Origin of the sequence: Sphingomonas astragali (assembly GCF_051400615.1) — a bacterium.
Lineage (GTDB): Bacteria > Pseudomonadota > Alphaproteobacteria > Sphingomonadales > Sphingomonadaceae > Sphingomonas.
The window spans coordinates 115,343-173,013 of sequence record NZ_JBLFFH010000002.1; the positions used below are offsets into that span (position 1 = coordinate 115,343).

The 57,671-nt window shown below is 66.3% G+C and carries 47 protein-coding genes and 1 tRNA gene (2 of these 48 running past the window's edge); 22 read left to right on the plus strand and 26 right to left on the minus strand.

Going from position 1 to position 57,671, the window contains the following annotated elements:
* The 3 genes in view from ACMGER_RS08815 to ACMGER_RS08825 are tightly spaced (at most 12 nt apart) and all read right to left on the minus strand, a layout consistent with a single transcriptional unit that may run on beyond the window.
* Nucleotides 1-377: the 5' portion of a hypothetical protein gene (locus ACMGER_RS08815; protein WP_436811783.1), read on the minus strand. It extends 349 nt beyond the left edge of the window; 377 of the gene's 726 nt are visible here — the first part of the coding sequence; its start codon is at nt 375-377; its stop codon lies off the left edge, out of view.
* A gap of 8 nt (nt 378-385) precedes the next feature.
* On the minus strand, nt 386-898 hold the full coding sequence (locus ACMGER_RS08820; RefSeq protein WP_436811784.1) for a phage tail protein: 513 nt from the start codon (nt 896-898) through the stop codon (nt 386-388).
* A gap of 12 nt (nt 899-910) precedes the next feature.
* Nucleotides 911-2,719, minus strand: coding sequence for a phage tail sheath family protein (locus tag ACMGER_RS08825; protein WP_436811785.1), 1,809 nt, complete (start codon nt 2,717-2,719; stop codon nt 911-913).
* Nucleotides 2,720-3,126: 407 nt separating this feature from the next.
* Here ACMGER_RS08825 and ACMGER_RS08830 point away from each other — a divergent pair, with 407 nt between their 5' ends.
* Genes ACMGER_RS08830 through ACMGER_RS08845 form a run of 4 tightly spaced genes read left to right on the plus strand, consistent with a single transcriptional unit; the run spans nt 3,127 to nt 4,925 of the window.
* Nucleotides 3,127-3,690, plus strand: a complete 564-nt coding sequence (locus ACMGER_RS08830; RefSeq protein ID WP_436811786.1) for a hypothetical protein — start codon at nt 3,127-3,129, stop codon at nt 3,688-3,690.
* A 35-nt stretch (nt 3,691-3,725) separates the two neighbouring features.
* On the plus strand, nt 3,726-4,094 hold the full coding sequence (locus tag ACMGER_RS08835; RefSeq protein WP_436811787.1) for a hypothetical protein: 369 nt from the start codon (nt 3,726-3,728) through the stop codon (nt 4,092-4,094).
* A gap of 56 nt (nt 4,095-4,150) precedes the next feature.
* A complete protein-coding gene (locus ACMGER_RS08840; protein ID WP_436811788.1) occupies nt 4,151-4,525 on the plus strand; it encodes a hypothetical protein in 375 nt (124 codons plus the stop codon).
* Between the two features lie 7 nt (nt 4,526-4,532).
* On the plus strand, nt 4,533-4,925 hold the full coding sequence (locus ACMGER_RS08845) for a DUF4280 domain-containing protein (protein ID WP_436811789.1): 393 nt from the start codon (nt 4,533-4,535) through the stop codon (nt 4,923-4,925).
* A 110-nt stretch (nt 4,926-5,035) separates the two neighbouring features.
* Here the strand turns inward: ACMGER_RS08845 and ACMGER_RS08850 are convergent, their stop codons facing one another.
* On the minus strand, nt 5,036-5,386 hold the full coding sequence (locus ACMGER_RS08850) for a DUF2200 domain-containing protein (protein ID WP_436811790.1): 351 nt from the start codon (nt 5,384-5,386) through the stop codon (nt 5,036-5,038).
* Between the two features lie 223 nt (nt 5,387-5,609).
* Nucleotides 5,610-6,422, minus strand: coding sequence for a hypothetical protein (locus ACMGER_RS08855; RefSeq protein ID WP_436811791.1), 813 nt, complete (start codon nt 6,420-6,422; stop codon nt 5,610-5,612).
* A 308-nt stretch (nt 6,423-6,730) separates the two neighbouring features.
* On the opposite strand from ACMGER_RS08855, the gene ACMGER_RS08860 reads away from it, so the two are divergent.
* Together ACMGER_RS08860 and ACMGER_RS08865 are read left to right on the plus strand one after the other, a co-directional pair.
* Nucleotides 6,731-9,433: a TonB-dependent receptor gene (locus ACMGER_RS08860; protein WP_436811792.1), complete on the plus strand. Its 2,703-nt coding sequence runs from the start codon at nt 6,731-6,733 to the stop codon at nt 9,431-9,433.
* A gap of 58 nt (nt 9,434-9,491) precedes the next feature.
* Nucleotides 9,492-12,308, plus strand: a complete 2,817-nt coding sequence (locus tag ACMGER_RS08865; RefSeq protein WP_436811793.1) for a glycoside hydrolase family 88 protein — start codon at nt 9,492-9,494, stop codon at nt 12,306-12,308.
* 108 nt (nt 12,309-12,416) lie between these two features.
* Here ACMGER_RS08865 and ACMGER_RS08870 read toward each other — a convergent pair whose 3' ends face one another.
* From ACMGER_RS08870 to ACMGER_RS08880, 3 genes are all read right to left on the minus strand, one after another.
* Entirely contained in the window at nt 12,417-13,586 is a 1,170-nt protein-coding gene (locus tag ACMGER_RS08870; RefSeq protein ID WP_436811794.1) for a mandelate racemase/muconate lactonizing enzyme family protein, read from the minus strand.
* Nucleotides 13,587-13,599: 13 nt separating this feature from the next.
* Nucleotides 13,600-14,526, minus strand: coding sequence for a dihydrodipicolinate synthase family protein (locus tag ACMGER_RS08875; RefSeq protein ID WP_436811795.1), 927 nt, complete (start codon nt 14,524-14,526; stop codon nt 13,600-13,602).
* A gap of 103 nt (nt 14,527-14,629) precedes the next feature.
* A complete protein-coding gene (locus ACMGER_RS08880) occupies nt 14,630-15,352 on the minus strand; it encodes an IclR family transcriptional regulator (RefSeq protein WP_436811796.1) in 723 nt (240 codons plus the stop codon).
* Nucleotides 15,353-15,508: 156 nt separating this feature from the next.
* Between ACMGER_RS08880 and ACMGER_RS08885 the strand changes: the two genes are divergently transcribed.
* The 6 genes from ACMGER_RS08885 (at nt 15,509) to ACMGER_RS08910 (ending at nt 20,271) form a co-directional block, all read left to right on the plus strand.
* The gene (locus ACMGER_RS08885) at nt 15,509-16,459 is read left to right on the plus strand and encodes a 2-dehydro-3-deoxygalactonokinase (RefSeq protein WP_436811797.1); all 951 of its coding nucleotides are present in this window, start codon (nt 15,509-15,511) and stop codon (nt 16,457-16,459) included.
* The gene (locus tag ACMGER_RS08890) at nt 16,456-17,676 is read left to right on the plus strand and encodes an MFS transporter (RefSeq protein WP_436811798.1); all 1,221 of its coding nucleotides are present in this window, start codon (nt 16,456-16,458) and stop codon (nt 17,674-17,676) included. Before ACMGER_RS08885 ends, ACMGER_RS08890 begins: the two co-directional genes overlap by 4 nt.
* A 121-nt stretch (nt 17,677-17,797) precedes the next feature.
* Nucleotides 17,798-17,992 carry a hypothetical protein gene (locus ACMGER_RS08895; RefSeq protein WP_436811799.1) on the plus strand — a complete coding sequence of 65 codons (195 nt, stop codon included), beginning with the start codon at nt 17,798-17,800 and terminating at the stop codon, nt 17,990-17,992.
* Nucleotides 17,982-18,713: an SDR family NAD(P)-dependent oxidoreductase gene (locus ACMGER_RS08900; RefSeq protein WP_436811800.1), complete on the plus strand. Its 732-nt coding sequence runs from the start codon at nt 17,982-17,984 to the stop codon at nt 18,711-18,713. Before ACMGER_RS08895 ends, ACMGER_RS08900 begins: the two co-directional genes overlap by 11 nt.
* Nucleotides 18,710-19,009, plus strand: coding sequence for a beta/alpha barrel domain-containing protein (locus ACMGER_RS08905; protein WP_436811801.1), 300 nt, complete (start codon nt 18,710-18,712; stop codon nt 19,007-19,009). Before ACMGER_RS08900 ends, ACMGER_RS08905 begins: the two co-directional genes overlap by 4 nt.
* On the plus strand, nt 19,006-20,271 hold the full coding sequence (locus ACMGER_RS08910) for a GDSL-type esterase/lipase family protein (RefSeq protein ID WP_436811802.1): 1,266 nt from the start codon (nt 19,006-19,008) through the stop codon (nt 20,269-20,271). The genes ACMGER_RS08905 and ACMGER_RS08910 overlap by 4 nt, the downstream gene beginning before the upstream one ends.
* On the opposite strand, the gene ACMGER_RS08915 is transcribed toward ACMGER_RS08910, so the two are convergent.
* The 5 genes from ACMGER_RS08915 to ACMGER_RS08935 form a co-directional block, all read right to left on the minus strand.
* Nucleotides 20,232-21,356 (minus strand): hypothetical protein, encoded by a 1,125-nt coding sequence (locus ACMGER_RS08915; RefSeq protein WP_436811803.1) that lies wholly within the window; start codon nt 21,354-21,356, stop codon nt 20,232-20,234. The two genes, ACMGER_RS08910 and ACMGER_RS08915, sit on opposite strands and share 40 nt — an antisense overlap.
* 379 nt (nt 21,357-21,735) lie before the next feature.
* The gene (locus tag ACMGER_RS08920; protein ID WP_436811804.1) at nt 21,736-24,720 is read right to left on the minus strand and encodes a glycosyl hydrolase; all 2,985 of its coding nucleotides are present in this window, start codon (nt 24,718-24,720) and stop codon (nt 21,736-21,738) included.
* 327 nt (nt 24,721-25,047) lie between these two features.
* Nucleotides 25,048-28,149 carry an efflux RND transporter permease subunit gene (locus tag ACMGER_RS08925; RefSeq protein ID WP_436811805.1) on the minus strand — a complete coding sequence of 1,034 codons (3,102 nt, stop codon included), beginning with the start codon at nt 28,147-28,149 and terminating at the stop codon, nt 25,048-25,050.
* The gene (locus ACMGER_RS08930; protein WP_436811806.1) at nt 28,146-29,183 is read right to left on the minus strand and encodes an efflux RND transporter periplasmic adaptor subunit; all 1,038 of its coding nucleotides are present in this window, start codon (nt 29,181-29,183) and stop codon (nt 28,146-28,148) included. The genes ACMGER_RS08925 and ACMGER_RS08930 overlap by 4 nt, the downstream gene beginning before the upstream one ends.
* Nucleotides 29,184-29,308: 125 nt before the next feature.
* Nucleotides 29,309-29,872, minus strand: coding sequence for a TetR/AcrR family transcriptional regulator (locus tag ACMGER_RS08935; protein WP_436811807.1), 564 nt, complete (start codon nt 29,870-29,872; stop codon nt 29,309-29,311).
* A gap of 158 nt (nt 29,873-30,030) precedes the next feature.
* Here ACMGER_RS08935 and ACMGER_RS08940 point away from each other — a divergent pair, with 158 nt between their 5' ends.
* Nucleotides 30,031-31,482 (plus strand): efflux transporter outer membrane subunit, encoded by a 1,452-nt coding sequence (locus ACMGER_RS08940; RefSeq protein ID WP_436811808.1) that lies wholly within the window; start codon nt 30,031-30,033, stop codon nt 31,480-31,482.
* 162 nt (nt 31,483-31,644) lie between these two features.
* The gene (locus ACMGER_RS08945; protein WP_436811809.1) at nt 31,645-32,538 is read left to right on the plus strand and encodes an NAD(P)/FAD-dependent oxidoreductase; all 894 of its coding nucleotides are present in this window, start codon (nt 31,645-31,647) and stop codon (nt 32,536-32,538) included.
* A 43-nt stretch (nt 32,539-32,581) separates the two neighbouring features.
* Here ACMGER_RS08945 and ACMGER_RS08950 read toward each other — a convergent pair whose 3' ends face one another.
* A complete protein-coding gene (locus tag ACMGER_RS08950; RefSeq protein ID WP_436811810.1) occupies nt 32,582-33,466 on the minus strand; it encodes a tyrosine-protein phosphatase in 885 nt (294 codons plus the stop codon).
* Between the two features lie 17 nt (nt 33,467-33,483).
* A complete protein-coding gene (locus tag ACMGER_RS08955; protein WP_436811811.1) occupies nt 33,484-35,769 on the minus strand; it encodes a TonB-dependent receptor in 2,286 nt (761 codons plus the stop codon).
* Nucleotides 35,770-36,064: 295 nt separating this feature from the next.
* Here ACMGER_RS08955 and ACMGER_RS08960 point away from each other — a divergent pair, with 295 nt between their 5' ends.
* Both ACMGER_RS08960 and ACMGER_RS08965 read left to right on the plus strand, forming a co-directional pair.
* Entirely contained in the window at nt 36,065-37,105 is a 1,041-nt protein-coding gene (locus ACMGER_RS08960) for a TetR/AcrR family transcriptional regulator (RefSeq protein ID WP_436811812.1), read from the plus strand.
* A gap of 88 nt (nt 37,106-37,193) precedes the next feature.
* Nucleotides 37,194-38,624 (plus strand): MFS transporter, encoded by a 1,431-nt coding sequence (locus ACMGER_RS08965; protein ID WP_436811813.1) that lies wholly within the window; start codon nt 37,194-37,196, stop codon nt 38,622-38,624.
* Here ACMGER_RS08965 and ACMGER_RS08970 read toward each other — a convergent pair.
* Together ACMGER_RS08970 and ACMGER_RS08975 are read right to left on the minus strand one after the other, a co-directional pair.
* Nucleotides 38,506-38,961, minus strand: coding sequence for a YaiI/YqxD family protein (locus tag ACMGER_RS08970; RefSeq protein WP_436811814.1), 456 nt, complete (start codon nt 38,959-38,961; stop codon nt 38,506-38,508). The two genes, ACMGER_RS08965 and ACMGER_RS08970, sit on opposite strands and share 119 nt — an antisense overlap.
* On the minus strand, nt 38,958-40,694 hold the full coding sequence (locus ACMGER_RS08975; RefSeq protein ID WP_436811815.1) for a DEAD/DEAH box helicase: 1,737 nt from the start codon (nt 40,692-40,694) through the stop codon (nt 38,958-38,960). Before ACMGER_RS08975 ends, ACMGER_RS08970 begins: the two co-directional genes overlap by 4 nt.
* Nucleotides 40,695-41,105: 411 nt before the next feature.
* Between ACMGER_RS08975 and ACMGER_RS08980 the strand changes: the two genes are divergently transcribed.
* The 3 genes from ACMGER_RS08980 to ACMGER_RS08990 all read left to right on the plus strand — a co-directional run bounded on the left by ACMGER_RS08980 (nt 41,106) and on the right by ACMGER_RS08990 (nt 45,691).
* Complete coding sequence (locus tag ACMGER_RS08980) at nt 41,106-41,642, plus strand: RNA polymerase sigma factor (protein WP_436811816.1); 537 nt, start codon at nt 41,106-41,108, stop codon at nt 41,640-41,642.
* Nucleotides 41,639-42,607 carry a FecR family protein gene (locus ACMGER_RS08985; protein WP_436811817.1) on the plus strand — a complete coding sequence of 323 codons (969 nt, stop codon included), beginning with the start codon at nt 41,639-41,641 and terminating at the stop codon, nt 42,605-42,607. The genes ACMGER_RS08980 and ACMGER_RS08985 overlap by 4 nt, the downstream gene beginning before the upstream one ends.
* A 117-nt stretch (nt 42,608-42,724) precedes the next feature.
* Complete coding sequence (locus tag ACMGER_RS08990) at nt 42,725-45,691, plus strand: TonB-dependent receptor (RefSeq protein ID WP_436811818.1); 2,967 nt, start codon at nt 42,725-42,727, stop codon at nt 45,689-45,691.
* Between the two features lie 116 nt (nt 45,692-45,807).
* On the opposite strand, the gene ACMGER_RS08995 is transcribed toward ACMGER_RS08990, so the two are convergent.
* The 4 genes from ACMGER_RS08995 to ACMGER_RS09010 all read right to left on the minus strand — a co-directional run bounded on the left by ACMGER_RS08995 (nt 45,808) and on the right by ACMGER_RS09010 (nt 48,368).
* Nucleotides 45,808-46,311, minus strand: a complete 504-nt coding sequence (locus ACMGER_RS08995; protein WP_436811819.1) for a hypothetical protein — start codon at nt 46,309-46,311, stop codon at nt 45,808-45,810.
* Nucleotides 46,312-46,410: 99 nt separating this feature from the next.
* Complete coding sequence (locus ACMGER_RS09000; RefSeq protein WP_436811820.1) at nt 46,411-47,205, minus strand: NPP1 family protein; 795 nt, start codon at nt 47,203-47,205, stop codon at nt 46,411-46,413.
* A gap of 516 nt (nt 47,206-47,721) precedes the next feature.
* Nucleotides 47,722-47,964: a hypothetical protein gene (locus ACMGER_RS09005; protein WP_436811821.1), complete on the minus strand. Its 243-nt coding sequence runs from the start codon at nt 47,962-47,964 to the stop codon at nt 47,722-47,724.
* Between the two features lie 2 nt (nt 47,965-47,966).
* Nucleotides 47,967-48,368, minus strand: a complete 402-nt coding sequence (locus ACMGER_RS09010) for a winged helix-turn-helix transcriptional regulator (protein WP_436811822.1) — start codon at nt 48,366-48,368, stop codon at nt 47,967-47,969.
* 148 nt (nt 48,369-48,516) lie between these two features.
* Here ACMGER_RS09010 and ACMGER_RS09015 point away from each other — a divergent pair, with 148 nt between their 5' ends.
* Nucleotides 48,517-49,365, plus strand: a complete 849-nt coding sequence (locus ACMGER_RS09015; protein ID WP_436811823.1) for an NAD(P)H-binding protein — start codon at nt 48,517-48,519, stop codon at nt 49,363-49,365.
* A 341-nt stretch (nt 49,366-49,706) separates the two neighbouring features.
* Here ACMGER_RS09015 and ACMGER_RS09025 read toward each other — a convergent pair.
* The 3 genes from ACMGER_RS09025 to moaA all read right to left on the minus strand — a co-directional run bounded on the left by ACMGER_RS09025 (nt 49,707) and on the right by moaA (nt 51,614).
* A tRNA-Asn gene (locus tag ACMGER_RS09025) sits at nt 49,707-49,781 on the minus strand.
* Between the two features lie 67 nt (nt 49,782-49,848).
* Nucleotides 49,849-50,622 carry an NAD kinase gene (locus ACMGER_RS09030; RefSeq protein WP_436811824.1) on the minus strand — a complete coding sequence of 258 codons (774 nt, stop codon included), beginning with the start codon at nt 50,620-50,622 and terminating at the stop codon, nt 49,849-49,851.
* Nucleotides 50,619-51,614 carry a GTP 3',8-cyclase MoaA gene (moaA, locus tag ACMGER_RS09035; protein WP_436811825.1) on the minus strand — a complete coding sequence of 332 codons (996 nt, stop codon included), beginning with the start codon at nt 51,612-51,614 and terminating at the stop codon, nt 50,619-50,621. Before moaA ends, ACMGER_RS09030 begins: the two co-directional genes overlap by 4 nt.
* 134 nt (nt 51,615-51,748) lie before the next feature.
* Between moaA and ACMGER_RS09040 the strand changes: the two genes are divergently transcribed.
* Nucleotides 51,749-53,257, plus strand: coding sequence for an EAL domain-containing protein (locus ACMGER_RS09040; RefSeq protein ID WP_436811826.1), 1,509 nt, complete (start codon nt 51,749-51,751; stop codon nt 53,255-53,257).
* Between the two features lie 420 nt (nt 53,258-53,677).
* Here the strand turns inward: ACMGER_RS09040 and mfd are convergent, their stop codons facing one another.
* On the minus strand, nt 53,678-57,133 hold the full coding sequence (gene mfd, locus ACMGER_RS09045) for a transcription-repair coupling factor (protein WP_436811827.1): 3,456 nt from the start codon (nt 57,131-57,133) through the stop codon (nt 53,678-53,680).
* A gap of 141 nt (nt 57,134-57,274) precedes the next feature.
* Nucleotides 57,275-57,541 carry an FAD assembly factor SdhE gene (locus tag ACMGER_RS09050; protein WP_436811828.1) on the minus strand — a complete coding sequence of 89 codons (267 nt, stop codon included), beginning with the start codon at nt 57,539-57,541 and terminating at the stop codon, nt 57,275-57,277.
* A gap of 72 nt (nt 57,542-57,613) precedes the next feature.
* Between ACMGER_RS09050 and recG the strand changes: the two genes are divergently transcribed.
* Nucleotides 57,614-57,671, plus strand: partial view of an ATP-dependent DNA helicase RecG gene (recG, locus tag ACMGER_RS09055; protein WP_436811829.1) — the 5' end (the start) only. 2,006 nt of this gene lie beyond the right edge of the window; the window shows 58 of its 2,064 coding nt (coding positions 1-58); its start codon is at nt 57,614-57,616; its stop codon lies off the right edge, out of view.

Here is a 57,671-nt window from a genome sequence, read left to right on the forward strand (position 1 = left end):
TCGGGAATGTCGGCGACGGCCGCCAGGTCGACACTGTTCGCCGGCCGTACTCCGAAGCGTTGCCCGCCGATCTCGACGATCGACGTCGTGCCGGCAGCGGATTCGATCTGCAGGGCGTCGGTGGTGAAGCTCACGTCCAGTCGCGCTCCGCAGTCGGGGCACGTCGCCGCGAGCTCGAGCCGGCGCCCGAACATCGCTGCATGAAGCCCCGCAAGTACGGAATCGCGCGCACCGATCGCAAGGCGCTCGCACGCGTCGAAGGAAATCTCGGATAGGTTCAGCGCAGCCAAATACACGCCCGCCTCGATCGCAGGCTTATCCCGGCATACCGATACCGCATCGAGCAGTTCGGCGGCGCTCAGTGGGCGCGGAGCCACGGGTACCGTCAATAGCTGGGCGGTGGCGGCACCTTGACGCTCGTGTCGCGTTCCCAGCCCTCGTTCTGCAGGACGAGCGTCTGGATCGCGACGGCGTTCGAGCTGGCGTCAAGCTCCGGAAGCGCGACATATTCGGACGGCCAGCAATTGTAGATGTTGTACGAATAGACCAGCTGTCCCGCAGCGTTGTAGAATTCGAGCGTGATGTTCCGCCTGAAATTGGCGAGCGAGCTCTCGGTCCCGGGGCCGCCGCGGAAGTTCCACACCTGATTGGCCCAGATCTCGAACTCGAGGTCCTGCGTCAGGCCGCGCTCGAGCGTGATCGGATCGAAGGAGGTCTGCCCCGGAAGCACGTGCGACGTGCTCGGATCGCCGCCCTCGCGGAACGGTGTCGTCTGGGTGCTGCGCTTGAGCGGGCTGCACTTGCTGACGGCGGCGACATATTTGCCGTTCCACTTCAGGCGAAACTTGAAGTTGAGATAGGGATCGGGCGGCTGGCTTGATGCGGAAACGCTCGGCATTGCTGGCTATCCTCAGCTTGAAGACTGTCCGGCCATCTGCTGCAGGCTGATGACGACGAATTCAGCCGGCCTCACCGGCGCGAACAGGATCAGGATGTTGACGATGCCGTTCTCCATGTCTTCGACCGTCGTGGTCGAGGCGTCGCAGATGCATTGATAGGCCTGCGATGGCGACGAGCCGACAAAGGCCCCTTGCAGGTAGAGCGGGTGGAGGAAGCTGTTGACGCTCAGCCGGATCTGCGCCCACAGCCGCTCGTCGTTGGGTTCGAACACCACCCATTGCAGCCCCTGGATCAGGCTCTGCTCGATATAGAGGGCAAGGCGCCGAACGGGGACATATTTCCAGTCCTCGTCGGCAATGTTGGCCGCCGCCAGCGTACGCGCACCCCAGGAGATGTTGTCGTAGATCGGGAAGGTGCGCAGCGCATTGATCCCGAGCGGGTTGATTTGGCCGTTCTCCTGGTCGTTCATGACGTAGGAGAGCTGCTGCGCGCCGGCGAGCGGCGCCGAGATGCCGGCGGGCGCCTTCCACACGCCGCGGGTCTGATCGGTGAGGGCGTAGATGCCTGCGAGCGTGCCGCTGCCGCCGATCTGCAACGGTTGCGTCGAGAACGGATTGGGCACGAGCACCTGCGGGAAATAGGTCGCAGCGCTGATGATGCCGGTGCCGAAGGTCCCTGGACTGGCGGTCGCCCAGGCGATGGCGTCGGACGGCGACTGCACGGTGTTGGGCATGTCCAGGAGAGCGAACGCCTTGCGCTGGATCGCATAGTTGAGCGTCGCGGTCGCTGCCGTCAAATAGTCGGATTGACCCATCGCCGGCATGTCCGGGACGAGCAGCAGGTTGACGAGCTGCATCGCGTCGAGCGCATAGATGCCGGTCCGCGTGACCGAATTGCCTGCCACGTCGAACCCGGTCGGGATCAGTCCATCGGGATTGCTCTGGCTTTTGCAGGTGAGTTGCTGGGCCTGATAATTGGTCTGAAGCGTCGAGAAGAGCGACGACTGGCTCGACGAGATGCCGATTAGATATTGCGCGAGGCCCGGATCCGGTGACCACACCTGCACGAGTTGGGCTTGCGGTTGTCCGGCCGCGGGCGGGTAAGGCGAGAGGCAGCTGCGCACGATCGCGCTCGCGAGACTCGGTATCCCGAGGACGCCGGCCGCATTCGAGAGCGCGCCCTGAATTCCGGCGATCAGATCGGCGACGGTCGCCACGGTAAAGGGCATGCTGAACTTCGCCACAAGCGGCGTTGCCGGCTTGCCTCCTACCGGCGGTGGCTCGACCGTGATGGTGAAGGTCACTCCGCTCATCGCAGACTTCGGCGGTGTGAACGTGAGCATGGTGCCGCTGGCAAACGGAACGAGCACGGATGGGACAGCGGTTATGCTGGGTATCGCCAACAATTGCGAATATTGGTTCGAGGATGACTGCATCACCTCGATAATGGAGTTTGCTTGAGAGATGTCGAGAGTGACCCCGGGGACGCTTTGAGTCTGAGCAACACTGTAACTTGTACTGGTGGAGTTGCTGTTGCTCGTTGTAGAATACAAGGTCGCCGTCAGGTTGAACGTATTCAGTTTGTTCGTCATGTAGTCCACGGTGACGAATATATTCTGCCCCCATGTCCCAGGATTCTGCGACTGAAGGGGAAGCAGGTTGATTCCAGTCGATTGGGTGGGGGTAGTGCTCGGCGGCGTCGGAGTTGTCGGTGGATTGGCGCCGATCAATGTCGCCGCCGGCTGCACCGGTGGGGCGGAGGATGCGCACAGGCGACTGACCCATGCCTCGGTGCCGCCGTTGAGGAAAAATTGCGACACCTGAAAACTCGTAGTACTATTTTGATCCAGTCCACCAAAAACACGCTGGAAATCTCCAAAATTGAGACATTGCACGGGCGTGTTCATAGGGCCGCGAGTCAGATATCCGACAAATGCGGTCGTAGAGGTGGCAACTCCAGAAATCGCGTGAGTCCCACTCGGGATTTCCTGAACATATACGCCGGGATATGTCAGCTGGAGCATTTTATGACTCTCCCCGTGGGCACGATTCGCTAACGACTCATTGTTCTAGAAAGGCGAACGAGATAACTTCAATGTTGTGCTTGACGTATGCCGTATGCGTCAATAGCATTATTTCTATCGATTCCCATCATGACCCATTTGTCTAGAGAGGGCAAATGGGGGTGTGGCTCGTTTACCATGAGATTATCGCAAAGGCGCTGGGAATGGTAGCCGATACCAATCCAATATTGCGGCACCAACTCGATTTCGTGCTGCACAACCTGCCGTCGGGAACAGTCAGGATCGATTTTCCTGCTACGGTGGGAGCGGAGAACGTGATGCTGACGACGATGCCGACGATCCAGCTCGGGGCGAGTTACGCGGATTCGCCTGCGCTCGTCAGCAATCTGTCCCTTCAGCCGCGCCGCATCCAGTTCGATGCCGTCAGTCCGCCGGCACTCCTGCCGGTCACGCTGCAGATCAGGTGCAACAGTCCTTTCATATTCGGCTGGCTGCAGGTGCCCGAAAATATCCAGACCACAATCGCGACCGTTGTGGAGCAAGTACGCATTGTTGGCTCGAGTTATTGGGCACTACCGCTAGGCCAGGGCATAATCGAGCAGCGGGAACCCGATCCAGAGAAACCCGGGAAATCTGCGGCGGCGAAGCCTGCCGAACGAACGCCATCCGCGAAGCCCGCCGCGGTCCCGGCGGGAAAGCCGGCCGAAGTCGCTCCCGAGGGGACGCCGACTCCAGCGCAGGGCGCGAAAGAGCGAAACGCACCTTAGTCATCATCAATGATCAAAGTGGAAGGAGAGAAGAGATGACTGCAATTGTCACAGTAACATACTCCCAAGGCGATACCTTCACTGATAATAATGCGACGATCAAGGTCGGCAATGGCGGGAAGGTCGCACTCGATATCAACAATGCCTTGGGCATGAACGGAACGTTTTCGTTCAGTGAATTCAGCGTCTCGAGCGGAGGAATCAGCTTCTACAACGGATCGACCGGCACTCCGGTCAGCGGTAGTGTCACTATCCCGATCTCATCGGGTGGCCACGGCAATCCTACGATTACCGTAAGCAATTTCTCCGGCACGGCGCAGGCGAATTGGCCATCCACGAGCGGTCCCAAGCAGGAACCGCTTTCACCAGGCAACGAGCTCACGCTGACCGATTTCACCGGTTGAACGGGTAGGGCCGCCGCATTGCGCGGTGGCCCTCTTTCCTCACGCGGAGAAGACGTATGAGCGCGTTGATCACGATCAACTTTGCAGGTGGCAGCGCGACGAGCCCGGGCGTGGAGGTGGTGCTGACCGATTGCCAGGTCGCGCCTGGCGCCAATTCCGGCGTTACCGTCGCGATGGCTTCCGCGCTGACCAATATCACCGTGGTGGCCGCACAGATCGTGATCTCGACCGCGGTCGGCGGCCAATTCAATGGATCGATCGCAATCCCGATCAGCTGGGACTCGGGCCAGACACCGAGCGTGACGCTCAATAATCTGCACAACAGCGCCGGCAGTCCGGCAATGGTGACCTGGCCGACCAAGGCCGGGCCGGAGACCCAGATCCTCAGTCCCGGCGATCCGATGTCACTCTCCGGCATCGTCAGCAGCTGAGAGGGCAATGCCGCAGCTGGTGAGTCTCGGCGCGGTGCTTTCGTGTAGTTTCGGTACGGCGCCGATGCCGATGATTGTGCCACCCGAGACGCCAGTGTTCGAGGACGCGATGCCGGCAGCGACGATCATGGATTTCGTTCCGCTCGAGAATATCCCCTCGTTCGTGATGTGCACCAGCCTCGCCAATCCCGAGGTCGCAGCGGCAACCGCGGCGGCGCTCGGCGTGCTGACGCCAATGCCATGCGTTCCGGTTACTACCTCGCCCTGGTTCCCCGGCGCGCCGACCGTGCTGCTCGACGGTATGCCGGCCTTGTGCGCCGGCTCGATGTGTCTTTGCGATTGGCTCGGCGAGATAACCATCGATGAGCCCGGTCAAGAAACCGTCGCAACCGATGCGTGAGAGCCTGTTTGAAAATGCGCTACCGATGCACCGCGGCGTGCGCGCTCACGTCCGCGGCGCGACCTGACGCGGTCGTTTGCGGACGGGCGGACGCCCGGAATCCGTTTGGCCTATTTTCGCAGGATTTTCTCCATTGCTCTCCCCTTGGCGAGTTCGTCGATCAGTTTGTCGAGGTAGCGGATTTCCCGCATGGTGGGTTCTTGGACGTCTTCCACGCGGACGCCGCAAATCGTTCCTGTAATCAACGATCGCGATGAATTCATTTTAGGAGCCTGCGCAAAGAAATCCTCAAGATTTGTTTTCTTCGCCAACTGATCCTCCAAAGCCTCTTGGCTGTATCCGGTCAACCAACAGATGATTTCATCGACTTCCGCTTTCGTGCGTCCTTTTTTCCCTGCTTTGGCAAGATAGTGTGGATAGACACTCGCCATGCTTACTGAATAGATGCGGTGCTTAGTCATATACCCTCCAAGCCTCTAAATTATCGGATCGGATGCGCTGTGAACCTTTCTTCTTCGCGAAGTTGAACGAATGATGTTCAGAATTGCACCCGGCCGAAATGGCGTCCCTGATCGAGTTCGAGTCTAGGCCAATTAGACCTCCTCGAAACTGAACCTAGGTTCGCAAGGCACCGAACGCATGGCCGCGCGCTTTCGCCTTCGATTTCAATGGCTGCCGACCCGTTCAGCGTTCCCGACGCACGAGCAGCCACACCATGACAGCGGCGCACGCGGCGAACGCGAGCCCCCCTGCGATAACTGAAGAGGTCCAGAGAAAGACGCCGATGCCCACGCCCGCGGTGACGACCCCCGGAAGCCATTCGACGATGATTCCGATGATACGGCCACGGCGCGGAGGGGACGACCCTGAGGCAGCCGATGGCCCGGAGGCAGGGATGAGCTCCGGCGTGGGCCAAACATCCGAATCTCCCGAGCCGCTGAGCCTCCAGATCGCATCCGCCGGCCGACCGCGCCGTATCTCGTCGGCCATGCCCTTGAGCTCGGGCCCCATCGGAGCTCCCGCATCGAGACCATCCAGTTCTGCCGCGATTGCAGCGAGCCAAGGTTTTGCGTCGACAATGTCAGGCAGATCCGAGGTCCGCAGGAGTATGAAGGGCGCAAAATGCCGTTCAATCAGGCGGCCAAACGCATCATAAGCCGCCGCGTGCTCGTTGCCGATCGCGGCCAGAATATGAGCCCTGCGTTGATCAAGACGCTGTAATCCCATTTTCTGGCTGGTGACCAGGTAGGGGTAAGTTGCGTCTTCGCCGATTTCATCGTGAAGCTCATCGCGCGCGTCCGGGCCGATATCTTCGTCGTCGATCAGCCGCGCGCTCTTCAAGTCGCTGCTGCCGAACAGGCACCACCAGAAAATGGGAATGCCGTACCTCGCCTCCAGCTCTTCCCCTTCACTGTCCCAGAAGCGTTGCCACTCGCCGGCATGTCCATTCGGCATTCGAGCTTGGGACGACGCGTTAAGGAACACCGTATGGGACACAGGGCTACCTTTCGAGCAAGCGAACTGGATGGCAGCCTATCCTGAAACGGCGCGACATCAACTTCCCCTCCGCAGAGATGGGTCGCCTACTCGATCCTAATCATAAAATGCTATAGTAGTCACAATAATGTGCTTTGACGCTAGCTGCGTTTCGCACCTGCCATCGGCGATCCAGTGCTCGGGTAAAGACACTTCTTGAAAGGGAGGTGGTGTGAATTCCATAGCCGGGCTCGATTGACAGATAGCTAAATTAGCAACATTATGCCGTTCCAACTGGCAGGTGAACTGCCGCGATCGGGGAGGCTGGAATGGCGATGAGCCGCGTAATTGCGTTGGGTGTCCTGGGGCTAGCGCTGAGCTCTACCTCGACCCTGTGCTACGCGCAGGCCGCTCCCCAGACCGGCGAATCGACCGCGCAGGCCGGGGGCGAAGGCGCAGAGCAGGATATCATCGTCACCGGGATCCGCGAGAGCCTGGCCCAGAGCATCGACATCAAGCGCAATTCCGACCAGATCGTCGACTCGATCGTTGCCGAGGACATCGGCAAGTTGCCCGACCGCAATGTCGCCGAATCGCTCTCGCGTGTTTCCGGCGTGCAGGTCGAGCAGGGGATCGACGAGGCCAAGGAAATATCGATCCGCGGTCTTCGCCAGAACCGGCTCGAATTCAATGGCCGCACGCTCGTCAGCCCCTATGGCCGCGGCGCCGACGGCCCGGACGAGGGCGCCTATAGCGTGCTGACGCTGATCCCGTCCGAACTCGTCGGGCGGATGGACGTAACCAAGTCGCCCGCGGTATCGAACATCGAGGGCTCGATCGGCGGCACCGTCAACATCATGACGCGCCGGCCCTCGGCGAGCCGGCCGTTCTTCTTCGGCGCCTCGGTCGAGGGGGTGTACAAGGACAAGTCGGGCAAGCTCTCCGGACGCGGCACGGCGCTGATCTCCAAATCGCTGTTCGACGGCACGCTCGGCGTGTCACTGGGCATCAACTACCAGCGGCTCAACATCCGCACGGATTCGTTCGACAGCGCCTCGGGCTTCCGGCCGTTCGACAGCCGCTTCAACAATAACCCGGCGGGCATCCCACTCGATCCGAACGGTGATGGATCGCCGGTCCACTGGATCAACGATCTGCGCTTCCAGGTGCTCGAGGAGGAGCGCGAGAAGCTGGGCCTGGTGGCGAGCGTCAACTGGACCCCGTCGTCGCGCTTCCGCGGCTATTTCGACTTCCTGTACGCGCGCGCCAACACCGAACGCGAGCGCAACTGGCTGTCGATCCCGCTATCGCCGACCGGCAGCGCCTATACCCAGCTCACGGTCGACGAGAACGAGAACCTGATCGCCGGCACCTTTCGCGCCACCAACGTGCAAGGGAACGGAGAGGTCATCCAGCTTCCCACGAATATCTATTCGGGCGCGGTGGGCGCTAGCTGGGACGTGACCGACCGGCTGACCGTCTCGGGCGAGTTCGCCTATTCCGAGGCGCACCAAGACTATACCCAATCCTATCTGAGCACCAAGACGCGCACGCAGCAGGTCGTCGCATTCGACTTCCGCGACGCGCTGGTGCCTGCGGTCACCTTTCCCAACGGGCTCGACCTCACCAATCCGGCGAACTTCGTGTTCAACACCTCGTTCGACAATTTCTTCGACTATGCCTCGAAGGAAGTGTCGGGGAAGCTCGACCTCGTCCAGGAGCTGGACGGCTTCCTGCGCAACCTGAAGTTCGGCGTGCGCTACAACCGGGTGAATTCCGATCGGGGCACTTATCGCAATCAGGTCGTCTTCTCGGGCACCTCGGCGCCGGTGACCAACTTCCCGGGCAACTGGCGCGTCGCGGAGTATCCCGATTTCCTCGACGGCGTGGAGGGGAATTTTCCGCGCGCCTACATGATCGGCGTTCCGCTCGGCACATCGGACTATGTATGCGAGGCGATCGTCCCGACATGTGCGCCCGAGGAGTTCGATCCGACTTCGTCCTATCGGCTCGTCGAGACCACCTATGCTGCCTATGGCCAGGCGGACTTCCGCTCGTCGCTGTTCGGGATTCCCTTCTCGGGCAATGTCGGCCTTCGCTATGTGCGCAACAAGGTCGATGCATTCGGCTGGGCCGGCGTCCGCTATGACCCGGACACGGTACGGCCCAACAACCAGTTCGTGCGCTATGACGATTGGCTGCCGAGCGCGTCGCTGCGGTTCGAGATCGCGCCGCGGACGCTGCTCCGCCTGGGCGCGGCGCGCAGCATGGCGCGCGCCGATACCACCGACCTGACGCCATCCTTCTCGGTCGTGGAATCCTCGGGCGTCGCCACGGTCGGCAATCCCGCGCTCGATCCGTTCCGTGTCAACTCGCTCGACGCGTCGCTCGAATTCTATCCGACGAAGGGCGCGATCTACTCGCTCGCGCTGTTCTACAAGGATGTCGAGACGTTCCTCTACCGGCGCGTCTTCTTCGAGGAGATTCCGGGCTTCACGCCGGATCCGGTGAACAACCCGGACGGTCTGTTCGCGGTCACGCGGACGGTCAATGGACAGGGGGGCAAGATCAAGGGCCTCGAGGCCCAGATGAGCCAGCCGTTGAGCTTCCTGCCCGGTCTTCTCGGCGGGTTCGGGGTCAATGCCACCTTCACCTATGTCGACAGCAGCACCGGTATCCTCGACGTGCGCACCGGCGAAGACCTGCCGCTGCAGGGGCTGTCGAAGTACAACGTCAACCTGGTCGGCTATTACGAGAAGGGGCCAATCGGGGTGCGCCTCGCCTGGAATTGGCGGAGCAAATATCTCTCCAGCATCTCGTCCGGCGGCAGCGGCAGCTATTATCGCGCCTATGACAGCCTGTCGGCGTCGATGAACTTCGACCTCGACAAGAACGTGAGATTCTATCTCGAGGCGACCAATCTCACCAACACGCCAAACCGCCGCTACAGCGTGTTCGAGGAGGCGACGCAGACCTACCGGCTCAGCGGGCGCACGTTCACCGCCGGCGTGCGTGTCCGCTTCGGCAAGTGAAATCCCTTTTACCGCGGTGCTTCGTGGTGCCGCGGCGTTTTTCCGAGGATTGCAAGTGATGCTGCGTACTCTGGGACTGCTGGCGGCTGGCGTGGCCGCGGTGTCGATGTTCCACCTGTCTGCCTCGGTCCATGCGAGCCCAAATCCCGAAGCCGCGCAGGAAGCACCACCGCTCGGCGAGTTCGGGCTCGAGTTCGTCGTGCTCTATCGTGCAACCGATCCCAGGATGGCCCTGCGTCCGGCAGGGATTCCCCGAACGCCTTACAATGTCGCCACCTGGCTCGCGCAGGATCCGGCACGCGCCGACCTGGCCGGCGTGAAGCGCGCCGCTGCCACGCAGGGCGACGGTTTCGACGATCGCATCCTCAACGCCTCGGCGGAAGCGCGCACGGCGAATTACTTCAACAGCGGCGAACAGATCCGCCTCAGGCCCAGCAACTTCGCGCGGACCGCGCAAGGCTGGACGCTGACCTTCCCGGAGGACTCCCGGTTCGCGCTCGAGGCGGAGGTGGTCACCAGGAACAAGCCATATCCGCTGATCTGCTACCGGTTGAAGGCGAAGAAACCGGGCTATTTCTCGGTCGGCTATGTCGGTGCACCGGCGCATGATGCCGCCGACGCCGACGAGGTTTGGCAGTCGCTGATCTGGCAGGAACGCCGGATGCCCGCGAACAGCTATCTGACGCTCGCCTATCAGGCGACACTGCCGACCGCGCTCGTCCGCAAGGGCGATCGCGTCTATGGCGCACTGGCCGCGGCCGAGGAGTTCCCATTCCAGCCGTTGCCGCTCGCCGACAACAGCCGTTTCGGCATCGCGGTGCGCGGCGAGGACGGACGCGCCCAGCCGACGATCTTCGCGCCGGTGCTCGGCGGGGCAGGATCGCAGCTCAAGCCGGGCGAGACGACCAGCTTCAGCTTCTACACCGTCGCCGAGCGCGCGAACGACATCACCCAAACCTATGAGAAGCTCGCCCGCGATATCTACGGCTTCCGCGACTATCGCCACAATTCGATCGCGTCGCTCAACACCGCGTTCGACAATATCGTCGACTATTCGCTCACCGAATATGCCAACTGGATCGCGGAGCTGAAGGGGCCGTCCTATTCGACCGACGTGCCCGGCGCGGTGAAGAACGTCAGCAGCCTCAATCCGCTCGAACTGGCGCTGGTCGCGGATCGTCCCGAGCTGTTCGAGGGGCGCGCGGCGCCGGTGATCGAGTATCAGCTCTCGCGCGAGAAATTCCTGTTCAGCCTCGATCCCAAGCAGAAGATCCAGGACCCGTCGCGCGCGCTCAAGGGCCCCGCGGCGCCGCTCTCGGAACTTACCGCGCTGTACAACATCTTCGGCCGCGCCAATCCGCTATTCCTCGATCTCGCGCGCGAAGCCTATGGTCAGACGCGCGTGCGCAACCTCGACGTGGCCGAGCAGGGCGACCGCTGGCAGAATGCGCTCAGCCTGTATCTCGCCACTGACGAGAAACGCTATCTCGATGCCGCGACCGCCGGTGCCGACGCCTATCTCAAGGAACGAGGCGACACGCTTTCCAAGTCGTTCGACGGTTCGGCGCAGTTCTTCTGGACCGGCTTCGTGCCGGACTTCATCAACCTCTTCCGGCTGTATGAGGTGACCAAGGAGCGGCGCTATCTCGACGCCGCGCACATCGCTGCGCGCCGCTATACCATGTTCACCTGGGTGGCGCCGCGGATCCCCGACGCGCACGTCACGGTCAATCCGGGCGGCAAGGCGCCGGTTTATTGGTACCTCAAGTCCAAAGGATTCAAGCCGATGACGGCGCCCGAGGAGCAGGTGCCCGCCTGGCGCCTGTCGGAGATCGGGCTGACCCCCGAATCCTCGGGCACGGCGAGTGGGCATCGCGGCATCTTCATGGCCAATTATGCGCCGTGGATGCTGCGCATCGGCGCCGAGACCGGCGATGTCTTCCTTCAGCAGGTGGCGAAGGCGGCGACGATCGGTCGCTACCGCAGCTTTCCCGGCTATCACATCAATACCGCGCGCACGAACATCTACGAGCGCGCCGACTATCCGCTGCACCGCCACGAGGAACTGAGCGTCAACTCGTTCCACTACAACCATATCTGGCCGATGGCGACGATGCTGCTGGACTATCTGGTGAGCGACGCGCACGTCCGCTCGGGCGGGCAGATCGATTTTCCGGCCGAGTATATCGAGGGCTATGCCTATCTGCAGAACCGCTTCTACGGACACCGCCCGGGCCGCTTCTACGGCGACACCGGCGTGCAACTGTGGATGCCCAAGGGACTGGTCCGCGCAGAGTCAGTGGAGCTCAATTACGTCGCCGGCTATCGCGACGGCGCGCTCTACCTCGCCTTCGCCAACCAATCGCAGCAGCCGGTGCGCAGCCGCCTCACGCTCGATCCCGCGCGCGTATCGGCGGCGGGCAAGGTGGTGAAGCTTTCGCCCGCGGGGGAAGCAGTATCAAGCGGGGACGGCTTGGAGGTCGTGGTTCCCGCGGGCGGGATCGCCGCCCTGAAGATCGAGGGCGCGCAGCCCAGGGTCGCCTTCCAGAAGACGCTGCTCGCCAAGGCGGAGCGCATCCCCAACGATCATGTCGCGCTCGCCGCATGTGACGCGCGTGGCGCGCTGCTCGGCTTCGGTGCCCTCGGCCGACGCGCGTTCGTCTATTGCCGCGACGACGACAGCAAGGTGCGCAGCGTCACGCTCTCGTACCGCGATGCCGGCGGCAAGCGCCAGCAGCTGACCGATACCGCTTATCCGTTCGAGTTCACGGTGGAAGGGCTGGGCAACCGGGGCTTCGACTTCGAGTTTTCGGCCGAAGGCATCGACGGCAGCCGCAAGACGAGCCGCGGTGCGCTGGGGCAGGCGGGACGTTAGCTGCCGTCACGACCTCGCTCCAATCGAGCACGACCCGAGCGGATCGGCATTTGGATTTGGTCCTTCCTTTTTCGTCACCCCGGCACAAGGCCGGGGTGACGGTTGGAATCAAATCGCCTCGGCGTAGCGCCAGAAGGCTTCGCCCGGTGTCACACCCAGCCCCGGCCCTTCAGGCAATCGATACGCACCCGCTTCGCATGTCAGCGTGCCATCGAGCAACGCGGCGTTCCGGTCGAAGATCGAATGCTGATATTCGTGCATCGGCAGGTCGAGGATCGCCGCCGAGGCCTGGAGACTGGCGGCGAGGAAGATGCCGGTGCCGATCGTCGCGTGCGGAATGGTGGGGATGTGGTGCGCGCCGGCGAGCTGGGCGATGCGCATGAACTGGGTGATGCCGGTATGCCCCATCTCGGGTTGGACGATCGCGACCGCGCCGGCCGTCAATCGCGGCTCGGCGTCGTAGACCGTCCGCCATTCCTCGCCCGCCGCGATCGGTGTCGTGACCGAACGCGCGACATGGGTGAGCCCCGCCACATCCTCGGTCTTCAACGGTGCCTCAGCGAAGGCAAGGTCATGCCGTTCGAGCCGGCGGATCAGCTGGGCAGCGTCGCCGCGATTGTGCATCCAGTGGAAATCGACCATCAGCCGGGCCTCGGCGCCCAGCGCCTCGCGCAGCGCGGCGAGTTCGCGGTCGAGCCCGTCCCAGCTCACCGCCGCGGCGATCTTGAACGCGGTGAAGCCTTGATCGGCGAAGCTTTTCGCCAGCGCCACGCGCTCGCCAAGCGTCGCGCAGGGGAGCCCGGAGATATAGGCCGGAATTGCCCGACGTCGCTCGCCGCCGAGCAGCTTGCGGATCGGCAGCCCGGTGATGCGGCCGCAAATGTCCCACAGCGCGATATCCACCGCGGCCACCGCGTCGAGGTAGAATCCCCCGCCATAACCGCGCACGCGCAGGATGTCGTAAAGGTCTTCCCACAGCACCGCGACGTCGAACGGGTCACGCCCGGTGACGAACGGCGCGATCAGATCGTCGATGAAGGTGCCGATCACCTGTGGGGCGGTGAGGCCATAGGTCTCGCCCCAGCCGACGATCCCATCCCGCGTGGTGACGCGAACGACCACCGAGCGATCCTGGGTCGGATAGATTGTGCGATTCGACTTCCGGACGAAATAGCCGCGCGAATTAACTGCCTCGCCTGCGCCGAGCGGCCCGAGATAGGGCGTCTCGCGCGGGATGGTGACCACAAAGGCCTCGATGCGTTCGATCCGGTCGTCCATCTGGATGCCTCCGTTAGCCCGCCAGACGTTGGGCGCCCGCTTCCACCGGCGTCAACAGGTCCGACAAGCTATCGAGCAGCTCGTCGAGCTCGCGCAGATCGTGTCGGTCGAGCGCGGGACCAGGCGCACGCACGAACGTGCTTGCGATCAGCCCGCGGCGGCGAAGCACTTCCTTGGTGAGGCGCCAGCGGTAGATTGCCTGCATGTTGAGCAGCGGCAGCGTGCGTTCGAACAGCCAGCGCACCCGTGCCCAATCGCCCGCGCGATGCGCCGCGACGAGCTGGACGTGGAGATCGACGATCTCGACCGCGGGCATGGTGCCGATCGCGCCGCGTGCGAGCTCGTCGGTGATATGGCGTCCGCCGGCGCCGCCGAACACGCCGTCGAGCAGCGCCTCGCCTTGCTCGCGCAGCGCGGTGATGCGCTGGCCGCAGGGTGCGGTCTCCTCCTTGACATAGCGGATGCCCGGCGCCGCGCGGACGATGTCGAGCACTTCCGCGGGCGAGAGACCGAGGCCCATCGGGGCGGGAGCGTTCTGGAGCATGATCGGCAGGTCTGCCGCCGCCGAGAGCCGGCGGTAGAAGCCTGCGAGGCCTTCCATGTCGCCGACATAGCGACTCGGGGTCACCACCATCGCGGCGCTTGCACCCGCGCGCGCCGCCGCGACGATCACTGCCTCGCTCTCGGCATCGGTCTTGCCGCCGGCGCCGCAGACGAAGGCGGCGTGGTCCGCGACGCGCTCGCCGATCAGCGCGATCAGATGGAGGCGCTCGTCGAGCGTCAGATGATCATATTCGCTGGCGAGGCCAGGGAACACGACGCCGTCGACGCCGCAGCCGATCGCCCAGTCAGCCACCGCGCGGATTCCCGCCTCGTCGACCGCACCTTCGGAGGTGAAGATGGTCGGAAGGACAGGAAAGGCACCGCTGATCGTCGACATGTTCATCCCTCTTGAACGCGCGCCTCCCCGGCGCAGGGATGTTCCAATCATATCATTGCTAAGTTAGCAATTAAAATGTTTCAATCACTGCAACAGTGGGGCATTATTCGCCGATCCTTGCCGCCGCGTCGCGCAGCGCAGCAACGATTTCCGGCGTGGCTTCCTCCGGGATCCAGCCCGACATCCCGATCGCCGCGAAGGCGGGATCGGAGACGCCAATGGCGATGGTGTGCCGATCCTGGTTCTCCCCGACGCGGACGCGCGCATAGCCCTGAGTGCGCGTCTCGGAGAGCGTCTTGAGGAGGCCCTCCACTCCGCCGGGATAGCCGGGCACGTCCTCGCCTTCATAGAGCTCGACCACATGCGCGTCGTCGAACTCCGCGAGCAGCGCGATGCCGATTCCGTTCTCGCTCGCGGGAAGCAGGCCGATGCGGCCCAGGGCCTGTGCCATTTCCATGCCCGGCGGGGCGTGGAAGAGATAGCTGACGTCGTGATTCCACAACACGCCCATGGCGATCGTGAGCCCGAAGCGGCGCAGGTCCTCGAGCGCCGGCATCGCATTACGTACGAAGCGCGACGCGAAGAGGCTCTGCGCGGCAAGCACGTGCATACCGGGGCCCGCGGTGTATTTGCGATTGGCGGTCTGCCGCGCAATGCCCAGATAGGCGAGCGTCTTGAGCAGCCGGTTGACCCTGGTCGGATTGAAGCCGAGCTTGCGCGCCAGTTCGCGGTTGCCGATCGGCTCCGGCGAGACCGCCAGCGCCTGAAGCGTGGCTATGCCGTCGATGAGGCTCTGGTTGGGCTGGGCGTTGGGTTTGGGCCGCACCTAGGCGCATCCTTATGATTGTCGCTCGCGGGGCAGACATGATCCAAGCGCCTGCCGAGTGCAATCGGCTATGGCAGCTCACGGTTGACTTGTCGCTAAAATCGCAACATTTTGACCGGACGCTTGGCTTGAGGGGCGGTGTGTGGGGAGGTATGCGTGGCGAGTGGACGGTTCATCGCGGGCGACTGGGGCTCGAGCGTCATGCGGCTCCACCTATGCGAGCCGGGCGATCCGCCGCGCGTGGTAGAGACGGCCAACGGCCCCGGCATCAAGTTCTGCGACGATCCCGAGGCTGCATTCTTCGACGTGGCGAGTGGCTGGATCGCACGCGAGGGGGCGCTTCCCGTCGTTCTCGCCGGGATGGTCGGGTCCAATGTCGGCTGGGTCGACTGTCCCTATGCGCCATGTCCCGGCGGCATCGACGATCTTGCGGCCCGAATGACGCGGTTCGAAGTGCGGGGGATATCCGTGGCGATCGTGCCAGGGCTGTCGTGCTCCAACATCTTCGGCCTGCCCGATGTGATGCGTGGCGAGGAGGCACAAGTGTTCGGCTGGCTCGCGGCGGCAGCCGGCGACGATCGCCGGACTCTCTGCCTGCCCGGGACGCACGCGAAATGGTGCAGCGTATCCGGCGGTCGTGTGACGAGCTTCTTCACCAGCATGACGGGCGAGATGTTCGAGATACTCGTGGCACACAGCCTGGTGGGGCGGGGCATGGCGCCGGCCGAGTCCGCTACGATCGCCGCGCGCGATCCGGCGTTCATCCGCGGCATGACGACCGCAGTCGCGGACACGCGGCTGGCGTTCGAACATGCCGTGTTCTCGGCGCGCAGCCTGCTGGTGACCGGCAGGCTGTCGGCGGAGGCGGCGCGGCCCTATCTCTCTGGACTGCTGATCGGCTGCGAGGTGCGCGACGCGGTCGCAGCGCTCCGCGCAGCGGGCGAGCCGGTCGACCATGTCACCCTGGTCGGTGCGCCGGCGCTTTCGGCGTTGTACGCCGCGGTGCTCGATCAGCTCGGGATCGGCCATGAGACGGCAGACGGTCATGCCGCGAGCCTGAAGGGGCTTTCCGCGCTCGCAGGGCAGGCGCATCGGGTGGCCGCATGACCGCGCCCGTCATGCCGCGCTCGAAGGTGCGCTGGGCGATCCTCGCGCTGCTCTTTTTCTCGACGGTGCTCAACTATGTCGACCGTCAGACGCTTTCGATCCTCGCGACCACGATCCAGAGGGACTTAGCGATCGACGACATCGGCTACGCCCATGTCGTCCAGCTCTTCCTGATCGCCTATACGCTCGCCTATTTCGTCGTCGGCTGGATCACCGACCGGCTCGGCTCGAAGCTTGCGCTGGCGCTGTTCGTCGGTTGGTGGTCGATCGCCAATATGGTGACAGGGTTGGTCCACAGCGCCGGCCAGCTCGGTGCGGCACGTTTCGCGCTCGGGCTTGGCGAGGCGGGCAACTATGTCGCGGCGCCCAAGGCAGTCTCCGAACATTATGCGCCGCACGAACGCGGGTTCGCAGTCGGCGTCTATACTGCGGGGGCGATGGTCGGTGCGACGATCGCGCCGCCGCTGATCGGCTGGCTCGCGCTGACCTATGGCTGGCGCGCGGCGTTCGTGGTGACCGGCGCGCTCGGCTTTGCGTGGATGGCGGCATGGCTTGCGCTCCGCCACGGCCAGCCGAGCCAATCGCCTGCCGGCGCGGCGGCGGAGAAACCGTCAATTGGGGTCATTCTCCGCGACAAGTCGGTCTGGGGCCTCGCGCTGGCGCGGACGATCACCGATCCGGTCTGGTATTTCTACCTGTTCTGGTTTCCCAAGTATCTGGGCGATGCGCGGGACCTGCCGCTGGTCACGATCGCGGCGACGGCGTGGCTCGTCTATCTTGCCGCGGATATCGGGAGCGTGGGCGGCGGGCTGCTGTCGGGCCGTTTCGTTCGCCGTGGCGCCGCGCCGATCGCGTCGCGCCTCAAGGTGATGGGGATGGGCGCCTGCCTCGCGCCGCTGGGGGCGCTGATCGCGCTGCAGCCTTCGCTTCCGGTCACCTATGCACTCGCCGCGCTCGTCGCGCTGTCGCACATGATGTTCCTTGGCAATCTCACGACGCTCGCCGTGGATCGCTTCCCGCAGGCGCGGGTGGCGACGATCTTCGGATTCATCGCGGCGGGCAGCGGGATCGGCGGGATCATCTCGACCCAGCTCGTCGGTGCCTTCGCCGCGACGCGTGACTATGGCACCGTCTTCCTCGTGATGGCGACGCTGCATCCGGTCGGCTGGCTGGTGGCCCGCGCGACCGCGGGCAAGCCGGTGGGGCCGGGCCAATGATCGGTCCCCACCGCAACCACGGCGCCCGGCTGCGCGCGTTCGTTTGGCGCGGCCATCGCTGCGTCAGCCTCGAGAATGCGCAGCTTCCGGCGACGATTATCCCTGGTATGGCGCGCGGACGATGCTGGCGCTCGAACCCTGCTGCGATCTGCCTTCGGTAGCGGAGGCCGCGGCGCGCGGGACAGCGATCACGCTCGGCCCGGGCGAGCGCCGGGCGACGCGGATCGAGGCCACGTTGTTCGCCGCCGGCGATCGGCCCGTGCGCGACGTGGCCTGGGGCGGTGCGCTGGGTTGGGAGGATATCGATGCGGCTTGACGGCGAGATTGCGGTGGTGACCGGGGCCGCAGGCGGGATCGGCGCCGCCGTTTGCGCGCGGTTCGCGGCTGCAGGCGCGCGTGTCGCAGCGCTGGATTTGCAGGCCCCCGACATCGGCGATGCGGCAGTCGCGTGCGACCTGTCGGACGATGCCGCCGTCGCAGCTGCCGCCGATGCGGTCCGCGGCCGGCTCGGCGCGCCGACGATCGTCGTCCATGCCGCCGCCACGACCGAGTTTGCGGGCACGCTGCAGTCCTCGCCGGCCGCTTTCCTGCGCGTCTACGACGTCAATGTCGGCGGTGCGCTCCGCCTGGTCCAGGCGTTCGCGCCGGACATGCAGCGGGCGGGGAAGGGCGTGTTCACGTTCGTCTCCTCCATCAATGCGCGGATGGGCGCACCCGGCCTCGCCGCCTATGCCGCCTCCAAGGGGGCGCTCGAGACCTTCCTCAAGACCTTTGCGCTCGAAGTCGGCGAGAGCGGCGTTCGTGCCAACGGCGTGGCGCCGGCATCGATCGACACGCCGATGTTGCGCGCCTCGTTCGATCGCGCGCCCGATCCCGCCGCGGCGCGAGCCGCGAACGTGCGCCGGCATCCGCTGGGCCGTCTCGGCACAGCGGAGGAGGTGGCCGATCTCATCCTGTTCCTGTCCTCCGATGCCGCCGCCTGGATCACGGGTACCGTGGTCGGCATCGATGGCGGGGCGGGGATTACGCGGCGATGACACCAGCGTTCGAACAGGCAAGCGCGCGGCTGCCGCTGATTCCGATCCTGCGCGGAATCGCGCCGGATGCAGCGGTGGAGACGGGCGCGGCGCTGCTCGACGCGGGCTTCACCATGATCGAAGTCCCGCTCAACTCGCCCGACCCCTTTACGAGCATCGCCGCGCTGGCCGGCGCATTCGGGGATCGTGCAGTAATCGGCTCCGGGACGGGCGTGGACGTGGCGGTCACCGAGACCTCGAAGCGCGCCCGGGCAGTCGTCGCTGCCTGGCAGGCAGTTGGCGAGCCGCCGCAATGATCGACCGGCGGTCGCTGCTGTTCGGCGCGGCCGCCATGCCCGTGGCGGCCGCGGCGGGCACGTCCGCGACGTCCGGATCGGCACCCTTTACGCTGTGGGCGGCAGCGATCGATCGGCTCGACTATGCGGTCGCCGACCAGACGGTGCGGCTCGCGCTGCGCGCCACCGCCGGCGCGCCGGTGCTGCGCATCAGGATCAGCAATGCCTTCGGCACCCAACCGCTGGAGATCGCGTCGGCGCATCTCGGGCTGAGAGACGCGGGCGCCGCGGTGCGGCGAGGGACGAACCGCGAACTTGCGTTCGGGGGCCAGCGTTCGATCTCGATTCCGGCGGGAGCGAGCGTGATAAGCGATCAGGTTGCGCTTCCGATCGCCGCCGGAGCCGACCTTCTGGCCAGCCTTGCGGTGCGCGGCAGGCCATCGGCGGTCACTGGCCATTTGCGTCCGAAGGATTGGTCCTGGCTTTCCGCGCCGGGGGATTTCGGCGCCACGGAAGATGCGGGGGCATTCCCGATGCGCGCGCCGCATTGGTTCTTCGTCGATGCACTGATCGGGGAGGATACACCCAACGCCGGCACCGTCGCTTTTCTCGGCGATTCGATCACCGATAGCGGCGCGGAACCGCGCGGCGGCTATCAGGGCTGGGTCGATTTCCTGGCACGGCGCGTGGCGGCAACGCCCGGTATCCTGCCATTGGGCCTCGCCAATCTCGGCATTTCGGGCAATCGGATCACCGCGCAGCGCCCGGGTGCAGGCGCGAACGCGCTCGCGCGCTTCGATCGCGACATCGCCGCGCTGCCCGGCGTCCACACGCTCGTGCTGTTCGAAGGGATCAACGACATCTACGGCACGCCGATCGCCGCGGCGGCGCTGATCCAGGCGCACGCGCAGCTTGCGCTCCGGGCCCGGTTGCGCGGTCTGAGCGTGGTCGGCGCAACCTTGTTGCCCACGCGCCGTCAGGGATTCACACCGGAACGGGAAAGCGTGCGCGCCGCGCTCAACCGCTTCATCCGCACGAGCCCGCTTTACGACGCAGTGATCGACTTCGACCGGATCGGCGCCGATCCCGCCGATCCGCTGGCCCTGCGACCGGCCTATGACAGCGGCGATCGGCTGCATCCCGGCCCGGCCGGATATCGCGCCATGGCGGAAGCGGTGCCGCTCGACCTGCTCTATCGCAAACGCCCGCGCCACCGAGGGCGCGGGCGTTTGGTTATCCCCGGTCAGCCCGGATTGCTCGAGCCGGGCGGGTCGGCGGGATAGTTGGTCACATCGACCAGCCGGCGCGTGATGCGGACGGCGCCCGAGACCTTCTTGCGATAGAAGAGATAGAGCTTGCCGTTGTCATAGGCGCGGTCGAAATTGCTGTCGCCATAATCGCCCCCGTCGAAATCGATCAGCACCGGATAGCTCGCGGCGTCGCTGTCCGAAGCGAGCAACTCCCCGCCCTGAGTCCAGTTGAGCATGTCGGGCGAGGTCGCCCAATAGACTCCGGTGGCGCCGACGCGGTAGATCGCGATATAGTGACGCGACGGCTTGTGCCACACGACGCTGCGGACATAGGTGTTGAACAGCGATGGCTGCACCACCGCGCAAGTCGAGTTGGTGGTGGTGTAGGGATTGCCCATCGCCTGGGTGAAGCCCGGCGTGGTCGTGCTGCCATTCCACGCCCGCCAGCTCGTCCGGTCCGCGGGGTTGCTGCTGCGGAACAGGCACACGCCCTTCGCCTGCCCGGCATAGCCCGAGTTGGTATAGGCGAACATGTACCAATAGCCGTCGGTCGTGCCGTCCTGATTGCGGCCCCGGAAGATGTTGGAGGGCGCGCCATAGCCGATCCAGCCGGCTTTCGGGGTGAGGGCATCGCCCGGGTACTGAACATGGGGATAGATGGCGGTGTGGTTCGGCGCCGTGCCGTTGCGCGTGAAGTTCAGGTGCCGGTCGGCGCTCGACACGGGATTCGCTTTCCAGGTCGCGATCGAGGCGTACCAGCAGCCGGGCTTGCGTTCGGGAGCGGGCAGAGGGCCGCTACCGTCGGGATCCTCATAGGTGTCGCCCGATTTGTGACAGTTGGTATTGTCGAAACGGGGCAGGCCGCCCCAATGGTCCTGATGCCCATAGGCCCAGGCGGTCGTACCGTCGAAATGGAATCCCTGAATCCATGTTTTCTCGTCGAACTTGCTGACGTCGCTGTTGTTGACATAGCCTTGCATCACCGGTGTGCAGTCGAGCGCAGCGGTCTTGGGATTGTTGGTGAAGCCGGTCACCGACCCGGTCCATTGATACCCCACGGCCTGAGCGTTCGAGACCGTCATGTGGATGACGTTGAACTGATCCTCGAACACGCGCACCGGCCCGTCCTGGCGGATTTCCGTCGTTCCGCATTTGTCGACCGCGGAGTCGTGGAAGGTCTCGATCGGAGAGCCGCTGGGGATTTGAAGCGTGGGGGCCGCAAGGCTGGCCGTGGACAGCGATACCGCCGAGTTTCTCGGCCACGAACCGACTGCGGTCGCTTCCGGTTGCGAAGGTGCGATCTCGATCCTGCCCGAGCTTTGGGCATTATTTGACGCTATCATAGATACAGAGGATGCGAGCGCGGCGCCCGTCAGGCACACGCTTCCGGCCACGAGCAGCTTGGCACGTTTAGTCATTTTCCTCTCCTCCGGTTCGCGCCGGCTTGAGGAGCCGGTCGCTTACGGAGGATATCCATATTGTGACTATAAAAGCAATTTATTCTGCGGTGGCGGGGACTATTTGCCACCATTCGATTTTCACCGGTCCCAACAGCCCCGCAGGCAGCAGCGGTGCGCCTGCTTCATAATGTTTCCACGTGGTGAAGCTGTGCCGCGGCCATTCGCGGCGGCCGCCCGGCCGATAGAGCCAGGCGGGAAGGCTGAGCAGGCGCCCGTCGGTGAAGCGGCTGCCATTCTTCTGATAGGCGAGATCCACCGGGATCGCCTCGTCGCCGATCAGCCGGTTGACCCAGCGATTGGCGATCTCGACCTCAAGCGTGTTGCCGCCCGCCTGCAGCCAGCGCGTCACATCGAGGCGGAAGGGCGGGCGCCAGGCGATCCCGGCATCGTGCCCGTTGACGCGGACGCGGGCGATGTCCGCAAGCTGGCCGAGGTCGAGGATGGCGACCGCGCCGGTGCGGGAGGGAGACGCCTCGAAGCGCGTCCTGTAGACCGCGGTCCCGGAGAAATGGCGGATGTCCGGAACCATGCTCTCCGTCCAGGAGGCAAGCCGGTCGACTGGCCGCGATTTTCCCGCCGCGCCGAGGCTGGGAAATTCGAGTTGCCAGCCGCCGATCGCTAGCGGCCCGGGCGTTGCGGGCAGGCGCACCGCACGGTTCGAGCCGTCCGAATAGCGAAGCTGCACTGTCCGTGCCTGCGTCAACAGCGTGCCGGGGCTGTCGAGCAGGTTGAAGCCGTTTGCGCCGCCGTCGACGGCCCAGCGTTTCGGCAGCGGTTTGCGAAGGACGAGGAAGGTCGATCCCCAAGGCTCGAGCTGGACCGGGACCGAGATGCCCGAGTCCGTCTTGGCGAAGAGCGACGCTTCGGCATGTGTTCCGCGCATCGCATCCCAGATTTCGGGCACTCGATCGCCGATGCGAAGTTCAAGCCGCGTCCGCTGCGGCCGGTCCGAATTGTTGAACACGAAATAGATATCCGCGCCATCGGCTCGGCGATGGAGGAAGCGGAGCGGCTCCATCGGCGCATCCCAGCGAAGATCGGGTGGGACCTTCTCGGCGCGGAGGATTTCCTGCGGTGTCTGGCCCGCATAGACCTTGCCCTTGCCCAAGGGTTTGAATCCGCGCTGGGGCAAATCTCCCCAGATATCCCGGACGAGCCGATCGAACTCCGGCTTTTGCTCCAGATCCCTCAACCCCGCCGGCGCTACGGGAGGCGGGCCGGCCAGCACCGCTCCGGCGCGGACCAGCGACACCAGTTTGCGCAGCGAAGCGATCTCGGCAACCCAGCCCCTCGAGGTCTGCGGCTCGGGCGTGACGAGCAGCCGGAACGCTGCGCCCCTGGGGTGCTTGAGCACGCCGTTCTCGACGTACATAGCGCGCATGTCCGCGGGATAGGCGACCTCGAAATCATGGCCGGGCAGCGAACCGAGCAGCGCCTTGGGCAGGGCATAGCCGAGATCCTCGTCAACCAGAAAGCAGACGTCGGCGACGCGAACGCCCTGCTGCAGCAGGAACTGGCTGCGCGACACATAATCGATCCATGCCCCGGCAAAGGGCCACCAGGTGTTCAGGCGCCCGAAATGCGTGCCATAGCGACCCAGGCTGAAGCCCGGCGCCGCGTCGGTGACGGGCTGGTGGGTGAAGCTGTGAAAGGCGAACCGGTTCAGCCCCAGCGCAAAGGCGGAATCGCCGGCGCGCTTGAGGCTGGCGGGCGTGTTCTGGAAGCGGCCATTCTCAGGCGTTGCAGTGAAAGCCTCGGCGGCCACCATATTGTGTCCAAGGAAGGTCGCCGCCGAGGTGGTCATCCGGATGCTGGCGGCGCGCGGCTCGGCGCTGGGCATCCAGAACTCGTTCATGGGCACGTCGACATGCCGGTTAGCGGACATCGGCGTGACGGGCCCGCCCTGGGACTCGGAATAGATCTTCATGCCGTGCCGCGCGGCCAGTCGGTGCATCGTCCCGAAGTAATTCTCGGCGATCAGCTCCTCGATCGCCTGGCGAAAGTCCCAGAGCATCGCCTCGCTCGCCTCCGCGGAGCCGACGACGCGCCCGGTCAGCACGGGCAGCCAGGGGAGAAGCGAATATCCCTTCAGGCGCGCGAATTGCTCGGGCATCGCCGCGGTCCAGTTCTGGAACCCCCCTTCGAAGCTGTCGAAGAGAATGGCGTTGAGCGTCGTTCCGGCTAGCGGACCCGCGTCGTGAATGATTCGGCCGAGCGAATGCTCGAACTGGAAGGCGACCGCGGCGGCGTCGAGCTTGTCGATCTCCAGCCCATGGCCCTCGGGCTGCGCGGGGTGGTTGGTCTTGCCGGTCGTGGTGAAGCCGAAGCGCAGGATCGTCCATGTGCCGCGCGGCAGATTCGCCTTCATCCTCCCTGCGGCATCGAGTTTGCCGGAGAGGAGGATCACGCGATCGGCAGGGATTGCGGGGAGCGTGCGCGTGTCGCGGGTAATCGGCCGGCTGCCCCAGCCAGTCTTCTTATCGATGTCGGCAATCCGCGCCGAGCTGGCGGGTACGGCCACCATGGCGATATCGGCATAGAAGGGCCGCATTGCCACCGCGCGTTCGGAATAGGCGGGCGTCAGGTCGGGGCGGGGCGGGGTTATCGAGACCCGGCCGCCGGAAACGGTCGTCTCGCTCCAGACCAGCCGCTTCATCGAGCGTTCGGGCGAAACCCATGGCCCCCCGCTCGCCGACCAGCCCGGCGTGTTCATCAGGTGGAATTCGAGGCCAAGCGCCGCCGCCTTGTGGATCGCGTGGCGCACATGTGCGAACCATGCCTCCGAGCCGTAACGGACCGGTCCGGGCGGGGCGTAGATTTCCACGTCGAACATTTGCAGCCCGCCCATTCCGGCTGCCTTTGCGGCATCGAGATCGGCATCGATGCCCTCGATCGTCACATTGCCATTGATCCAGTGCCACCAACCTAGCGGCCTGGCCTCGCGAGGGGGCGAAGCGAAACCAGCCTCGAGCTCCTGAGCCGAGAGCGAAAAGCCATGGCCCAGCATCAATGCTGTCAGCACGGCAGCCCGCCCCCACACTCGGCCCTTCTTCAACATCTCGTCCTCACCGCAATTCGTGATCCGTGAGGATCAAATCACTATATTGCTAGATTAGCAACACTCATCCTGAAGGGTGTTCCTGTGCCTCATTGCGGACTTCGACTCGCCAGCGCGCGAGCGCATCCAGCGCCGGTCTCAGGCCGGCGGCGCACTCGATCTTCTCGATCAGATCCTCTCCCGTGACAGTGCGGTCTTCGGATGCAGTCGGGCTAGCTGAGCCTCGCAGAGCTGCCCATGACCCACTCTCGCGGCAGGATGTCGTCGTCGGCTCATCGGAACCGGGCGCGCTCATTCCGCCGCCACTGATTGCGGGCTCTGCTCGCCTGGCTTGATCCGGTACCAGAGCGCATAGAGCGCGGGCAGGAAGACGAGCGTCAGGATCGTGCCGACCAATGTGCCGCCGATCAGCGTGAAGGCCATCGCCCCCCAGAACACCGAATGGGTGAGCGGGACGAACGCGAGGACCGCGGCCAGCGCCGTCAGGATCACCGGCCGCGAGCGCTGCACGGTCGCCTCGACCACGGCGTCGAACGGCGTCCGTCCTTGTTGCTGGTTCTCCTGAATCTGGCCGATCAGGATCAGCGTGTTGCGCATCAGGATGCCGGCCAGCGAGATCAGCCCCAGGATGGCGTTGAAGCCGAAGGGCTGGCCGGTCAGCAGCAGCGTCGGCACGACGCCGATCAGCCCCAGCGGCGCGGTCAGCAGCACGATCGTCATCGCCGAGAAGCTGCGGACCTGCAGCATGATGACGATCATCATCAGCAGGATCATGATCGGGAAGATCGGGGCCAGCGCCGCATTGGCCTTGCCCGACTCCTCGATCGAGCCGCCCATGACGATCTGGTATCCGCTCGGGAGGCCGCTGATGACCGGCTGGAGCTTCTTGAACATCGCGGTCGAGACGTCGGGCGGCTGCAGGCCGTTGGCGATGTCGCCGCGTACGGTGATGGTGGGCACCCGGTCGCGGCGAAGCAGGATCGGATCCTCCATGCGCAGCTCGATCTTGCCGATCTGGCTGATCGGCACGCGCTGGCCATTCGCCGCGGTCAGCGCGAAATCGCCGATGCGCGCCGGATCGAGCCGCGTCCCGCCGGCGGAGCGCGCGACCACGTCGACGGTACGGATATCCTCGCGGACCTGCGAGACGGTCACGCCCGAGAGCAGGAACTGCAGCTGCTCGCCGACATCGCCCGAGGTCAGGCCCATCGCACGCAACCGGTCCTGGTCGAGCACGAAGTGCAGCGTCGGCACCCGCTCGCCCCAGTCGGTGTTGACCGTGCGCATCATCGGATCGCCGACCATGGTCGCGCGGACCTGCTCGGCGATGGCGCGCACCTTGTCGATATCGGGACCGCTGACGCGGAACGCCACGGGATAGGGCGAAGGGGGCCCGAAGACGAGCTGCGTCACCCGCACCTGCGCGGCAGGAGCGAGACCGTCGGCCACGGCCTGCCGCAGGCGCTTCTTCAAGGCGTCGCGTGCCTCCTCGTCGGGCGTGCGCACGACGATCTTGGCGAAGGACGGATCGGGCAGTTCCGGCGAGAGCGCCATGAAGAAGCGCGGCGCGCCTTGCCCGACATAGGCGGTGACGACCTTCGCCTCCGGCTGCTTGCGCAGCCAGGCTTCGACCTTTTCCGTCGCGGCGCTGGTCTGCTCGATCGAGGTGCCCTTGGGCATCTGGACTTCGACCAGAACCTCGGGGCGGTCGGAAGTGGGGAAGAACTGCTTCTTCACCAGCGTCATGCCCGCACCGGCGATCAGGAACGCCGCCAGCGTCGCGATGGTCACCAGCCGGTTGCGCTTCACCGCCCAGCGGATCAGTTGGCGCACCTTCTGATAGCGCGGCGTCTGGTAGATGGCGTCATGGCCGCCTTCGACCGGCTTGATCGCCGGCAGCAGCTTGACGCCCATATAGGGGGTGAAGATCACCGCCACGACCCAGGATGCGAGCAACGCGAAGCCGACGACCCAGAAGATGTTTCCGGCATATTCGCCGGCTGTGGACTTTGCGAAGCCGACGGGCATCAGGCCGATCACCGTCACCAGCGTGCCCGCCAGCATCGGCGCGGCGGTGTGGCTCCAGGCATAGGCCGACGCCTTGATGCGGTCGAAGCCCTCCTCCATCTTCACGACCATCATCTCGATCGCGATGATCGCGTCGTCGACCAGCAGCCCGAGCGCGAGAACCAGCGAGCCGAGGGTGATGCGGTCCAGCACCCTGTCGGTCGCCCACATGATGACCAGCACGATCGCGAGCGTCAGCGGCACCGCGCCCGCGACGACGATGCCGACTCGCCAGCCGAGCGCGATGAGGCTGACGATCATCACGATTGCCAGTGCCTCGAGAAATGTCCGCATGAACTGATCGACGGCCTGGGAGATGTTCACGGCCTGGTCGGTGACCGGCACGAGGGACATCCCGAGCGGCAGCTCCGACGAGATCGCCTGGACTTCGGCGCTCAACGACTTGCCGAGGTCGAGCCCGTTCCAGCCCTCGCGCATCACCACGCCCAGCAGCAGGGCCGGCTCGCCCTGGTTGCGGATCAGGAAGGTGGCCGGGTCTTCATAGCCGCGCCGGACTTCGGCGATGTCCGCCAGGCGCAAGGTCCTGCCGTTGGCGATGATCGGCAGGTCGCGAATCTTCTCGAGATCGTCGAAGGCGCCGTCGAGCCGCACCAGCACCTGCGGTCCGTTCGCCTCGATCGCGCCTGCCGGGGTGACGAGGTTCTGCTGCGCCAGCGCCGAGAATATCGCGCGTGGCGCGATCCCCAGCGTCGCCAGCCGATCCTGCGCGAACTCGACGAAGATGCGCTCGGGCCGTTCGCCGACGATGTTGATCTTCTTGACGCCGGGCACGTGCAGCAGCCGCTGGCGCAGCGTTTCCGCCTGCCGGGCAAGCTCGCGCTGCGGCTCGCCCTTGGCCTTCAGCGCATAGAGCGCGAAGGTCACGTCGCCATATTCGTCGTTGACGAACGGACCGGCGACGCCGCGGGGCAGCGTGGGTGCCTCGTCCCGCAGCTTCTTGCGCGCCTGGTAGAATTCTTCCTGCACTTCGGACGGGGGTGTCTGGTCGCGCAGGATCAGCGTGGTGAAGGCGAGGCCCGGGCGCGTGAACGTCTCCGCGCGGTCGTACCAGCGCAGCTCCTGCAGCCGCTTTTCGAGCGGCTCGGCGACCTGGTCCTGCATCTCCTGCGCGGTGGCGCCGGGCCAGGCCGTCACCACGGTCATCTGCTTGATGGTGAAGCTCGGGTCCTCGGCGCGGCCGAGGCTGAGGAAGGCGACGATCCCGGCAGCGGAGATCGCGATGATGAAGAACAGCGTGACCGCGCGCTCGCGGACGGCGAGAGCGGACAGGTTGAACCTGCCCTGGGATTCGGATGCCTCGCTCAACGGACCGCGCCCGCCGCAACGCGGACCGGCTGGCCCTGGTGGAGCATGTGCGCGCCCAGCGCGACGAAGCGTTCGCCCGGGCGCAACCCAGCCGACACGGTTGCCTTCTCCTCACCGATGGCGGCAAGTCGTACCGGGCGCCAGCTGACCTTGGGACTGTTCCCGCCGGCAACGACCCAGACGCCGGGTCCCTTGCCGCGGTCGTAAATCGCGCCGAGCGGAACCGCGATCGTCGCCTGTTGACCGGGCGTGCGGAGCCGGACGGTTACCGTCGATCCGAGAGGCGCGCTCGCGGGCGCGCCGGCAAGGACGAACCGCGCCTCGAAGGTCCGCGTCGCCGGATCGGCCGCATCGCCGAGCTGCCGTAGCCGGGCGGTGCCGCCAAGCCCGCCATAGGTCCGCGCCTCCGCCTCCGTGCCCAGTGCCGGGCGAAGCGTCTCGGGCAAGGCGACAATGGCTTCGCGGGCGCCCGAGCGCGCAAGCCGGACGACCGTCTGGCCGGCCGCGACCACCTGTCCCGGCTCGGCCAGTGTCTCGGCGACGACGCCGTCCGCATCGGCGACCAGCAAGGTGTAGGCGGCATCGTTCCGGCTGACGCGCGCTTGCGCCTCGGCCGCGGTGAGCTGGGCGCGCGCTGCAAGAGCAGCCGCCTTTGCCTGGTCGTAAGCTGACGCCGAAACCGCACCCGCCGATACGAGATCGCGGTAACGCGCCTCGTCGGCGGCGGTCTGGATCGCGCGGGCGCGCGCAGCCGCGACCGTGCCGGCCGCCGCCTGCGCCGCGAGCGTGTAGTCGGTGGGGTCGATCCGCATCAGCGGCTGGCCCCGGCGAACGGCCTGGCCAGCATCGACCAGCCGCGCCACCACCTTGCCGCCGACTCGAAAGCCGAGATCACTCTGCACACGCGCGCCAACGATGCCGGTGAATTCGCGGGCGCTTCCTTCGGCGGCGCCGGCAGAGGCGATTCGCACCAGCGGCGGCTCGGTGCGCGGATCGGCGTCCGATTGCCCGCACCCGGCCAGCGTCCCAGCCATCAATCCAACGATTCCGACGCTTCGCGCGCAAGACGATATCGACACGCAGGTTCCTCCTGTTCAGTCGGAACCAGATGTCATCATGTGACCAATATGTCAACTAGTCACAAGCAAGTGCTTCGTCTTCAGGGCGCGAGGCTTCGCAGCACCAGCCCGGTCACCTCGGTCTGCGCATCGGGCAGGAGGTCGAGGCTGCGCTCGAGGAAAATCGGATCGATGAAGGGTAGGAAGGCGTAGAAGATCGATCGACGGGTTTCGTCGAGTGGGGTCTTGCGCTCGAACTCGCCACTCTCGCGGCCTTCCTTCAGGATCTCTTCGAGCAGGCCCTGCAGGCGCTCGGTATAGGCCCGCACGACCTCCCAGTTTTCGGACGATGCATGGACCGCGATCTCATAGAGCTTGCGATCGGAGAAGAGCAGCTCGACGGTTGCGGTGGTGGCGGTTCTCGCAAATCTACGCAGTTTGTCGGTCGCGTCCTCCCCTTGGTCCACCGCCTCCCGGACCTGGTCGAATAGCCCGCCTACACACTCGCCGCAGATCGCTTCGCCGATCGCCTGCTTCGATTCGAAGAAGCGGTAGATATAGGCCTTGGAGAAGCCGATCTCGCGCGCCAGGTCCGCGACCGTCGTCTTGTCATAGCCATAATGCGCGAAGCATTCGCGCGCGGCCTTGACGATCTGGTCCCGCACCGAATGTTCCGCCGGTCCGCGCGTAGCGGCCTTGCTTGTGCTTTGAGTCTTCATGACTCGATGCATAGCGTCAATAGACCGGATTGACAAACTGTGACCATATATGTCATTGGTCACACGTTCATGAAATGGTTCATGAAGCTGCTGCCGGACCGCATATGCGCATTTCACCTTCGATCCTGACCGCCGCCGCGACGGCGGCGCTGCTCGGCGGCTGTGCCGTCGGTCCGGCCTATGTGGCGCCCCAGGTGGCGGCGCCACCGGCGTTCATGGGCGGCCCTGCCGTCGAGGCCGCGACGGGGCAGGCCGCAAAAACCGATCTGGTGAACTGGTGGCGATCGTTCGACGATCCGCTGCTGGCACGCCTGGTCGAACGCGCGCTGGCGCAGAATCTCGACCTGCAGCAGGCGAGCGCCCGCGTCGTGCAGGCGCGCGCCGCGCTGCGTCACGCCAAGGCCGACCTCCTTCCTTCGGGTCAGGTCAGCGGCCAGGCGAGCGAAAACTATCAGTCGCTCGAGACGCCGCAGGGCCGCATCGCCAGCGCCCTGCCGGGGTTCGAGCGGGAAGCGCAGAGCTATGAGCTGAACCTCGGCGCGAGCTGGGAGCTCGATCTCTTCGGCGGCAAGGACGCCGCGCGCGACGCTGCGCGCGCCGACTGGCAGGCATCCGCAGCCGCCGCCGCCGCCGCGAGGCTGATCGTCGCGGCGCAGACGGCCGACACCTATGTCGCGATCCGCAGCCTCCAGGCGCGGCTCGACGTCGCCCGGAGCCAGCAGCGGGTCCAGCAGCAGCTGGTCGACCTGGTCGGGCTGCAGTATCGCAAAGGGGTCGCGGCCGAGCTGCAGCTGCGCCAGGCCGAGGGGGCTCTGGCGCAAGTGAAAGCCGGCGTTCCGGAGCTCGAGCAGAATCTCGACGCCGCGATGAACGCGCTGGATGTCCTGCTCGGCCTCCAGCCCGGATCGACCCGGTCCGAGCTCGCGGCCGCCGCGCCGATCCCCAACGTCCCTGCGGTCTCGGACGCCGGCGGCCCGGCCGCCTTGCTGCGCCGGCGTCCGGACATCATCGCGGCCGAACGCACGCTTGCCGCGTCGAATGCGCGGATCGGAGTCGCGATCTCCGAATATTATCCCAAATTCTCCTTGAGCGGCCTGCTCGGCACGGCGACCATGGGCGCCGGCGGATTGTTCGGCGGCAATGCCACCCAGGCCAGCGGCGTGCTCGGATTGCGCTGGCGCCTGTTCGACTTCGGCCGTATCGATGCCGAGATCGCCGCAGCACGTGGCCGCAATACCGAGGCCCTGGCCGCCTATCGCCTGACCGTCCTCAGAGCCTCGGAGGATGTGGAGAACGCCTTTACGGCGCTCGTCAAGCAGCAGGCCCGCGCGCGGATTCTTGACGAAGGCGTCTCCTCGCTCACCAGGGCCCGCGCATCCTCGCTCGCAGCCTATAAAGGTGGCGTGTCCAGCCTGCTCGACGTGCTCGACGCCGACCAGCGCCTTCTCGCGAGCCGCGATGCCGAAATTCAGTCGAAAGCGGCTGCCGCCCGGGCCGCGATCGCCTCCTTCCGGGCGCTTGGCGGCGGATGGGATGCCTCGATTGCGCCCGGTTGAGCCAGCGAGGCGGGCCCGGCTTCCAGCTTCGCTGCTGCATGGGCGACTTTCTCGCCGATGCCGAAGCCCTGCTCGCTGCCCGTCCCGAGCGTCTATCGCTGGACGATATTGCGTGCCAGCCCCAGCCCAATCTCCTCCATTCACAACTCGGAGCCCATCACCATGGATGACGTCATCATCATCGGCGGCAGCTTTGCCGGTCTCGCCGCCGCGCTGCAGCTCGGCCGCGCCCGCCGCAAGGTCACCGTTCTCGATACCGGCCTGCCGCGCAACCGCTTCGCCGGCCACTCGCATGGCCTGCTCGGCCACGATCACAAGCCGCCGCTGAACATCCTGGCCGAGGCGCGGCAGCAGCTGGCGCGCTATCCCACGATCAGGCTGGTCAATGCCCGGGCCGACAGCATCTCCGGCGCCATCGACGATTTCTCCGCCCTCACCGCCGATGGTGAAAGCCTTAGGGCGCGCCGCCTGATCCTGAGCTATGGCGTCGCCGACCAGATGCCTGATGTTCCGGGCTTTGCCGAAGGCTGGGGCACGTCCATCGTGCCCTGTCCCTATTGCGACGGCTTTGAAGTCGCCGACCAGCATTGGGGCCTCGTCTGGTCCGGCCCGCAGTCGCACAATCATGTCAGGCTGTTCCACGATTGGACCGACAGGTTGACGGTCTTCGCCGATGGGCACGACATTCCGCCCGATATCCGGGCCGATCTGGCGCGCCGCAACATAGCTGTCGCCGATGGCCGGATCACCGGGATCGCCCATCGCGGGGGCCATAACGCCACCGTCAGGCTCGATACCGGCCCCAATGTCGCGGTCGACATCCTGTTCGCGCATCCGCGCAACAAGCCGTCCGCAAGCCTGCATGAGACGCTGGGCCTCGCCACGGTCGATAGGCCCGACGGCATCGTCCTCAAGGTCGACGAGCGCCGCGAAACCAGCATTCCCGGCATTTACGCCGCCGGCGACCTCGCCAACCCTCTCATGCCCTCGGTCACCACGGCATCATCGCACGGCGCGATGGCGGGTATCTTCGCGCAGCAGTCGATGCTGGTTTGAGAGCACGGATTCCCTCCTCCGGTTGCCGGGGGCCCTGCGTGCCTTACTTCTCTGTGAAACGTCGGCGGAGGGCGACGAGATCGGCGCCGCTGAGACCGAGCTTGTCACGGAGATAGGCCTCGGGACCGCCGGGATAGGCATCGATCACACGGAACACGGCCTCGATATAGCTCCGGTCGACGCCCATGAACGCCTGCAGCACGGGCGGCGGCAGTTGCTTCCAGCCCTGCGACACGCTGTCGTCGGCGGTCACGGCCCGGCGCGGATCGAAGTGGCGATTGCTGAGGAGATAGTCCTGGATCACCGTCTCGCGCGGCACGTCCAGCGCGGTCAGGATCAGCGCCGCGGCGACGCCGGTGCGGTCCTTGCCTGCCGAACAGTTGAACGCCAGCGGCACATTGCCGGCGAGGAACTGCTCGAACATGCGGCGGTACTGGCCGTTGAACTGCTCGAGCAGGCGCGGGTAGAGGGAGGCCATCATCCGGTGTGCCTGATCGCCGTTCCAGCTCTTGGCGGCGCGGAAATCGAGCCCGCCCATGTCCAGCTTGTAATCGTCGGCGAACACCTTCGGCGCCTTGCCGTCTGGCCAGCGCACGGGGGCCGCCTTGCGCTCGTCGGTGCTGCGGAAGTCGCAGACCGTGCGGATGCCGATCCTGTCGAGATAGGCGAAATCCGCCTCGGTCAGCCCGTTCATCGCGCCCGAGCGGTACAGCAACCCCCAGCGCACGGTGCGCCCGTCGCGGGTACGGTAGCCGCCGAGGTCCCGGAAATTCTGGCCACCCTGGAGCGGCAGCGCACGGCTATGCTTCGACTGCGCTTGAACCTGCGCCTGCCTCGGGGCCGGCATTTCCCCGTGCAGCGCCGAGATGCCGAGCGACGCAAGGGCCGCGAGCCCGCCGAAGGTGCCCGCGAGGATCGTCTTACGCATCTTCCATTCTCCCTGACTCAGAAGCGCAGCGTGCCGTCGAGGCCGAAGGTGCGCGGTTCGTTGTAGATCCCGAAGTCGCCGCCGGCGGCGTAGGCGGAGTGGCTGCGGACGAAGAGGTGCTGTTCGTCGAACAGGTTGCGCGACCACAGCGACAGCTCGAGTTTCGCGCCGCGCGTGAGATCGATCCCACCGATCGCGAGCCGGCCGTTCACGATGAACGCGCTGTCGGTGAGGGTCGGCTCTCCCGCCATGGAATAATAGCCCTCGGCGATGTTGGCATCGAGGTGGGCGCGCAGCACCGCGTCGCCGCCGAGCGCGACGGCATAGTCGATCGCGCCGCTGCCGGCATGTTCGGGCGTGGAGGTGATGTAGACCGTCTGCAGCGCCCCGCCCAGGAACGGATTGGCGGCGGGGGGCAGCTCGCCATGCGTGTAGGCATAGGCGGCCGACAGGGTGAGGCCGGGGAGCGGCGCCAGCGACGCATCGATCTCGATGCCTTTGATCGTGCCGTGGCCGGGCGCGTTCATCGTCTCGATGGTCGTGCGGTTGGTGCCTGCGTTGGGCGCCAGGAAGTCGATCTGGATGTCGGTGTAGCGAGTCGTATAGGCGGCGACGTTGAAGCGCCCGCGCTTGTCCCAGAAGCTCGTCTTGAGGCCGGCCTCGAAGGTCGAGACCGTCTCCGGCCCATAGGCGCGATAGGTGAGCGAGCGCGAGTTGGCGCCGCCCGCCCGGTAGGCGGTGCCCCATTTGCCGTAGAGCTCGACATCGTCGCTCGGATCGAGCGCGACCGTCACCTGGGGATCGAAATGATCCTTGGAGAAAGTGAAGCTGTAGGGCGCGTCGGCGCCGTTCACCTTGTAGAGGCGGCCGCTCTTCTCGTCGTGGGTGAACCGGCCGCCGACGGTCAGGCGCAGCATGTCCGAGAGCACCGGCGGGGTCCAGGTCGCCTGGCCGAAGGCGGCGTAGCTGTCGGCCTTCGCCGTGCTCGCGCGGTCGGGGAAGGGAGTCGCGGCGCCGGCGGCAAGGGAGGGCAGCGGTGTCGCCGCCGTGCCGTCCGCGTTCCACCGCATCGTGTTGGGGCTCCAGGCGTCGTCGTCGCCCGCCTCGTGGTAGTAATAGAGACCCGCGACATACTGCAGCCGGTCGGCATCGCCGATCAGCTGGAACTCCTGGCTGAACTGATGCTGCCGCATCGACGCCAGGCTGTACCGGCTGAAGGCCGCGTTAGGCCGGAATACGCCGGCATGGGCGCCGATGCCATTGTCGTACTGGTTCTGCTTGAGATCGCGATAGGATGTGATCGAACGCAGCTTGATGCCGTCCGCCACCCGCCAGTCGAGGTGCAGCCCGAAGCCGTAGGTCTCGCCGACGCTCGGCTGCTGGGGCACGCCGATGTCGACGGTGCCGGCGCGGTCCGGCTGCACCTGGACGAGCGGGGCGAGCGCCGGCGCGGCGGGGTTCCTGTTCAGCAGCTGGACGTAATAGGAGGTGGTCGCGTCATAACTGTAGTCGGCGTCGAGCTGCGCGCTGAAATCGGCGCTCGGCTCCCACAGCGCGGCGACATGCGCACCGCGCCGATCGAACAGGTTGAAGCCGTCGGCACCCTGGAGCGTGTTCTTGACGGTGCCGTCGCGCTTCAGGATCACGCCGTCGAACTTGAGGCTGATGTTCGAGAAGGACGGCAGGTCGAGATGCGTCTCGGCCGAATAGCCGTCGAAGTTGCGCACGCCGACCGTCTGGCGCAGCTGGAACTCGCCCGAGGGCTTGCGCGTGACGATGCTGACCGCACCGCCCACCGAGTTGCGGCCGAACAGCGTGCCCTGCGGGCCTTTCAGCACCTCGATCCGCTCGATGTCCATCAGCGCCATGCCCAGGCCCTGCGAGCGGCCGAGATAGATGCCGTCGATATAGACGCCGATGCCGGCATCGCGGCTCGGCTGGTTGGCGTCGCCGCCGGTGATGCCGCGGATGCCGATGCTGAGCGCCGAGTTGCGCGAGAAGGAGGGGGAGACGCGCAGCGAGGGAACCGCGCCGTCCTGCAGATCGAGCAGGCTTTGCACGTGCCGGTCGGCCAGCGCCTCGCCGCCGAGCACCGAGATCGCGATCGGCGTCTTCTGTAGGTTGGTCTCGCGCTTCTCCGCCGTCACGACGATATCGGTCAGGCCTTGTGCGTCGGCCTGGGTGCCTGCTGTCGCATCGCCGCCGCCGTCCTGGGCATGGGCGGCAAGGGGGACGAGCAGCCCGCCGATCGCGGCGCCCGCCAGCATCGTCGTCCGCAAGCCGTCCAGAAATGTCCGTTCCATGTCCACGCCCCCTTGAGTCGGTGAGCGATTAGAACGGTTGTATGTCGCTCCTGTGACACTTGTCTCAAAGACAATGATCGCCGAATATCGGTGCGGAAATCCGGAGGATGCGATGCCGAACAAACCACGGCAAGTCGACGATGAGGGCCCCACATCGCCTCAAAGGCTTGTTTCTGCGGTACTTTCAGCTTGGAAATCCGAAGGAGCGGCCGGCATATCCGCACGCGCTCTGGCTGGAGCCGCCGGCCTTCCGGTCTCGTCCATCTACTACCACTTTGGCGATCTGGAACGTTTGTTGGAGACGGCGCACTCCGAAGCCCATGCGCGCGCCGCGCGATGGTGCGAAGCCCAGATCGGCGCGATACGCGGGGAGGCGCGGGGCGCCGCCGCGATGGGTCCGCTGCTCGCCGCGCTGATCGACGACTGGTGCGAGACCCGGCGGACCTTGGCCTTCGCGTGGCGCGAGAGCGAGCTGATGGCGTTGCGCGATGCACGGCATGTCGCATCCTGCGGCAAATGGCACACGCTCTGGCTCGGCTTCTGGCAGGAGGTCTGCGCGGGCCTCGGGATTCCCGAGATGGCGACGGACACGACCTGGATGTTCGAGGGCGCGAGCGCGCTGCATCTGCTGCGCTGGCGGCGTCCGCTCGATCGCGCCGCGCTCAGCGAGCTGTGCCATGGCTGGGCCGGCTGGCTGGAAGGCCGCCTGGCTGCGCCGGCAGTCTGGTTCGAGCTTGCGCGCCGCGATGCGACGGCCCTCATCACGCCGCCGGCGCCGGATGATCCGGTGGCGGACGCGATCGCTTCGGCGGCCGCCGCGACGATCGCCCGGCGCGGCGTCGCCGCGCTCACGCACCGTGCCGTGGCGGCGGAGGCCGGGGTGACGCTCGGCATGGTCTCCTACAAGTTCCGGACGAGCGCCGACCTGCTCCACGCCGCCTTCGAAGCGATCTATCGCCGCATGGTGCCTCAATCGACGAGCGAACTGGCGGCCATGCCCGATATCGGACGCGAGGAGGCGCTTGCGCGCATCGAGGTCGGCTTTCCGGCGCGCGAGGACATGCTGGGCGCCGACGAGCTGCTGACCGCCTGCGCGCGCGATCCGGCCTTTCAGGCGTTCGCGGCGCAGCTGCGCTATCTGCGCGGGCGGACGTCCGGGCGCTATTTCCAGGCGCTGATGGGACGCGACCGGCCGATCGCGCCGATCGACGCCGCGATCTTCTCGGCCCTGCTTTCGGGACGCAGCCGCGCGCATCTCTGCGGCGGTCGGACGCTGACCGACGGCGCGTCCAGCGGCGATTTCACTGCGCTGCTCGCCCGGCTCGACGGCGGCTGAGGCCCGGCTTCGACCCTGAGCTTCCCCCTGACGCACGTCACGCGTTCGTCATCGCTGCGGTGCACCACGACCGCGAAGGGAACCCGAAGTGCGCGCCGATTCGCCGGAGCGGCTGAGCCTGGCCAGGCTTGCCATCTTCTCGCTGCCGATGGTGATCGTGGCGACGATCGAGACGGCGTGGCGGGTCTACCTGCCGAGCTTCTTCGCGACCGGCCTCGGGCTGTCGCTCGGCACGGCGGGCGCGCTGCTGATGGCGGCGCGCCTGTTCGACAGCGTGATCGACCCGGCGATCGCCTGGGCAAGCGACCGCTTCCCGACGCGTCACGGCAACCGCCGTCCCTGGCTGGTGGCGAGCGTGCCGCTGGTGATGCTCGGGGCATTGGGCGTGTTCTTCGTCTGGCCATGGACGAGCCTGGGCTTTCTCGCCGCAGCCTGCCTGCTCCTCCACCTCGGCTATATGATGCTCGTCACGCCGCATGGCGGGTGGGCGCTCGAGATCGCGCGCGATCCGGCCGAGCGACTGCGGGTGATGGGCGCCAAGACCTGGTTCGCGGTCGCCGGCATGATCGCCGTCGTGCTGCTGCCCGCCGCGCTCGAGCGCGGCTTCGGTGTCGGGCGGCAGGGCCAGGTGGCGGCGCTGGGCGTGATCCTGCTGCTGCTGTGCCCGCTGGCGGTGTTCCTGGTCGTGCGTCATGTCGGTGAGCCGCGGCTGCCCCGCACCCGCGCGGCGGAGCTCGCCAACCCGCTGCGGCTGTTCGCCGGCATTGCGCGCGATCCGGCGCTGCGGCCGATCCTGCTGCTTTATCTGTTCGCCGGGCTCGCAGAGTCCGCCAGCGCCGCGACGTTCCTGTTCTTCATCGAAGGCGCGCTGAAGCTCGAGCGCTGGGGAAGCACGTTGCTGCTCGTGCAGTCGTCGATGATGCTGGCGGCGCTGCCGCTATGGAGCAGGTTGGGCGGCTGCGTGAGCAGCCGGCGCCTGCTGATGTTCGCCTATGCCGGGCAGATCGCGGTGGCGCCGTTCGCCCTGTTGCTGCCGGCGGGTACGGTGGCCGCCGTGATTCCCTACCTGCTCCTGCGCGGACTGTTCGCGGGCGTGGACTTCATGCTGCTCCGTGCGATGGTCGCCGAGGTGGCCCGCGCGACGGCCGCCACTGGTTTGCGCAATGGCGCCAGCTGCTATTCGGTCAGCAACATCACGCTCAAGCTCGCGATGGGCGGCGGCGCCTGGCTTGCGCTCTCGGTGGTGGCTGCCGCGAGCGAGCCATTGGCAACGGGTGGAGATCCCGATATGCAGGGCTTGGCGATCAGGATCGCCTATGCGCTCCCGTCGATGATCGCGAGCGCCGCGGGGCTGCTCATCCTCGGCGCGAGAAACCGAACGGTTCGGTGTCGGACACGGCTTATCTGCGCATTCGCACCAGCACAGCGTCCAGCGCTTGGAGAAAGTTCGAGCGGTCGCTCCTCGAGAAGGGAGGCGGGCCGCCCAGCTGGTCGCCACCGGCGCGCAGGTCCGCCATGATCGCGCGGTGGGCAATCGCGCCGCCGATCGAACCGGTGGTGAAGGGTTTCCCGTTAGGTGCCAGGACCGTTGCGCCCTGCTTCAGGCAACGATCGGCGAGCAGGATGTCCGCCGTCACGACGATGGAGGCCGGGCCGGACGTATCGGCGATCCAGTCGTCGGCCGCGTCGAATCCCTCGCTCACGACCACGCGCTCGATCAGCGGATGAGCCGGCACGCGCAGGTGGCTGTTGCTGACGATGATCACCGGCACTTCGTGGCGCCACGCGACCCGGTATATCTCCTCCTTCACCGGGCAAGCGTCGGCATCGACGAGAATGCGCGCGGCTTCGCTCATCGGCTGCGGTTTCTTCGCCCGGGCATGTTCGGTCTGCCGCCGCGACGAGGCTTCGTCGGCTCCGCGCCGTACGGCCGGGCCCGACGCGGCATTTCCGAATGGCGAGGATCGCGCGCCGCGCTCGGCGCGGCTTCCGAGGGTTCGATCCGCACGCTCTGCTCATCGCCTTCCGACGCGGCGGTCCGCGCGAGCGCCGTGCTGAACTTCGCCGCGACCGCGCGGGGCACCTGGAAATGGGTCTCGTTGGCGCCGATCCGGATCGCGCCGATCTCGTTCTTGGTGATATGTCCGCGCCGGCACAGCAGCGGCAATATCCAGCGGGGGTCGGCATTCTGCCGCCGGCCGATGTCCATGCGGAACCAGACGATGTCCTCGAAACCCGGCCGGTGCCGCTCGCGTTGCGCTGCGTGCCGCGCCTCGGGCGTGTTCTCGATGAGCTCCTCGGGTTCGGGCAGCGCGGTACGGTGGGCCCGGACCAGCGCGGCGGCGATATCCTCGGGCGGGCGTTCGGCCATCAGCAGCGCGGCCAATGCGCGATCCTCCTCGTCGACCTCGATGGGCTGGAGCAGCGCGGCCAACAGCCGCTCGCGATCCTGCGCCCGGATCGCCTCGGGCGTGGGCGCATCGATCCATTCGGCGTGGATCCGGGCGCCGCGCAGCATCGACTCGACCCGCCGGCGCTGCGGATAGGGTACGACCAGGATCGCCGTCCCCTTCTTGCCGGCGCGGCCGGTACGGCCCGACCGATGCTGGAGCGTCTCTGCGTCGCGTGGAATCTCGACATGGATCACCAGGCTCAGGCTCGGCAGATCGATGCCGCGAGCTGCGACGTCGGTGGCGACGCACACCCGCGCCCGCCGGTCGCGCAGCGCCTGAAGCGCGTGGTTGCGTTCGGACTGCGAGTGTTCACCCGAAAGCGCCACCGCTGTGAATCCGCGCTCCTGCAGGACCGAATGCAGCCGCCGGACATTGTCGCGCGTCGCGCAGAACAGCATCGCCGTCTCGGCTTCGTGAAAGCGCAGCAGGTTGACGACGGCATGTTCGATCTCGGCCGGCGAGACGGTTACCGCCTGATAGGCGATGTCGCCATGGCCGGCAGCGTCGCCCACGGTCGAGATCCGTAGCGCATCGCGCTGGTAGCGTTTCGCCAGCGCGACGATCGGCCGCGGCATCGTCGCCGAGAACAGCAAGGTGCGCCGGCCATCGGGCGTCGCGTCGAGGATTTCCTCCAGGTCCTCGCGAAAGCCCATGTCGAGCATCTCGTCGGCCTCGTCGAGCACGGCGACGCGCAGGGCGGAAAGGTCGAGCGCGCCTCGTTCGAGATGATCGCGCAGCCGGCCCGGCGTACCGACGACGATCTGCGCACCCGCACGCAGCACCCGCCGTTCCTTCGACGCATCCATGCCGCCGACGCAGGTCGCGACGCGCGCACCGGCCCTGTCGTAGAGCCAGCTCAGCTCGCGGCTCACTTGCAGTGCGAGCTCGCGCGTCGGTGCGATGACCAGGGCGAGCGGCGTTATGACGGGCGGCACGCGTCCATCCTCGCCCAACAGCTCAACGGCCATCGCCAGTCCGAAGGCGACCGTCTTGCCCGACCCGGTCTGCGCCGAGACGATCAAGTCGCGCCGTGCGGTTTCCGGCTCAAGAACGGCGGCCTGCACAGGTGTGGGGTCAACATAGCCTCGCTCGGTGAGTGCTACGCCGAGGACGGACGGTAGATCGGAAAAGCTCATAACACTCGCAAATCGTTGATGCTGTAAAGGCGGGGGCAGAGATCAGAGGCTGTCGCCCCATCCGTTCGCCCACCGACTGGGAATCATCCGGTCCGCCGGGCTCACGCCGGATAGATGGAGACCGCGCTTTCTAGCGCAAGCAGTTCGAGAGAGCGAACTCGAACCGAATTATGTGATGTATGCGAGTCGGGGTTCGACGGACTCCGGAACGGGGGTGGTCCATTTCCATCTCGGTGATCTGGCCCATAGCGCATCCGACCCGCAACGGCTGCTCCCTACGCCGCGGCTGTCATGGGAGCTTCATGGAGTCCGCCTAGCGGTCAAGCATAAAGGGCGATTCTCGGCTTAGGGAAACAGCATGACGGCGGCGGTGCGGCAGCCTGACCGGCTTCCTTTCGGAGAGGCGGCACGATGAACGAATTGGCCGCCATCGCCGCGCGCCGCCACGCCGCGGCCGAAGAAGTGGCGCTGCGAGCCGCGCTCCACCGCTTCGTCCAGGGGCGGCTGCGTGACCGCGACGAGGGCGAGGACATCGTCCAGGAGACCTATGTCCGCCTCTATGATTATCGCCGCACCCGTGGAGTTGCCGATGTCGGCGCCTTTTGCTTCGCGGTGGCGCGCAATCTGGTGTTCGATCATTTCCGCCGGCATCGTACGATGCCGGCGCGCGCCGAGCTCGTCGAGGACATCGTCTGTCCGCTGCCGCGTGCCGAGGAAGTGCTCGATTACCGGCAGCGCGTCGATATCTTGGTCGCGGCGCTGCGCGTGATGCCGCCGCTTCGGCGGGAGGTGTTCCTGCGCCGCCGGCTCGATGGTGTCGCCGGCGCCACCATTGCGAGCGATCTCGAGATGAGCCTCGCCGCCGTGGAGAAGCATTGCACCCGTGCCGTGGCCGATCTTCGCGCGGCGCTGGAACGGCGCGGCCTGCCGCCGGGAGCCGCGCGATGAGCCGGCACGCGAACCGGCGCGCTGCGCTTCGGGAGGCCGCGCGCTGGGCGATGCGCGAGGATGAGGCCGTGCTCGGCGAGGCCCCGCCCGCCGCCGCGGCGGATATCCAAGAGATGCTCGATGATCCCGCGCTTGCCGACGCGATGGGCCAGTTGCCCCGGCTCTCGGACGGCGATATTCAGGCCATGCGAGCTGATCGGCGTCGGGCGATCGGCGCCGGCGGCGCGCTCGCGCTGATCGCCCTGCTCGGCATCGGCGGCTGGCAAACCGGATTGTACCGCCCGACCGCACCGGCGCCGCTCCATTACGAGACCGCGCGCGGCCAGCAGCTGGCCGTCGAACTCGCCGACGGCTCAAGGCTCCACCTGAATGGAGACACCAGCCTTGACGTGACGCTCGGTGCCGGAAGCCGCAGCGTCGCGATGCAGCGCGGCGAAGCCTATTTCGACGTCGCCCATCGGCCCGACCGGCCCTTTACCGTCTATGCCGGAGGTTCGGCGACGCGCGTGCTCGGTACCGCATTCGACATCGACGTCGTGAGCGGCGTCGTGCGTATCGCTGTCTACCGCGGCAAGGTCCGCTTCGGCGGTGACCTCGCCGACGGTGCCGACGACAAAGCGGTGACGATCGAGGCCGGCTGGCGCACTCGCTTCGCCGACGGCAGAGCGCGCGCGCCGACGCGGTTCGATGCGGCGCAGCAGGATTGGCGCCAGGGATGGCTCGATACCGACAATATGCGGCTCGCCGAACTGGTCGACGCGCTGAATCGCCGCGGCGGCCTGTGGATCGCGCCACCGCCCGAGGCGCTCGCGCCGATCGCTATTTCCGGGCGCTTCCGGCTCGATAACCCACAGCAATTGCTCGGCGCGGTGGGCGCGGCTTATGATTTCCAGGTCGTCCGCGAGGGGAGGGAGCTGCACCTCGTTGCTGGTGCCGGTGCCGGCACGCAAACGTCAGGTCAGTGACGCCGCGCTGCAAAAAAACTTTTGTCCGGAAGCCAAGCAATCCCCGTCCACCTCCCGGGGGCGCACGTCGCGCCTGAGCGGAGGAACGTCATGGAACGCATTAGGGGAATCTCACTTATGGCAATGGCCATCACGCTCGCCATGCCGGCCTTGGCTCAGGCGCGCAGCGCCGACGTCGCAATGGGCGCACAGATGCGCTTCGACATCGGCGCATCGGACTTGCGCAGCGCCATCTCGCAATTCTCGCAGGTCACCGGGCTGCAGGTCGTCGTCGCACCCGACGCAGTGGCCGGTCGCCGCACCGGCGGGGTAAGAGGTGCGCTTACGGCGCGCGCTGCCCTCGATCGGCTGTTGCGCGGCACGAACCTCACCGCCTCGCTGAGCGGCGGGGTCGTCGTGCTCACCCCTGCGCGCGCCGTGGCCGCACCGCGCCGCATTGCCCGCGTCGTCGGCGCCGCGCCGGCCGTACGGACGGCGCCACCGGCCGAGCCTGAAGCGGTCCAGGCCGCGGACGAGCCCGAGATCGTCGTGACCGGCTATCGCGAGAGCCTCACCGCCGCGCAGGATCTGAAGCGCAAGGCGGTGGGCGCCGAGGACGATATCGTCGCGTCCGACATCGCCGCCTTTCCCGACCTCAACCTGGCCGAGGCGCTGCAGCGCATCCCCGGCGTCACGATCACGCGCGACACCGGCGAAGGCCGGCAGATCACGCTGCGCGGCCTCGGCCCGGATTTCACCCGCACCCAGCTCAATGGCATGGAAGTGATGGGCAACACCGCGTCGGGCATGGACAACCGCGGCGCGGTGAGCCGCTCGCGCTCGTTCGACTACAGCCTGTTCGCGTCGGAGCTGTTCAATCGGGTCGCGGTGCAGAAGTCGTTCGCCGCCGAGCAGGACGAGGGGGGTATCGCGGGCACTGTCCAGCTCTACAGCGCCAAGCCGTTCGATTATGATGGCACGAAATTCGTCGTCTCGGCCAAGGGACAGACCAACACCAATACGAGCGGCGTCACGCCGCGCATCGTCGGTCTCGCCTCGACCCGCTCGGGCGATTTCGGCGCGCTCGTTTCCGTCGCCTACAGCCGGATCAAGAACAACGAATATGGCTATCGCAACTGGGGCTGGGGCCTGACCAAATACGGCGCCGCCAATATCGGCCCGGAGATCGACGCGGCGACGCGCGACAAGCTGCTCGCCGGGGTGTTCCAGCCGACCGCCCAGTCGCCTTCGACCTGGTACACCGATCGCAGGCGGCTCGGCATCACGTCGTCGGTCCAGTATCACCCGGGCGACAATTTCAAGCTCGACGTGGACTTGCTGTACGGTCGCCTGTGGGACCATCGCGACGATTATGCGATCGCGAGCGCGGGCAGCAACGCGCTTACCGGCGCCACGGTCAACGGCGCCCAGGTGATCCACAGCGCCGTGATCGATGATACCAACACGCTGCGCGCGGCCAGCTTCACCGGCATCGACCAGCGTTCAGAGCATCATATCGTCGAGAACCATACCGACTTCTACCAGGCGGTCGCCAATCTGAGCTGGAAGGTTAGCGAGCGGCTGACGATCGACGCGCTCGCCGGCTATGAGGAATCCGATTTCGCCCAGCCGGTGTTCGACAAGGTGTTCATGGAAGCCAAGAACATGGCTTTCAGCTATGACACGCGCCCGCGCATCCCGGTCAACACCTACGGCGTCGATCTCACCGATCCGGATCTCTGGACCGTCCAGCGCCTGGACGTGCAGGAGAATGCGATCACCAACCGCTATAGCAACGGCAAGCTCAGCGCGACCTACGATCTCGGCGACGGGCTGATTTTCAAGGCGGGCGGCGCCTACAAGCATTTCACCAACAGCGGCTACACCTGGGCGAACAAGGTGTTCCACAACGTGCCCGCGAACATCGTCTTGCCGAACGGCATGAAGCAGCTCGTCGGTCCCGACACGCTGATCCAGTACGTGGTCGGCAATGTCGACGCCGTCTACGACTATGTCGGGGACAGTCGGGACCTGACCAGCGCCAATCTCCAGGCCGGCAGCGACTATCGCGTCGACGAGAAGACCTGGAACGGCTTCGCGCAACTCGCGCTGGACGCCGATCTCGGCGAGATGCGGCTGCGCGCCAATGCGGGCGTTCGCTACTATTCGACCGACCTCAACTCGTCGGGCCACCTCGCCACGGGGGCGGGCTTCGTACCCGTCTCGATCGACACGAACAGCCACGGATGGCTTCCCGCGGCCAACGTCGCGCTGGACGTGACCAGGAACCTGGTGGTGCGCGTCAGCGCCAGCCGCAACGTCAATCGTCCGGCGTTGGGCGATCTCGCGGCGGCGGGCTCGATCACCACGCGCCCGAACGGCGGCAGCCTGAGCCTCGGCAACCCGTTCCTCAGGCCCTACAAGGCCACGTCGCTCGAGGGATCGGTCGAATGGTATATGGACCGCACCGGCTTCGCGTCGATCGGCGTCTTCTACAAGAAGATGGACAGCTTCATCTCGCCGACCACGACGACGATCCCCTATGGCCTGACCGGCCTGCCGCTGTCCCTGCTGATCCAGGGCCAGGACGCGAACACGCCCTATGACGTCAGCCAGCCGATCAACGGCCCTGGCGCGGACATCAAGGGGATCGAAGTCGCGTTCCAGCACGACTTCACCTTCCTGCCGGCACCGTTCGACCATCTCGGCGTGGTCGCCAACGGCACCTGGTTCGACGGACACCAGCAGGCGAAGGTCGGCACCACCTTTGTCCGGCTGCCGCTTTTCAACCTGTCCAAGTGGGCCGCCAACGCGACGCTCTATTACGAGGACAAGGATTGGGGCGTGCGCGTCTCCGATGCCTATCGCAGCAAATATTATACGGGCGTCGGCACGATCGGGAATGTCGGCGACTATATCGCCGCCACCCACAACATCGACTTCCAGGCGCACTTCAATCTGACACCGGGCATCCGGCTGATCGCCGAAGGCATCAACCTGACGAATGAGCCGATCGAGCAGTTCGCCGGCGGCGAAATCGCGCGCCGGGTAGTCTACACCACCAGCGGGCGTACCTTCACCTTCGGGGTCAGCGCCGAATTCTGATTTCGGAGCCGCCGTCCCGGTGAATGCCGGGGCGGCGGGTTTGCCGGAGGCAGTCAGCTCGCAACTCATCTTGAAAGGCGGCGAAGGCGCCGGCGGATGTCGTACGCCCGAGCCGCTCACATGGCTCGCTCGTCCGCCTGCACTAGCGGGGCCCGGATATGGAACAGATTGTCGTCGATCTCGTCCATCTGGACCGGACCGACCACCCTGTAGCCGTCTGCCTCGACCACCTTTGCAAGACCACCGAGCAGCATCTCTTGCCGCTTCTGCAAGAATTCGTCTCCGGTCGGCGGCGGTATCGTTGCCGTGACCGCGCATCCGGCGGAGTCGCAGCTGAAATCGACGTCCGTGAGCAGCGGATAGGTCCGGCGGACATGTGCGATAAGCTGATGCGGTAACGCCGGCAGGTTGGCGGCACGCGCCGGCATTGTGGCCGCGGGTGGCGGGGAGCTGTCCGCCGCCGGCGATTCTGCGATTACGATGCCTTCGGCCGCTGGTTTTTCGCCGCTTTCGGCACTCGACTGGATCAACCACCAGATCCCGGCCGCCGCGACCGCGAGGGCCAGAACCACGCATCCCGGCGTCGACACGCGTTTTAAAGCCACTCGATCCTTTCGCATGGGCGCTCCGGTAGCAAAAGCGGGACAGGTCGGCCGATCTGCCGGACGCAGCCTGTCGGAGCCCGCGCCGCCGACGATGGCGGCGCGGGCGGGAGTCGATCAGCAGATGGTCGAGCCGGCGGGGCAGCCCGGTGAATTGGCACCCGAGTCGAGATTCGGATCGAATCCCGGCGTGATGCTGGTATTGAGCGCGGCCGCCAGCACGCCCGAGAAGCGGGCATCCTTGTTGTCGAAATTCGCGCCGCTGAAGTTATAGTTCGATACCGCATCCCGCACGCTGAGCGACGGATAACCATTCCAGCTCACCAGCGGCTGGATCACCCACAGGCCGGTGCCGTTCTCGGGCGGCTCGTCGCCGTTGTCGGTCTTGGAAAAGCGCCACAGATGGGAGAAGCCCCAGGTCTCGTAGTGGAAAACCAACTTGACGTGCTGGCCGGTGGAATCGGTCAGGAAGCGAAGCTGGCCACCGCTCGTGGCGCGGGTGTCCCATCCGCCATGGTTGCCGCGCGTGACGCCGACTACGGTGCTGTTCGTGCCTTGGTCAGTCGTCCACACGATGATGGATTCCCAATCATAGGCGTGCGAGAAATCCGACTGCCAGAAATAGCTGTAGACACGGGCGCAATAGCCGTTGTTGCAACGGGCACGCGAATAGACGTTGCTCGTCCGCAGGTAATTGGCGTTGCGACACGATGCCGGCGGGCGAGTGGCATAGGTCGACGCGGCCGCACTGATCGCGCCTGAAGCGTCGACTGCCGGAACATTGAAGCAGACGTCGGTGTCGAAGTCGATCGCCGGCTGAAACCGCTTGTCAAGCGCAGTCGCCAGTTCCGGCAGCGGCGCGACCGGGGCCGGCCAGCCCTGCGCCTGCGCCGGCTTCGGCTGCAGTATCATAAGGGCTCCGAAAGCCGCGATGGATAGGCAACGAATGGGTGGGATGTCGAGATTAAATTGATTTCTCATAAAATCTCCTATTGTATAATCAAGGCAAATTCATGCTACGCACTCGCTCACTTCCAGAGATGATATTTCTGGAAGTATAGCCTCACTTGTCTTGGTTGATATCGGCGCGAACTTATCGCCGCGTCGCGGAGTCGTTCTGAGAGCCGGGCTTGGATCGGTGAAATCGTGTGTCTATCGCAACGTATCGATGCGCTTGCTGTGCAGCCGGATCTTCGCCGCTATTCCGGCACCGGTGCAAGGCGACACGCGCAGGTCAAGGAAACGCTGTCCGCGTCGTGTTGCCCCAAGTCGGCGAACACGCCTTGAACGGCGTCTTGATGAAGACGGAGGATGGCAAAGTTCCGGACAAAGATTTTTGCGCGACACCCCGGCCGACAGCCTGGCTTGGCTGTCGACGGTGCCCTTAGCACGAGGGATGAAGGTCTGACGTATCTTGGCTCTAGGTGATCAGAGGAGCCGAACCGGATGGCTACACGCCCAGCTGAGGTCTGCCCCGACCAGCGGCGATCGCAGCAGGGCGGCGACGATGCCGCCTTTGCTCTCGAGAAGCTCTTTGATCCTCGCTCTGATGTGGTTGGCGTCTGGCCCTTCTTTCGCGAGCCTCTTCGCCAGCGATCGGATCATGTCGCGGTCGATCTCCAGTCCGGCGACCTCGTATTGCACGATCTCGGTTTGCGATGTCGTGTTCACAGTCAGTCCTCCTTTTGGGAGTCGAACTCGGCTCGCGCCGTCTCGATCGCTACCTTGTTGGCCTGGACCCAACCGACCAGATTCCAGAGAGGATCGATGAGCGAGCGCCCCAGCGGCGTCAGCTCATATTCGACCTTCGGCGGGATCGTCGGGAAAGCCCGGCGAACGATCAGTCCGTCGCGCTGAAGCCCGCGGAGTGTGAGGGTCAGCATTCGGTGCGAAATCCCGATGATGGCGCGCAACATGGCGTTGAAGCGTACCGGCCCGTTGGCCAGCGCGCCGATCACCATGATCGCCCATTTGTCGCCGACCCGATCAAGGATTTGGATGATGGCGCGGCACTCGGCCTGGCCCTCTTCGCCGAGCTCGGCGAGAGTCGGCTGCCCGGCTTTCGGGGCGGTCATAAGAAAACCCTCTCTGCTCGTCTACGCCGTTCGGCGTCGGCCGACCAACGAACATCGATGATCGTGACGATCAATCCTGTGCATTCTTGCGACCCTCTTCAAGAACATTAAGTTCGTGACAAACATTTTGTTCTTGAAGGTCACGGCGATGCAAGTTGGAGTCAGCGGAGCGAGCGGTCAGCTCGGCAAAGCAATCGTTCAGGATCTGATCGCCAGCCACGCCGGCCACGGCGTTGTCGGCATCTCGCGCAGCCCGGAAAACATCCAGGCCCGGGCGGAAGGCCGGTTCGGCGACTATGATCAGCCGGCCAGCCTTGCATTGGCCTATCAGGGTCTCGACGCCGTCGTCCTCATTCCGAGCGTCGATGTCGAGCCCGGCGCGCGGGCGAAGCAGTTCGTGACGGCGATCGACGCCGCCGTCGAAGCGGGCGTGAAGCACATCGTTCTGGTGTCGAACGCGGGTACGAAGGACCTCGCCGCGCCGTCCATGTACGTCGATTTCTGGGTCGCCGAGCAGCACCTGATCCGCGCTGCGGCAAGCTGGACCATCCTGCGCATGAACCTCTACGCGGAGGTCGTCGTCCAGGAGGCGCAGATGCTGATCGCCAGCGGCGCGCTGATCGGGCTCGGCGAGGAATCGGTCGGCTATGTGGCGCGCGAGGACTTGGCGGCCGCCGCCGCCGCCGTGCTGGTCAGCGGCGGCCATGGGGGCGCGATCTACGACATCACCGGGCCCGAGCGCCTCACCGGCGCGGAGAAAGCGGCGATCGTCGCCGAGGTCACCGGCAAGCCGCTCGGCTTCGCGGTCCTGACGGAGGACCAGTTTCGTGGCGGCATGGCGCAAGCGGGTCTTCCCGGGCCGATCGTGGACATGGTCGTCCAGATCAAGAAGGGCCTGGCCGGGTACGCCTACGACATCGTCACCGGCCATTTTGAGCTGATCACTGGCCGCAAGCCGCGTTCGCTGCACGACGTGATCGTCGCCACTTTCTCGTGAGGACCGCCATGCTGGACAAGGTTCAAACCACGACGGGCGCGCTGACGGTCGAAATCTGGCACGACTTGATCTGCCCGTTCTGCCCCGACGCGGCCACCGAGCTTGCGATTGGCCGGGCCAGTCCATGGGCCCGATGTTTCTCGAGAGTTCGAGCCGAAAGCGCCAGGAAGCGCGCAGCCTCTTTGGTGACAAGGAAGCGCGGCGGGAGGCACCGTAGCGACCACTTCTGACTCGGAGACAGCGCCGAACAGAAGTTCAAGAAAGTCCAAAAAATTTTCCGTCCGTATCGTACTTTCGGCGGGCTTCGGCGGCTCTAGCGCGCCGTAGCGTACGAAAGGCGATGGCTCCCCGAGTTGGATTCGAACCAACGGCCGCTCGATTAACAGTCGAGAGCTCTACCGCTGAGCTATCGGGGAACTCGCTTGGAGGCGCGGCTAATAGCAGCGCCTCCCGGCTTTGCAAGCCCCTCGCGCGCGGCCCGGCTCAGGCGATGAACTGCTCCATCGTGATGCGGTCATCGAGCGCGTGTTCGGGGTCGAACAGCAGCGTCAGGTCGCGCAGCGGATCGATCGCGATATCCACCTGCGCGACGTCGCGGACCTCGCGCTGGTCGGCGACGGCGCTGACCGGGCGCTTCTCGGGCTCCAGCACGCGGATACCGATGCGGGCCTTCTCCGGCAGGATCGCGCCGCGCCAGCGGCGGGGGCGGAAGGCGCTGATCGGGGTGAGCGCGATCAGCGCCGAACCCAGCGGAAGGATCGGGCCATTGGCGGACAGGTTGTAGGCCGTGGAGCCGGCGGGCGTCGCCGCGAGGATGCCGTCGCACACCAGCTCGGGCAGCACGACGCGGTCGTTGACGGTCACCTCGAGCTTGGCGGTCTGACGGGTCTCGCGCAGCAGCGACACCTCGTTGATGGCAGGAAGCTCGCGCAGCTCGCCCTCGATCGTCCGGGCGGTCATCGTCAGCGGGGAGACCCTGAAGGGCCGCGCACGCTCGAGCCGGCGCTCGAGATCGGCGATGCGCCAGTCGTTCATCAGGAAGCCGACGGTGCCGAGGTTCATCCCGAACACCGGCACGCTGCGATGCGCCTCCAGCATCTGGTGGAGCACCTGGAGCATGAAGCCGTCGCCGCCGAGCGCGATCACCAGGTCGGCCTCGTCGAACGGCACCCAATCGTAGGCGCGCGACAAGTCCTGCACCGCGGCCTGGGCGGGCGGCGTCGGCGATGCGAGCAGGGCACGCTTGGCGAGCGTCATCCGCCGGTGGCGTTCATGTGGCGCTCGACGGCCGGCGCGGCGCCGGCGCGGATCACGAAGTCGTGGCGTGCCGGCTTGGCGGCGAGGGCGGCGTCGATCGCGGCGTCGAGCGCGAGCACGCCGCCGACGCGGAGCGCGGCCTTGAGGTCGACCTGGTCGTCATGGCCGAGGCACATGTAGAGCTTGCCCTCGGTGGTGAGCCGCACGCGGTTGCAGCCGTCGCAGAAATTGGCGGTGAGCGGCGAGATCAACCCCAGCCTTGTGCCCCAGGGCGTGCGCCAGTAGCGCGCCGGACCGCCGCTAAGGTGGAGGTCGCGGACCAGCTCGACCTCGGCCGACAGCGCGTCGAACACGCGGGTGAGGGGGACGAAACGGTCGGCGCGATCCTCGTCGATCTGGCCGAGCGGCATCGTCTCGATCAGGCTGAGGTCGAAGCCCTGCTCGCCGCACCAGGCGAGCATCGGCGCGGTCTCATGCTCGTTGAGACCGGCGAGCGCGACCATGTTGATCTTGACCGCGAGCCCGGCGTCGCGCGCGGCGAAGATGCCGGCGAGCACGCGGTCGAGGTCGCCGCGGCGGGTGATGTAGCGGAAGGTCTCGGGATCGCGGCTGTCGAGGCTGACGTTGACGCGGCGTATGCCGGCGTCGAACAGCGCCGCCGCATGATCGGCGAGGCGGGTGCCGTTGGTGGTGAGGGTGAGCTCGTCGAGGCCGGCGCCGATGTGCGTGCCGAGCCGGCGGGCGAGGCCGGCGACGCCGCGGCGGACGAGCGGCTCGCCGCCCGACAGCCGGATCTTGCGGACGCCGCGGGCGATGAAGCGCTCGGCGATCGTCGCGATCTCGTCGAGCTCCATCATCGCCGCCTTCGGCAGGAAGGTCATCCGCTCCGCCATGCAGTAGCGGCAGCGCAGGTCGCAGCGATCGGTGACGGAGACGCGCAGATAGGAGATCGCGCGGCCGTGGCGATCGATCAGGGGCGCGGTCGCGGCCATGACCAGCAGCTAGGACTTTGTTGGCGCGGTCACAAGCCTCGGCAGATTTCTTACGGACCCCTGTTCTTCTTCATTCCTTTCGGCGAGAAGCGGTGCGGCCTCTCGGCAGGGGAGGGGCGCTTTAGGGGGTGTTCTTGGTAGAATCGCACGGCAAGCCGTTGTTCATCCTATCCTTTCGTCAGCGCGACGAGCTGGCGGCGGCCGCGACGCGTGGCGGCTGGCGGCCGGTGGCGGCGCGACGGAGCGAAGGCGCGGCGCGGCGGCTGGTGGCGAGCGGCGCGGCGGTGGCGGTGATCGATGCGCGCGGTGCGCTCGACGAGGGGCTCGCCGCGACGCGGATGCTGGGCGAGGCGGTCGCCGCCGACGGGCGGGCGCTGCTGGTGCTCGTGTCGCACAATGATGCGGCGGCGTTGCCGGAGTTCCGGGCGGCGGGGGCGACGCATTTCCTGGTGAGCCCGATGCGCGACGTCGAGCTGCAGGAAGCGATCCGGTTCGCCGAGCGCCACGCGCAGCGCGCCTCCGGCGGCTGGATCACGGAAACGCAGCCGAGCGAGCCGCTGGCATGGCGCTACGATCATGCGCGCCGCTCGCTCCAGCTTTCGCCCGCGCTGGCGGCGAGTCTGGAGGCGCCGGCGGATGTGGGCGTGAGCCATATGCTGCGCCGCGTGCGCGAGGATCGGCCGCTGCTCGCGGCGGCGCTGCGTCGGCTGGAGCAGCGGGAGAGCGCGACCTTCGCTCACGACCTCCCGGGTGTCGGTCGGGTGGTCGAGCACATCCAGCGCGATCCGCGTACCGGGCGGCTCCATGCGCTGATCGAGCCGCTGGGCGAGACACCCGATGCCAGCGCGGAGATGCGCGATGTGTTCCCGCGCCGCTCGCGATCGCTGGCAACGCTGGCGGAGGAGCTGCCGCGCGCCTTTGCCGAGCATGAGATCGACGTGCTGTTCCAGCCGCAGGTGGCATGCGCGACCGGGCAGATCGTGGGCGCGGAGGCGCTGGCACGCTGGCACCACCCGCGGCTGGGCGAGATCGGCGCGGAGGCGCTGATCGCGGCGGCGGCGCGGGCGGGGCAGGGGCCGGTGCTGTCGAGCTATCTCCAGAACCGCGCGCTCGGCACCGTTGCGGGGTGGGCGGGGGCGCTGGCGCGGCTCAAGCTGTCGATCAACGTCACGGCGGAGGATCTGGCGGCGTCGGGGTTCGGGACGACGATGCTGGAACGGATCGCCGCGCACGGCGTCACGCCCGAGCGGGTGACGGTCGAGGTGACCGAAAGCGGGCTGATCGAATCGCTCGAATCGGCGGCCGAGGCGCTGGAAAGGCTGCGCGCGGCCGGCTGCCTGATCGCGATCGACGATTTCGGGACGGGCTATTCGAGCCTCGCCTATCTCAACGCGCTGCCGCTCGACGTGCTGAAGCTCGACAAGCGGATGACGCAGCAGATGGTGAGCTCGCCGCGCGAGCGGATCGTGGTGCGCGGGGTGATCGGGATGGCGCGGTCGCTGGGGCTGTCGGTGGTGGCCGAGGGGGTGGAGACCCGGGAGCAGCTCGATCGTGTGATCGCGGAGGGGTGCGATCTCTACCAAGGGTATTTGTGTGCGCCCGCGGTGGACAGCGCGCGACTGGCGGAACTGGTCGGCGCCTGAGAGGCGCGGGGCAGACGATATCGTGGCGGGGTCTCGGCCGGTCTGGCGACGGTCAACGAAAATGTTGACTAACTTGACTCGCGGCATGTGTGTGCGAGCCACGACGCTGGAGATGCGGCGTGAACGCGCCAGGGACGCGGCGCTGACGCGACTTGGACAAGATCGACGAATTCAAAAAGCGGGCCAGCGCCGCAGCGGCACCGGGCCCGGCAAGCCAAGCAGGCGAAATCCTACATTGCAAGCTAGGGCGAAGAGTTCGCGATCGACCCCGCCCAGGGCGCATCGACATTCAGCTTGATTATGGAACCGTGCTCCTGCGAAGGCAGGAGCCTTGGCCGCGCGAACCACAACTCGCCAACGCTCCTGCCTTCGCAGGAGCACAGTATTGTTCGAACTGAACAGCTCAGATTAGGAGCCGCTCTAGCCCGCCGCCTTCGCTAGCCCCCGCGAGAGCTGGAGCGCGCCGTTGAGCCGCGCCTTGGGGTCGGCCCAGGCGCGGTTGATGACGAGGCGATGGTCGGGGCGCAGCTTCGCGGTGTCGCCGAGCCGCGAGACATAGGCGAGCAGGCCGTCGATGTTGGGGAAATTGTCCTCGTGGAAGCTCACCAGCGCGCCCTTCGGTCCGACGTCGATCTTGGCGACGCAGGCCTGCTTGGCGTTGAGCTTGATCTCCATGAGGCGCAGCAGGTTCTCGGTCTCGTCGGGGAGCTTGCCGAAACGGTCGATCATCTCGGCGGCGAACGCCTCCAATCCAGAAACCTCGTCGATCTCATTGAGGCGGCGGTAGAGGCCCATGCGCAGATCGAGGTCCGGGACATAGCTCTCCGGAACCAGGATCGGCGCGTCGATCGTGATCTGCGGACTGAAGTCGGTCGGCCGCTGGAGCGATCCGCCGGCGCGGGCCTCCAGGATCGCCTCCTCGAGCATCGACTGGTAGAGCTCGTAGCCGACCTCCTTGATATGCCCCGACTGCTCGTCGCCGAGCAGGTTGCCGGCGCCGCGGATGTCGAGATCGTGGCTGGCGAGCTGGAAACCGGCGCCCAGCGATTCGAGGTCTGAGAGCACCTTGAGCCGCTTCTCGGCGGCCTCGGTCATCAGCCGTTCGGGGGGCGTGGTGAGATAGGCGTAGGCGCGCGTCTTGGCGCGCCCGACGCGGCCGCGCAGCTGGTAGAGCTGGGCGAGGCCGAAGCGGTCGGCGCGGTTGACGATCATCGTGTTGGCCGAAGGGATGTCGAGCCCGCTCTCGATGATGGTGGTCGAGACCAGCACCTCGAACTTCCTGTCGTAGAAGGACGACATGCGCTCCTCGACCTCGGTCGGGGACATCTGGCCGTGGGCGACGACGTAGCGGACCTCCGGCACCGCCTCGCGCAGGAACTCCTCGATGTCGGGGAGGTCGGCGATGCGCGGGGTGACGACGAAGCTCTGGCCGCCGCGATAGTGCTCGCGCAGCAGCGCCTCGCGCAGCACCACCGGGTCCCAGGGCATGACATAGGTGCGCACGGCGAGACGGTCGACCGGCGGGGTCTGGATCACCGACAGCTCGCGCAGGCCCGACATCGCCATCTGGAGGGTGCGCGGGATCGGCGTGGCGGTGAGGGTCAGGACGTGGACGTCGGTCTTGAGCGCCTTCAGCCGCTCCTTGTGGGTGACGCCGAAGCGCTGCTCCTCGTCGACGATGACGAGGCCGAGCCGCTTGAACTCGACGCCCTTGGCGAGGATCGCGTGGGTGCCGATGACGACGTCGACCTTGCCGGAGGCGAGCCCCTCCTTGACCGCCTTGGCCTCGTTGGCGGGAACCAGGCGCGACAGGCGGCCGATCTCGATCGGGAAACCCTCGAACCGTTCGCGGAAGTTGTTGTAGTGCTGGCGGGCGAGCAGCGTGGTCGGGCACACCACCGCCACCTGCATTCCCGCCATCGCCGCGACGAAGGCGGCGCGCAGCGCGACCTCGGTCTTGCCGAAGCCGACGTCGCCGACGATCAGCCGGTCCATCGGCTTGCCGGCGGAAAGGTCCGCGAGGGCGTCGGCGATCGCGCGGTCCTGGTCGTCGGTCTCCTGATAGGGGAAGCGGTCGACGAAGGCCGCGAAGCCGGTAAGATCGGGCTCGGCGACGTCGGCCGGGCGCAGCGCGCGTTCGGCGGCGGTCTTGATGAGTTCGCCGGCGATCTCGCGGATGCGCTCCTTCATCCGCGCCTTGCGCCGCTGCCACGCCTCACCGCCGAGCTTGTCGAGCGCCGCACCTTCCTCCGACGAGCCGTAGCGGCTCAGCACCTCAAGGTTCTCGACGGGCACGTAGAGCTTGTCGCCGCCGGCATAGGTGAGCGCGACGCAATCGTGGGGGGCCCGCTGCACCGGGATCTGCGTCAGCCCTTCGTAGCGGCCAATGCCGTGGTCGATATGGACGACGAGATCGCCGGGCGACAGCGTAGCGAGTTCGGCGAGGAAGGCGTCGGCGGATTTGCGGCGCTTGGCGCGGCGGACGAGACGATCGCCGAGCATGTCCTGCTCGGTGAGCAGCACGACGTCGGGCGCGGTGAAACCGTGGTCGAGCGGGAGCACGACCACGGCAGTGCCCTTGTCGCCCGCCGCCTGCGCTTCCCGCCAGCTGTCGACCAGGCGCAGGCCCGTGAGGCCGTGGTCTTCGAGCAGGCCCTTGAGGCGCTCGCGGGAGCCCTGGGAATAGCTGGCGAGGATCGTCTTGCGTCCGCCGGCCTTCACGTTGGCGAGATGGGCGACGACCGCCTCGTAGACGTTCTTGCCGCCGGAGCGTTCGGGGGCGAAGTCGCGAGGGCCGTCGACGGCGAAGTCGAGGACGGTCGCGGTTTCGGGCTCGTGGAAGGACGTGGCGACATGCGCGGGCGCGGCCTTCAGCGTCTCGGCCCATTGCTCGGGCGCGAGGTAGAGCGCGTCGGGCGCGAGCGGGCGGTAGCTGCCGGGTTCGGCGCCGGCAGCACGCAGGCGATTGGCGTGGTAGTCGGCGATCGCCTCGAACCGCGCCTCTGCCGCGCCCGTGACGCCGGCATCGCGGACGATCACCGCATCGGCCGGAAGGTGGTCGAACAGCGTCTCCAGCCGCTCCTCGAACAGCGGCAGCCAATGTTCCATGCCGGCGAGGCGGCGGCCGTCGCTCACCGCCTCGTAGAGCGGGTCGCCGGTGGCGGTGGCGCCGAACTTCTCGCGGTAGCGGGTGCGGAAGCGCTTGATCGAGTCCTCGTCGAGCAGCGCTTCGGAGGCGGGGAGGAGGGTGAAACCGGGAACGGTGCCGGTGGTGCGCTGCGTCGCGGGGTCGAAGGTGCGTACCGTCTCGATCTCGTCGCCGAAGAAGTCGAGGCGCAGGCCCTGCTCGGCGCCCGAGGGGAACAGATCGACCAGGCCGCCGCGGACGGCGAACTCGCCCGCGTCGGCGACGGTTTCGGTGCGGACATAGCCGTTGGCCTGGAGGAGAGCGGTGAGGCGGTCGAGCGAGATGCGCTCGCCGGGCGCGAGCCGGGCGACGAGCTGGCGGATGCGGAACGGGGTGAGCGTGCGCTGGGTGGCGGCGTTGGCGGTGGTGACGAGCAGGCGCGGCGCCTTCGCCGGCTGCTGGAGCGCGTGGAGCGTGGCCAGCCGTTCCGACATCATCCTCAGCGTCGGCGAAGCGCGGTCGTAGGGGAGGCAGTCCCAGGCCGGGAAGGTCAGCACCTCCAGCTCGGGCGCGAAGAAGGGGGCAGTCGCTGCGACCTCGCGCATCGCCGCTTCGTCGGGAACGATGAACACCGCGCCGCACTTGGCCGCGCGGGCGAGGTCGGCGAGCAGCACCGGCTGGAACCCCGTGGCGACGCCGGCGAGGGTCAGGGGGGACTTGGCGGAAAGGATTTTATTGAGGTCGGGCATTTGGTCTCGGTCGAGTAGGGTAGGTAAAGCCCTTTCCCCGCAGGGGAGAGGGTTTGGGAGAGGGGTGGGGTCTCACCGAGCCGTGGCCTGCGGCGAAGCCCCTCTCCCAACCCTCTCCCCAGAGGGAGAGGGCTAGGTAGCTCATCTGGCGATCGGCACGTAACCGAGGGTCTTGAGTGCGGTCATCATCGAGCCTTCCCACCGCTCCGGTACCGGCTGCGCACCCATCGCCCAGGCCATGATATCGACGTCCTGTTCTTCCAGGAATGCCTCGAACCAGGCGATATCGGCGTCGCTCCAGCCGGCGGCATGGGCGTCGATGAAGCCGCCGATCATCAGGTCGGCTTCCTTGGTGCCGCGGTGCCAGGCGCGGAAGCGCAGGCGCTTGAGGCGGTGTTCGCGGTCCATGAGACTCCAACGACGAATGGCCGGCAGCGCTGGTCGGAGCGGTCGGCGATGGGTAGAGATGGCGAGATAGCCATGCGCCCCGCCATCCTCAACCCGCTGTTCGCCGAAGTGACCGTCCTCAAGGGCGTCG

Bases quoted from the DNA above. Each gene is read 5' to 3' on its own strand.
- ACMGER_RS08820 (WP_436811784.1), bottom strand. From the start codon at position 898: ATGCCGAGCGTTTCCGCATCAAGCCAGCCGCCCGATCCCTATCTCAAC.
- ACMGER_RS08980 (WP_436811816.1), top strand. From the start codon at position 41,106: ATGAACGAATTGGCCGCCATCGCCGCGCGCCGCCACGCCGCGGCCGAA.
- ACMGER_RS08890 (WP_436811798.1), top strand. From the start codon at position 16,456: ATGACCGCGCCCGTCATGCCGCGCTCGAAGGTGCGCTGGGCGATCCTC.
- ACMGER_RS08970 (WP_436811814.1), bottom strand. From the start codon at position 38,961: ATGAGCGAAGCCGCGCGCATTCTCGTCGATGCCGACGCTTGCCCGGTG.
- ACMGER_RS08830 (WP_436811786.1), top strand. From the start codon at position 3,127: ATGGTAGCCGATACCAATCCAATATTGCGGCACCAACTCGATTTCGTG.
- ACMGER_RS08905 (WP_436811801.1), top strand. From the start codon at position 18,710: ATGACACCAGCGTTCGAACAGGCAAGCGCGCGGCTGCCGCTGATTCCG.
- ACMGER_RS08840 (WP_436811788.1), top strand. From the start codon at position 4,151: ATGAGCGCGTTGATCACGATCAACTTTGCAGGTGGCAGCGCGACGAGC.
- ACMGER_RS08835 (WP_436811787.1), top strand. From the start codon at position 3,726: ATGACTGCAATTGTCACAGTAACATACTCCCAAGGCGATACCTTCACT.
- ACMGER_RS08950 (WP_436811810.1), bottom strand. From the start codon at position 33,466: ATGCGTAAGACGATCCTCGCGGGCACCTTCGGCGGGCTCGCGGCCCTT.
- ACMGER_RS08910 (WP_436811802.1), top strand. From the start codon at position 19,006: ATGATCGACCGGCGGTCGCTGCTGTTCGGCGCGGCCGCCATGCCCGTG.
- mfd (WP_436811827.1), bottom strand. From the start codon at position 57,133: ATGCCCGACCTCAATAAAATCCTTTCCGCCAAGTCCCCCCTGACCCTC.
- ACMGER_RS09010 (WP_436811822.1), bottom strand. From the start codon at position 48,368: ATGACCGCCCCGAAAGCCGGGCAGCCGACTCTCGCCGAGCTCGGCGAA.
- ACMGER_RS09000 (WP_436811820.1), bottom strand. From the start codon at position 47,205: ATGATACTGCAGCCGAAGCCGGCGCAGGCGCAGGGCTGGCCGGCCCCG.
- ACMGER_RS08930 (WP_436811806.1), bottom strand. From the start codon at position 29,183: ATGGCTGGGACGCTGGCCGGGTGCGGGCAATCGGACGCCGATCCGCGC.
- ACMGER_RS08985 (WP_436811817.1), top strand. From the start codon at position 41,639: ATGAGCCGGCACGCGAACCGGCGCGCTGCGCTTCGGGAGGCCGCGCGC.
- ACMGER_RS08895 (WP_436811799.1), top strand. From the start codon at position 17,798: ATGCTGGCGCTCGAACCCTGCTGCGATCTGCCTTCGGTAGCGGAGGCC.
- ACMGER_RS08955 (WP_436811811.1), bottom strand. From the start codon at position 35,769: ATGGAACGGACATTTCTGGACGGCTTGCGGACGACGATGCTGGCGGGC.
- ACMGER_RS08900 (WP_436811800.1), top strand. From the start codon at position 17,982: ATGCGGCTTGACGGCGAGATTGCGGTGGTGACCGGGGCCGCAGGCGGG.
- ACMGER_RS08845 (WP_436811789.1), top strand. From the start codon at position 4,533: ATGCCGCAGCTGGTGAGTCTCGGCGCGGTGCTTTCGTGTAGTTTCGGT.
- ACMGER_RS08870 (WP_436811794.1), bottom strand. From the start codon at position 13,586: ATGGACGACCGGATCGAACGCATCGAGGCCTTTGTGGTCACCATCCCG.
- ACMGER_RS08975 (WP_436811815.1), bottom strand. From the start codon at position 40,694: ATGAGCTTTTCCGATCTACCGTCCGTCCTCGGCGTAGCACTCACCGAG.
- ACMGER_RS09015 (WP_436811823.1), top strand. From the start codon at position 48,517: ATGCAAGTTGGAGTCAGCGGAGCGAGCGGTCAGCTCGGCAAAGCAATC.
- ACMGER_RS08860 (WP_436811792.1), top strand. From the start codon at position 6,731: ATGGCGATGAGCCGCGTAATTGCGTTGGGTGTCCTGGGGCTAGCGCTG.
- ACMGER_RS08945 (WP_436811809.1), top strand. From the start codon at position 31,645: ATGGATGACGTCATCATCATCGGCGGCAGCTTTGCCGGTCTCGCCGCC.
- ACMGER_RS08940 (WP_436811808.1), top strand. From the start codon at position 30,031: ATGCGCATTTCACCTTCGATCCTGACCGCCGCCGCGACGGCGGCGCTG.
- ACMGER_RS09050 (WP_436811828.1), bottom strand. From the start codon at position 57,541: ATGGACCGCGAACACCGCCTCAAGCGCCTGCGCTTCCGCGCCTGGCAC.
- ACMGER_RS08990 (WP_436811818.1), top strand. From the start codon at position 42,725: ATGGCAATGGCCATCACGCTCGCCATGCCGGCCTTGGCTCAGGCGCGC.
- ACMGER_RS08865 (WP_436811793.1), top strand. From the start codon at position 9,492: ATGCTGCGTACTCTGGGACTGCTGGCGGCTGGCGTGGCCGCGGTGTCG.
- ACMGER_RS08875 (WP_436811795.1), bottom strand. From the start codon at position 14,526: ATGTCGACGATCAGCGGTGCCTTTCCTGTCCTTCCGACCATCTTCACC.
- moaA (WP_436811825.1), bottom strand. From the start codon at position 51,614: ATGGCCGCGACCGCGCCCCTGATCGATCGCCACGGCCGCGCGATCTCC.
- ACMGER_RS08850 (WP_436811790.1), bottom strand. From the start codon at position 5,386: ATGACTAAGCACCGCATCTATTCAGTAAGCATGGCGAGTGTCTATCCA.
- ACMGER_RS09030 (WP_436811824.1), bottom strand. From the start codon at position 50,622: ATGACGCTCGCCAAGCGTGCCCTGCTCGCATCGCCGACGCCGCCCGCC.
- ACMGER_RS08995 (WP_436811819.1), bottom strand. From the start codon at position 46,311: ATGCGAAAGGATCGAGTGGCTTTAAAACGCGTGTCGACGCCGGGATGC.